The 54,256-nt window shown below is 71.8% G+C and carries 63 protein-coding genes and 1 tRNA gene (1 of these 64 only partly in view); 26 read left to right on the forward strand and 38 right to left on the reverse strand.

Annotated features, from left to right (window positions below):
• Window positions 1-62: 62 nt before the first annotated feature.
• From IEZ31_RS33545 to IEZ31_RS33570, 6 genes are all read right to left on the reverse strand, one after another.
• Window positions 63-139, reverse strand: a tRNA-Ala gene (locus IEZ31_RS33545).
• A gap of 65 nt (window positions 140-204) precedes the next feature.
• Complete coding sequence (gene sepX, locus IEZ31_RS33550; RefSeq protein ID WP_229836068.1) at window positions 205-954, reverse strand: divisome protein SepX/GlpR; 750 nt, start codon at window positions 952-954, stop codon at window positions 205-207.
• A gap of 248 nt (window positions 955-1,202) precedes the next feature.
• Window positions 1,203-1,820 carry a GNAT family N-acetyltransferase gene (locus IEZ31_RS33555; RefSeq protein WP_190254069.1) on the reverse strand — a complete coding sequence of 206 codons (618 nt, stop codon included), beginning with the start codon at window positions 1,818-1,820 and terminating at the stop codon, window positions 1,203-1,205.
• A complete protein-coding gene (locus IEZ31_RS33560; protein ID WP_190254070.1) occupies window positions 1,817-3,103 on the reverse strand; it encodes a molybdopterin molybdotransferase MoeA in 1,287 nt (428 codons plus the stop codon). The genes IEZ31_RS33555 and IEZ31_RS33560 overlap by 4 nt, the downstream gene beginning before the upstream one ends.
• Window positions 3,100-4,035 (reverse strand): UTP--glucose-1-phosphate uridylyltransferase, encoded by a 936-nt coding sequence (locus tag IEZ31_RS33565; protein WP_190254071.1) that lies wholly within the window; start codon window positions 4,033-4,035, stop codon window positions 3,100-3,102. Before IEZ31_RS33565 ends, IEZ31_RS33560 begins: the two co-directional genes overlap by 4 nt.
• Before the next feature lie 9 nt (window positions 4,036-4,044).
• Window positions 4,045-6,174, reverse strand: coding sequence for a GGDEF domain-containing protein (locus IEZ31_RS33570; RefSeq protein ID WP_190254072.1), 2,130 nt, complete (start codon window positions 6,172-6,174; stop codon window positions 4,045-4,047).
• Window positions 6,175-6,215: 41 nt separating this feature from the next.
• On the opposite strand from IEZ31_RS33570, the gene IEZ31_RS33575 reads away from it, so the two are divergent.
• Both IEZ31_RS33575 and IEZ31_RS33580 read left to right on the forward strand, forming a co-directional pair.
• Window positions 6,216-6,884, forward strand: coding sequence for a 5-formyltetrahydrofolate cyclo-ligase (locus tag IEZ31_RS33575; RefSeq protein ID WP_190254073.1), 669 nt, complete (start codon window positions 6,216-6,218; stop codon window positions 6,882-6,884).
• A 3-nt stretch (window positions 6,885-6,887) separates the two neighbouring features.
• Window positions 6,888-7,211 (forward strand): FmdB family zinc ribbon protein, encoded by a 324-nt coding sequence (locus tag IEZ31_RS33580; RefSeq protein ID WP_190254074.1) that lies wholly within the window; start codon window positions 6,888-6,890, stop codon window positions 7,209-7,211.
• Between the two features lie 92 nt (window positions 7,212-7,303).
• On the opposite strand, the gene IEZ31_RS33585 is transcribed toward IEZ31_RS33580, so the two are convergent.
• The gene (locus IEZ31_RS33585) at window positions 7,304-7,441 is read right to left on the reverse strand and encodes a hypothetical protein (RefSeq protein WP_229836069.1); all 138 of its coding nucleotides are present in this window, start codon (window positions 7,439-7,441) and stop codon (window positions 7,304-7,306) included.
• Between the two features lie 131 nt (window positions 7,442-7,572).
• Between IEZ31_RS33585 and IEZ31_RS33590 the strand changes: the two genes are divergently transcribed.
• Window positions 7,573-7,737, forward strand: coding sequence for a hypothetical protein (locus tag IEZ31_RS33590; protein ID WP_190254076.1), 165 nt, complete (start codon window positions 7,573-7,575; stop codon window positions 7,735-7,737).
• Window positions 7,738-7,811: 74 nt separating this feature from the next.
• Window positions 7,812-8,117: a translation initiation factor 2 gene (locus IEZ31_RS33595; RefSeq protein ID WP_229836070.1), complete on the forward strand. Its 306-nt coding sequence runs from the start codon at window positions 7,812-7,814 to the stop codon at window positions 8,115-8,117.
• A gap of 127 nt (window positions 8,118-8,244) precedes the next feature.
• Here the strand turns inward: IEZ31_RS33595 and IEZ31_RS33600 are convergent, their stop codons facing one another.
• The gene (locus tag IEZ31_RS33600) at window positions 8,245-8,727 is read right to left on the reverse strand and encodes a DUF2231 domain-containing protein (protein WP_190254078.1); all 483 of its coding nucleotides are present in this window, start codon (window positions 8,725-8,727) and stop codon (window positions 8,245-8,247) included.
• A 116-nt stretch (window positions 8,728-8,843) separates the two neighbouring features.
• On the opposite strand from IEZ31_RS33600, the gene IEZ31_RS33605 reads away from it, so the two are divergent.
• The 3 genes from IEZ31_RS33605 to IEZ31_RS33615 all read left to right on the forward strand — a co-directional run bounded on the left by IEZ31_RS33605 (window position 8,844) and on the right by IEZ31_RS33615 (window position 12,394).
• Window positions 8,844-9,275: a Fur family transcriptional regulator gene (locus IEZ31_RS33605; protein ID WP_308429458.1), complete on the forward strand. Its 432-nt coding sequence runs from the start codon at window positions 8,844-8,846 to the stop codon at window positions 9,273-9,275.
• On the forward strand, window positions 9,272-10,117 hold the full coding sequence (locus tag IEZ31_RS33610; protein ID WP_190254079.1) for an oxygenase MpaB family protein: 846 nt from the start codon (window positions 9,272-9,274) through the stop codon (window positions 10,115-10,117). Before IEZ31_RS33605 ends, IEZ31_RS33610 begins: the two co-directional genes overlap by 4 nt.
• Before the next feature lie 66 nt (window positions 10,118-10,183).
• The gene (locus IEZ31_RS33615) at window positions 10,184-12,394 is read left to right on the forward strand and encodes a hypothetical protein (RefSeq protein ID WP_190254080.1); all 2,211 of its coding nucleotides are present in this window, start codon (window positions 10,184-10,186) and stop codon (window positions 12,392-12,394) included.
• Here IEZ31_RS33615 and IEZ31_RS33620 read toward each other — a convergent pair.
• Window positions 12,391-15,186, reverse strand: coding sequence for a glycoside hydrolase family 9 protein (locus IEZ31_RS33620; protein WP_190254081.1), 2,796 nt, complete (start codon window positions 15,184-15,186; stop codon window positions 12,391-12,393). The genes IEZ31_RS33615 and IEZ31_RS33620 overlap by 4 nt on opposite strands.
• A 71-nt stretch (window positions 15,187-15,257) precedes the next feature.
• On the reverse strand, window positions 15,258-16,160 hold the full coding sequence (locus IEZ31_RS33625) for an oxidoreductase (RefSeq protein WP_190254082.1): 903 nt from the start codon (window positions 16,158-16,160) through the stop codon (window positions 15,258-15,260).
• A gap of 85 nt (window positions 16,161-16,245) precedes the next feature.
• On the opposite strand from IEZ31_RS33625, the gene IEZ31_RS33630 reads away from it, so the two are divergent.
• On the forward strand, window positions 16,246-16,824 hold the full coding sequence (locus IEZ31_RS33630) for a TetR family transcriptional regulator (RefSeq protein WP_190254083.1): 579 nt from the start codon (window positions 16,246-16,248) through the stop codon (window positions 16,822-16,824).
• Window positions 16,825-17,001: 177 nt separating this feature from the next.
• Here the strand turns inward: IEZ31_RS33630 and IEZ31_RS33635 are convergent, their stop codons facing one another.
• Both IEZ31_RS33635 and IEZ31_RS33640 read right to left on the reverse strand, forming a co-directional pair.
• Window positions 17,002-17,850, reverse strand: coding sequence for a RecB family exonuclease (locus IEZ31_RS33635; protein ID WP_190254161.1), 849 nt, complete (start codon window positions 17,848-17,850; stop codon window positions 17,002-17,004).
• Window positions 17,851-17,894: 44 nt separating this feature from the next.
• Window positions 17,895-18,512 carry a MarC family protein gene (locus IEZ31_RS33640; RefSeq protein WP_190254084.1) on the reverse strand — a complete coding sequence of 206 codons (618 nt, stop codon included), beginning with the start codon at window positions 18,510-18,512 and terminating at the stop codon, window positions 17,895-17,897.
• A gap of 113 nt (window positions 18,513-18,625) precedes the next feature.
• On the opposite strand from IEZ31_RS33640, the gene IEZ31_RS33645 reads away from it, so the two are divergent.
• Window positions 18,626-19,867, forward strand: coding sequence for a glycoside hydrolase family 18 protein (locus IEZ31_RS33645; protein WP_190254085.1), 1,242 nt, complete (start codon window positions 18,626-18,628; stop codon window positions 19,865-19,867).
• 64 nt (window positions 19,868-19,931) lie between these two features.
• Here the strand turns inward: IEZ31_RS33645 and IEZ31_RS33650 are convergent, their stop codons facing one another.
• Entirely contained in the window at window positions 19,932-20,597 is a 666-nt protein-coding gene (locus IEZ31_RS33650) for a TetR/AcrR family transcriptional regulator (protein WP_190254086.1), read from the reverse strand.
• 75 nt (window positions 20,598-20,672) lie between these two features.
• On the opposite strand from IEZ31_RS33650, the gene IEZ31_RS33655 reads away from it, so the two are divergent.
• Window positions 20,673-21,134 (forward strand): hypothetical protein, encoded by a 462-nt coding sequence (locus IEZ31_RS33655; protein WP_190254087.1) that lies wholly within the window; start codon window positions 20,673-20,675, stop codon window positions 21,132-21,134.
• 5 nt (window positions 21,135-21,139) lie between these two features.
• On the opposite strand, the gene IEZ31_RS33660 is transcribed toward IEZ31_RS33655, so the two are convergent.
• The 11 genes from IEZ31_RS33660 to IEZ31_RS33705 form a co-directional block, all read right to left on the reverse strand.
• Complete coding sequence (locus IEZ31_RS33660; RefSeq protein WP_190254088.1) at window positions 21,140-21,898, reverse strand: TetR/AcrR family transcriptional regulator; 759 nt, start codon at window positions 21,896-21,898, stop codon at window positions 21,140-21,142.
• Window positions 21,895-22,743, reverse strand: a complete 849-nt coding sequence (locus tag IEZ31_RS57040) for a PHP domain-containing protein (RefSeq protein ID WP_229836071.1) — start codon at window positions 22,741-22,743, stop codon at window positions 21,895-21,897. The genes IEZ31_RS33660 and IEZ31_RS57040 overlap by 4 nt, the downstream gene beginning before the upstream one ends.
• A 20-nt stretch (window positions 22,744-22,763) precedes the next feature.
• Complete coding sequence (locus IEZ31_RS57045) at window positions 22,764-23,957, reverse strand: hypothetical protein (protein ID WP_229836072.1); 1,194 nt, start codon at window positions 23,955-23,957, stop codon at window positions 22,764-22,766.
• Window positions 23,954-24,556 carry a SigE family RNA polymerase sigma factor gene (locus tag IEZ31_RS33670; protein WP_190254090.1) on the reverse strand — a complete coding sequence of 201 codons (603 nt, stop codon included), beginning with the start codon at window positions 24,554-24,556 and terminating at the stop codon, window positions 23,954-23,956. The genes IEZ31_RS57045 and IEZ31_RS33670 overlap by 4 nt, the downstream gene beginning before the upstream one ends.
• 93 nt (window positions 24,557-24,649) lie before the next feature.
• Window positions 24,650-25,486 (reverse strand): PH domain-containing protein, encoded by an 837-nt coding sequence (locus IEZ31_RS33675; protein ID WP_190254091.1) that lies wholly within the window; start codon window positions 25,484-25,486, stop codon window positions 24,650-24,652.
• A gap of 5 nt (window positions 25,487-25,491) precedes the next feature.
• Complete coding sequence (locus tag IEZ31_RS33680; protein ID WP_190254092.1) at window positions 25,492-25,650, reverse strand: hypothetical protein; 159 nt, start codon at window positions 25,648-25,650, stop codon at window positions 25,492-25,494.
• Window positions 25,651-25,781: 131 nt separating this feature from the next.
• Entirely contained in the window at window positions 25,782-26,462 is a 681-nt protein-coding gene (locus tag IEZ31_RS33685) for a DUF6758 family protein (RefSeq protein WP_308429459.1), read from the reverse strand.
• A 45-nt stretch (window positions 26,463-26,507) separates the two neighbouring features.
• A complete protein-coding gene (locus IEZ31_RS33690) occupies window positions 26,508-27,125 on the reverse strand; it encodes a TrmH family RNA methyltransferase (protein ID WP_190254094.1) in 618 nt (205 codons plus the stop codon).
• Window positions 27,126-27,244: 119 nt separating this feature from the next.
• Window positions 27,245-27,733: a hypothetical protein gene (locus tag IEZ31_RS33695; RefSeq protein WP_190254095.1), complete on the reverse strand. Its 489-nt coding sequence runs from the start codon at window positions 27,731-27,733 to the stop codon at window positions 27,245-27,247.
• Window positions 27,734-27,827: 94 nt separating this feature from the next.
• Entirely contained in the window at window positions 27,828-28,589 is a 762-nt protein-coding gene (locus tag IEZ31_RS33700) for a DUF695 domain-containing protein (protein WP_190254096.1), read from the reverse strand.
• Window positions 28,590-28,608: 19 nt separating this feature from the next.
• Window positions 28,609-29,103: a MaoC family dehydratase gene (locus tag IEZ31_RS33705; protein WP_190254097.1), complete on the reverse strand. Its 495-nt coding sequence runs from the start codon at window positions 29,101-29,103 to the stop codon at window positions 28,609-28,611.
• Between the two features lie 326 nt (window positions 29,104-29,429).
• Between IEZ31_RS33705 and IEZ31_RS33710 the strand changes: the two genes are divergently transcribed.
• The 3 genes from IEZ31_RS33710 to IEZ31_RS33720 are packed head-to-tail and all read left to right on the forward strand — an operon-like array spanning window position 29,430 to window position 31,146.
• A complete protein-coding gene (locus IEZ31_RS33710; protein ID WP_190254098.1) occupies window positions 29,430-29,864 on the forward strand; it encodes a hypothetical protein in 435 nt (144 codons plus the stop codon).
• The gene (locus tag IEZ31_RS33715) at window positions 29,852-30,715 is read left to right on the forward strand and encodes an HTTM domain-containing protein (RefSeq protein WP_229836073.1); all 864 of its coding nucleotides are present in this window, start codon (window positions 29,852-29,854) and stop codon (window positions 30,713-30,715) included. Before IEZ31_RS33710 ends, IEZ31_RS33715 begins: the two co-directional genes overlap by 13 nt.
• A 5-nt stretch (window positions 30,716-30,720) precedes the next feature.
• Window positions 30,721-31,146 carry a hypothetical protein gene (locus tag IEZ31_RS33720; protein ID WP_190254099.1) on the forward strand — a complete coding sequence of 142 codons (426 nt, stop codon included), beginning with the start codon at window positions 30,721-30,723 and terminating at the stop codon, window positions 31,144-31,146.
• Between the two features lie 29 nt (window positions 31,147-31,175).
• Here the strand turns inward: IEZ31_RS33720 and IEZ31_RS33725 are convergent, their stop codons facing one another.
• Window positions 31,176-31,565 carry a thiol-disulfide oxidoreductase DCC family protein gene (locus IEZ31_RS33725; protein ID WP_190254100.1) on the reverse strand — a complete coding sequence of 130 codons (390 nt, stop codon included), beginning with the start codon at window positions 31,563-31,565 and terminating at the stop codon, window positions 31,176-31,178.
• A gap of 132 nt (window positions 31,566-31,697) precedes the next feature.
• Between IEZ31_RS33725 and trxA the strand changes: the two genes are divergently transcribed.
• The 5 genes from trxA (at window position 31,698) to IEZ31_RS33750 (ending at window position 35,970) form a co-directional block, all read left to right on the forward strand.
• Window positions 31,698-32,090: a thioredoxin gene (gene trxA / locus IEZ31_RS33730; protein ID WP_190254101.1), complete on the forward strand. Its 393-nt coding sequence runs from the start codon at window positions 31,698-31,700 to the stop codon at window positions 32,088-32,090.
• A gap of 136 nt (window positions 32,091-32,226) precedes the next feature.
• Complete coding sequence (locus tag IEZ31_RS33735; RefSeq protein WP_373294733.1) at window positions 32,227-34,191, forward strand: intein-containing Rv2578c family radical SAM protein; 1,965 nt, start codon at window positions 32,227-32,229, stop codon at window positions 34,189-34,191.
• Between the two features lie 78 nt (window positions 34,192-34,269).
• Entirely contained in the window at window positions 34,270-34,980 is a 711-nt protein-coding gene (locus tag IEZ31_RS33740) for a hypothetical protein (RefSeq protein ID WP_190254103.1), read from the forward strand.
• 55 nt (window positions 34,981-35,035) lie between these two features.
• Window positions 35,036-35,530, forward strand: a complete 495-nt coding sequence (locus IEZ31_RS33745; RefSeq protein WP_190254104.1) for a potassium channel family protein — start codon at window positions 35,036-35,038, stop codon at window positions 35,528-35,530.
• A 26-nt stretch (window positions 35,531-35,556) separates the two neighbouring features.
• The gene (locus IEZ31_RS33750) at window positions 35,557-35,970 is read left to right on the forward strand and encodes a CoA-binding protein (protein ID WP_190254105.1); all 414 of its coding nucleotides are present in this window, start codon (window positions 35,557-35,559) and stop codon (window positions 35,968-35,970) included.
• Here IEZ31_RS33750 and IEZ31_RS33755 read toward each other — a convergent pair.
• Window positions 35,948-37,153 carry an acyl-CoA dehydrogenase family protein gene (locus IEZ31_RS33755; RefSeq protein WP_190254106.1) on the reverse strand — a complete coding sequence of 402 codons (1,206 nt, stop codon included), beginning with the start codon at window positions 37,151-37,153 and terminating at the stop codon, window positions 35,948-35,950. The two genes, IEZ31_RS33750 and IEZ31_RS33755, sit on opposite strands and share 23 nt — an antisense overlap.
• Window positions 37,154-37,269: 116 nt before the next feature.
• Between IEZ31_RS33755 and IEZ31_RS33760 the strand changes: the two genes are divergently transcribed.
• Complete coding sequence (locus IEZ31_RS33760) at window positions 37,270-37,494, forward strand: DUF4190 domain-containing protein (protein ID WP_229836074.1); 225 nt, start codon at window positions 37,270-37,272, stop codon at window positions 37,492-37,494.
• Here IEZ31_RS33760 and IEZ31_RS33765 read toward each other — a convergent pair.
• Both IEZ31_RS33765 and IEZ31_RS33770 read right to left on the reverse strand, forming a co-directional pair.
• Window positions 37,491-38,402, reverse strand: a complete 912-nt coding sequence (locus IEZ31_RS33765) for an SDR family NAD(P)-dependent oxidoreductase (protein ID WP_190254107.1) — start codon at window positions 38,400-38,402, stop codon at window positions 37,491-37,493. The two genes, IEZ31_RS33760 and IEZ31_RS33765, sit on opposite strands and share 4 nt — an antisense overlap.
• 53 nt (window positions 38,403-38,455) lie before the next feature.
• Window positions 38,456-39,409: an HpcH/HpaI aldolase/citrate lyase family protein gene (locus tag IEZ31_RS33770; protein ID WP_190254108.1), complete on the reverse strand. Its 954-nt coding sequence runs from the start codon at window positions 39,407-39,409 to the stop codon at window positions 38,456-38,458.
• Between the two features lie 77 nt (window positions 39,410-39,486).
• On the opposite strand from IEZ31_RS33770, the gene IEZ31_RS33775 reads away from it, so the two are divergent.
• Window positions 39,487-40,311: an SDR family NAD(P)-dependent oxidoreductase gene (locus IEZ31_RS33775; protein WP_190254109.1), complete on the forward strand. Its 825-nt coding sequence runs from the start codon at window positions 39,487-39,489 to the stop codon at window positions 40,309-40,311.
• Here the strand turns inward: IEZ31_RS33775 and IEZ31_RS33780 are convergent.
• Genes IEZ31_RS33780 through IEZ31_RS33790 form a run of 3 tightly spaced genes read right to left on the reverse strand, consistent with a single transcriptional unit; the run spans window position 40,289 to window position 41,977 of the window.
• Window positions 40,289-40,777, reverse strand: coding sequence for a hypothetical protein (locus IEZ31_RS33780; RefSeq protein WP_229836075.1), 489 nt, complete (start codon window positions 40,775-40,777; stop codon window positions 40,289-40,291). The genes IEZ31_RS33775 and IEZ31_RS33780 overlap by 23 nt on opposite strands.
• A 13-nt stretch (window positions 40,778-40,790) precedes the next feature.
• Entirely contained in the window at window positions 40,791-41,369 is a 579-nt protein-coding gene (gene amrA, locus IEZ31_RS33785) for an AmmeMemoRadiSam system protein A (RefSeq protein ID WP_190254111.1), read from the reverse strand.
• Window positions 41,366-41,977: an HAD family hydrolase gene (locus IEZ31_RS33790; protein WP_229836076.1), complete on the reverse strand. Its 612-nt coding sequence runs from the start codon at window positions 41,975-41,977 to the stop codon at window positions 41,366-41,368. The genes amrA and IEZ31_RS33790 overlap by 4 nt, the downstream gene beginning before the upstream one ends.
• A gap of 194 nt (window positions 41,978-42,171) precedes the next feature.
• Here IEZ31_RS33790 and IEZ31_RS33795 point away from each other — a divergent pair, with 194 nt between their 5' ends.
• Window positions 42,172-43,098 carry a DMT family transporter gene (locus IEZ31_RS33795; protein WP_190254113.1) on the forward strand — a complete coding sequence of 309 codons (927 nt, stop codon included), beginning with the start codon at window positions 42,172-42,174 and terminating at the stop codon, window positions 43,096-43,098.
• Here the strand turns inward: IEZ31_RS33795 and IEZ31_RS33800 are convergent.
• Complete coding sequence (locus tag IEZ31_RS33800) at window positions 43,044-43,901, reverse strand: PhzF family phenazine biosynthesis protein (RefSeq protein ID WP_190254114.1); 858 nt, start codon at window positions 43,899-43,901, stop codon at window positions 43,044-43,046. The genes IEZ31_RS33795 and IEZ31_RS33800 overlap by 55 nt on opposite strands.
• A gap of 32 nt (window positions 43,902-43,933) precedes the next feature.
• Between IEZ31_RS33800 and IEZ31_RS33805 the strand changes: the two genes are divergently transcribed.
• The 3 genes from IEZ31_RS33805 (at window position 43,934) to IEZ31_RS33815 (ending at window position 47,156) form a co-directional block, all read left to right on the forward strand.
• On the forward strand, window positions 43,934-45,208 hold the full coding sequence (locus IEZ31_RS33805; protein ID WP_190254115.1) for a magnesium transporter MgtE N-terminal domain-containing protein: 1,275 nt from the start codon (window positions 43,934-43,936) through the stop codon (window positions 45,206-45,208).
• Complete coding sequence (locus IEZ31_RS33810; RefSeq protein ID WP_190254116.1) at window positions 45,201-45,830, forward strand: DUF1003 domain-containing protein; 630 nt, start codon at window positions 45,201-45,203, stop codon at window positions 45,828-45,830. The genes IEZ31_RS33805 and IEZ31_RS33810 overlap by 8 nt, the downstream gene beginning before the upstream one ends.
• Window positions 45,831-46,013: 183 nt before the next feature.
• Window positions 46,014-47,156 carry an Mrp/NBP35 family ATP-binding protein gene (locus IEZ31_RS33815; RefSeq protein ID WP_190254117.1) on the forward strand — a complete coding sequence of 381 codons (1,143 nt, stop codon included), beginning with the start codon at window positions 46,014-46,016 and terminating at the stop codon, window positions 47,154-47,156.
• Between the two features lie 35 nt (window positions 47,157-47,191).
• On the opposite strand, the gene IEZ31_RS33820 is transcribed toward IEZ31_RS33815, so the two are convergent.
• From IEZ31_RS33820 to IEZ31_RS33830, 3 genes are all read right to left on the reverse strand, one after another.
• Window positions 47,192-47,695, reverse strand: coding sequence for a hypothetical protein (locus tag IEZ31_RS33820; protein ID WP_190254118.1), 504 nt, complete (start codon window positions 47,693-47,695; stop codon window positions 47,192-47,194).
• Window positions 47,696-47,869: 174 nt separating this feature from the next.
• Window positions 47,870-48,301: a Sec-independent protein translocase subunit TatB gene (locus tag IEZ31_RS33825; protein WP_190254119.1), complete on the reverse strand. Its 432-nt coding sequence runs from the start codon at window positions 48,299-48,301 to the stop codon at window positions 47,870-47,872.
• A gap of 71 nt (window positions 48,302-48,372) precedes the next feature.
• Window positions 48,373-49,683, reverse strand: coding sequence for a S1C family serine protease (locus IEZ31_RS33830; RefSeq protein ID WP_190254120.1), 1,311 nt, complete (start codon window positions 49,681-49,683; stop codon window positions 48,373-48,375).
• A 164-nt stretch (window positions 49,684-49,847) separates the two neighbouring features.
• Between IEZ31_RS33830 and IEZ31_RS33835 the strand changes: the two genes are divergently transcribed.
• On the forward strand, window positions 49,848-50,438 hold the full coding sequence (locus IEZ31_RS33835; protein WP_190254121.1) for an O-methyltransferase: 591 nt from the start codon (window positions 49,848-49,850) through the stop codon (window positions 50,436-50,438).
• A gap of 32 nt (window positions 50,439-50,470) precedes the next feature.
• A complete protein-coding gene (locus IEZ31_RS33840; protein WP_190254122.1) occupies window positions 50,471-51,457 on the forward strand; it encodes a DNA-3-methyladenine glycosylase family protein in 987 nt (328 codons plus the stop codon).
• Between the two features lie 285 nt (window positions 51,458-51,742).
• Here IEZ31_RS33840 and IEZ31_RS33845 read toward each other — a convergent pair whose 3' ends face one another.
• The 3 genes in view from IEZ31_RS33845 to IEZ31_RS33855 are tightly spaced (at most 46 nt apart) and all read right to left on the reverse strand, a layout consistent with a single transcriptional unit that may run on beyond the window.
• Window positions 51,743-52,969 carry a DUF1501 domain-containing protein gene (locus IEZ31_RS33845; RefSeq protein WP_190254123.1) on the reverse strand — a complete coding sequence of 409 codons (1,227 nt, stop codon included), beginning with the start codon at window positions 52,967-52,969 and terminating at the stop codon, window positions 51,743-51,745.
• 13 nt (window positions 52,970-52,982) lie between these two features.
• Window positions 52,983-54,206, reverse strand: coding sequence for a DUF1800 domain-containing protein (locus tag IEZ31_RS33850; RefSeq protein ID WP_190254124.1), 1,224 nt, complete (start codon window positions 54,204-54,206; stop codon window positions 52,983-52,985).
• 46 nt (window positions 54,207-54,252) lie between these two features.
• A protein-coding gene (locus tag IEZ31_RS33855; RefSeq protein WP_190254125.1) for an enoyl-CoA hydratase-related protein crosses the window boundary here: on the reverse strand, window positions 54,253-54,256 show its end. The gene runs 788 nt beyond the window's last position; the window shows 4 of its 792 coding nt (coding positions 789-792); the start codon falls outside the window, past its right edge; it ends in the stop codon at window positions 54,253-54,255.

Consider the following 54,256-nt stretch of genomic DNA (forward strand, 5'->3'; position numbering starts at 1 on the left):
GGGAATCCCGCCAGCTCCCAGCGAGCCGTCCCGAAGGGACAGCGAGCAGGGTGAGCCCAAGCTGGTGGAGTTGAGGGGACTCGAACCCCTGACCCCCTCGATGCGAACGAGGTGCGCTACCAGACTGCGCCACAACCCCAGCCGGTCTGCCGAAGCGGACCGGCGCTAAGAGTAACAGGTCGCCCCCGGGGCCCGCGAATCAGATCACTGGCCCGAGGCTCGCGTGTCGTAGGGGCGGCCGCGGAGGGCGGACAGGCGGGCCGCCTCGCGGCGGGCACGGTCGCGTTCGGCCAGTTGGCGGGCCACTGCCTCGCGGCGTTGGGCGGCGCGGCGGAGTTGCTCGCGGCGGACCTGGGCCTGCCGGCGGGCGATCCACGCCGCGTACTGGGCCTCGCGGCGACGGCGGCGGCGGTCAGCCAGGGCGCGGGTGCGGAGGTGGGCCAGGTACGTGATCAGGAGCACACCCGTGACCGCGGTGCTGATCCAGAAGCCCGGGCCGACCAGGGCCACGCCGCACAATTCGACCAGGTTCAGCACCACCAGGGCCAGGAGGACCCGGCGACGGCGGTACACGGCTCGGGGTGGGCGGTGCACCCGGCGGCGGCGAGTGGACGGCGCGACGGCGGCCAGGGGACGGCCCGACCGGCCCACGCGGCCCGTGACCTCCGAGCCGGCGGAAGCGGCCCGACGCCCGGCAAGATCCGCGCGGGCCGACGCCGGAACCGGGTTCCCCGAGGATAGGCGCGGGACCACGATCCGGGGTGGGTTCACCGGGCGGCGGCCGGGAACAGTGCGGCGTCGACGGTCCGCACGGGACAGCACCCGTGCGGTCGACAACGCCCGCTCCGCCACCAGCCGCTCTGTAGCGTCGTATCGGCGCACCAACGCGGGCGCCAGGGCGAGGAGCCCAGCAGCGGCGAGGACGGCGAGGAGCACCGAGGTCGGCACCCTCACCCCTCCGAAACCACGAACGAAACCCAAACGAACGAAAGCAAAACGAACGAGGACAAAGCTCAGAACCAAAACGTAGAACGCCGAAACGTCTGTAGCCGAGAACCTAGGAACCGACGAACTCCGCGGATCGAACTGACGGACGAGCCGCGAGGATACGAACAAGGAATCCAAGTCTGTGGAAGTTACAACGTGGTAACTCCGACTAGAGACAGTACGGCCAAACGCGCGTAATGCGACGTCAACACGCCCTACGCGGCAGCAGAGACCTTGTGCCAGCGGGCCAGAAGGCCACCTTCGCCGGTGAGGTCCTCGGTGGTCATCGCGTAGCCGAGGTGGTCTCGCCAATCGCCGTCGATGTGGAGGTACCGATGGTGATAAGCCTCCTGCCGGAAGCCGAGCTTCTCGACGACGCGGCGGCTGGCCAGGTTGTCGGGGCGGATGTTGACCTCGACGCGGTGGAGGCCGCCGACGCTGAAGGCGTGGTCGACCACGAGGGCCAGGGCGGTGGGGATGATGCCCTTGCCGGCATAGCGGGAGTCCACCCAGTACCCCGCGTAGCCGGAGCAGAACGCACGGCGCACGATGTTGCCCAGCGTGAGCTGGCCGACCAGGACGTCCTCGTAGCAGACGGCGAACGGCATGGCGCTGCCGTGGCGGGCGGCCCGGCGCAGGTCGGCATGGACGGCCCGGAAGGCGGCCGGGGAGTTGAGGTCGGCCCAGGTGCCATACGGCGTCGGCTCCCACTTGGCGAGCCACTGCTCGTTGGCCCGGCGGACCTCGGACCACGCGCGCGCGTCGGAACGCCGATACGGCCGGAGCGTGACCGGACCGTCGCTGAGCACCGCGGGCCATCCTGGCTGACTCATCGCCGCCTATCCAACAGTATGACGTCGACCGTGGACCCGGCGGCCGCGCTGATGACCTTCTCCCCCAGCACCATGAGCCCGTTGGCGTCGGCCAATCCTGACAGCGTGTAGGGCCCTCCCGCCAGTGGGGCGACCGTGTAACCGCCGCCGCGACGCTCGGTGATGTACGCCGGGCGGAACTCCCGCATGCCCGACGGGGAGCTGACCGTCTCCAACAGGTGGGCGCGCACGCTGGGCCGGAACACCGGGTCGGCGCCGGCGAGCAGCTGGATGACCGGGCGGGCGAGCACCTCGAAGCCGATGAGGGCGGCGCCGGGATCGCCGGGGAGGCAGACGATCGGCACGCCGTTGGAGCCGCCGACGGTGCCGTAGCCGAGCGACGAGCACGGATAGACCGAGAGATCCGAGAAGACGACCTGCCGGGACAGGATGCGGCGGACCATGTCGCCCGGGCCGGTGCCGGTGCCGCCGGTCGTGATGATGAGGTCGGCCCGCAGCATCTGGTCGTCGAGGAGGCCGCGCAGCCCCTCGGGGTCGTCGTCGCAGATGCCGACCCGATACGCGTGGGCGCCGGCCTCGGCGGCGGCGGCCGTCAGCGCGTGCGAGTTGGCGTCGACGACCTGGCCCGGCTGGCTGGCCCGGCCGACGTCGACGAGCTCGTCGCCGGTGGCGATGACCACGACGCGCGGGCTGGGGCGGACCACGACGTGGCCGATGCCGCTGGCGGCGAGGACGGCCACGAGCGGGGGCGTGACGTAGGCGCCGGCGCGGGCCAGGACGGCCCCGGCCGGCAGCTCGTCGCCGGCGCGGCGGACGCCGTGGCCGCGCTTGGTCGGGTGGTACACCTCGACGGCAGCCATGCCCTGGTCGGTGAGGCCCGGCGGCACCACCACGTCGGCGCTGACCGGCATGAGCGCGCCGGCGGCGACCGAGAAGCAGGTGCCGGGGGTGAGGCGAACCGGGCGCCAGCTGGAGGCGACCAGGTCACCGACGACGCTCAGCCGGACCGGCCGGCCCGGCTGAGCGTCACTGATGTCGTCGAAGCGCGCGGCGTAACCGTCGATGGCCGCGTGGTCGAACGCGGGCACCGGGCCCGGTCCGACCACGTCCCCGGCCAGCACGTTGCCGTGCGCGGCGGTGATCTCCAGGTCCAGCGGGGGCAACGGGCGCAGCCCTCGGAGCACGCCGGCGAGGTAGTCGGCGAGTGGGACACGCGCGTTCGGCCCGACGCCGGCGTCACGCCCGGCGTCGTGGTGGGAGCCCGTCGCTGGAACCGCTGTCACCCGCGCAGATCCTTCTCCACGAACTGCGTCAGCCACTCTTTGAACGCCGGGCCGAGATCGTTGCGCTTGACCGCGAGCTGGACGACGGCCTGCAGGTATCCGAGCGGCATACCGGTGTCGTAGCGCGTGCCGCGATAGACGATGCCGTGCACCGGCGTGCCCTCGGCCAGCAGCAGCGCCATCGCGTCGGTCAGCTGGATCTCGCCGCCGGCGCCCGGGCCGATGCGGCGGATGGCGTCGAACAGGATCGGGGGCAGCACATACCGCCCGATGACGGCGAGGTTGCTCGGCGCCTCGGACGGCTTGGGCTTCTCGACGAGGCCGGTCACCTTCAGCACCTCACCGGCGTCGGCCTTCAGGTCCGACGGCTCGACGGAGGCGATGCCGTAGCGGTTGCTCTCCGCCGGCTCGACCTCGATCAGCGCGAGGACGATGCCGCCCGTCTGCGCCTGCAGGTCCAGCATCGCGGGCAGCAGCGGCTCGGTCTCCTCGACGAACTCGTCGCCGAGCAGGCACGCGAACGACTCGTTGCCGACGTGCGACTCCCCGTAGGAGATGGCATGGCCTAACCCGAGCGGCTCTCCCTGGCGGCAGGTGTAAATTTCGGCGAGCTCGCTGGGGCGCTTGACGGCGGCGAGCCGCTCGTCGTCGCCCTTCTCCGCGAGGCGCGCCTCCAGGTCGGGGCGGCGGTCGAAGTGGTCCACCATGGAGGTCTTGCCCCGCCCGGTCACCAGGAGGATGTCCCTGATGCCGGCCGCGGCCGCCTCTTCCACGATGTACTGCAGCACCGGTCGGTCGACGACCGGGAGCAGCTCTTTCGGCACGGCTTTGGTCGCCGGGAGGAAGCGGGTGGCCAGTCCCGCCGCCGGGATCACGGCTTTGACAGCCCGCTGGCGCGCCGCCGCGTGCTGGTGAGGAGTCGTGTCAGGCATGTGGCAAGGCTAACCGCCACGGCTCTGTCGTGGCGGTTGTGCCGCCTTTGGCGCGCCGGGCGTCACCTCACCGCTCCCCTTTGCACTGGTCACGGCGCCGGCGACGTCCGGCGCCACGGGGCCGTCCCCAGCGCCGGCCGATGCGCCGGCCGATGCGCCGGCGACGCGGTACGTGTCGCGCCCGCCGGCCTTGGCCGCGTACAGCGCGTCATCGGCCGCCTCCAGCACCGCCGCCCCGGTAGCGCCGTGAGCGGGGAACACCGCGATGCCGATCGACACCGTCACCGGGATCCGCCGGGGCGCCTGCCCGGGCATCGAGGACACCACGATCACCGGGCTGCGCCGCACGGCCGCGCCGAGCCGCTCGGCGAGCACCGCCGCCCCGGCCGCGTCGGTCTCCGGCAGCAGCACCACGAACTCCTCGCCGCCCTGCCGGAACGCGAAGTCGACCTCGCGGATCTCGGCCCGCAGCCGCCGGGCGAACTCGGCCAGCACCGCGTCGCCGGCCGCGTGCCCGTAGGTGTCGTTGACCTCCTTGAACCGGTCGAGGTCGAGGGCCAGGGCGGCGAGTGTCCGGCCGAACCGGCTGGCCCGCTCGACCTCGCGGCGCAGCGACTCGCGCAGGTACCGGTAGTTGGACAGGCCGGTCAGCGGGTCGGTGAGCGACAGCCGCTGCGCCTCCTCGTGGACCCGGACGTTGTCGACGGCGACCGCCGCCTGGCCGGCGAACGTGCGCAGCGTGATGAGGTCGGCGTCGTCGAACTCGTCGAAGCCGTGCCGGTCGTAGAGGGCGAGCACGCCCCGGGTGGCCGGCGGCCGGTCGCCGAGCGGCAGTTCCAGCCCGGTGGTCGGCCCGACGGCGGGCGCGGCGATCGGCACGGCGACGTACGTGACGCAGCGCGGCTCGCCGGGCGACAGCACCGGCCCGTCGCGCTCGACCCGCCCGCGCAGCGGCTCGCCCGACGCGGCGACCGCGCCCAGCAGGCCCTCGCCCGGCTGGAGCCGCAACTCGCCGACGTCGATCCCGGCCAGCCCCTCGGCGACCTGCCCGCACAGCTCGCCGCTGCCCGGGTCGGCCATGAGCACGACCCCGGACTGCGCGCCGGTCGCGGCGGTCGCCGTCTGCAGGATGACCTGCAGGATCCGGTGCAGGTCATGGGTGCTCGACAGGGTGTCGCCGAGCACGCCGAGCTGCCCGCGGAGCTGGTCCCGGCTGGCGGTGAGCGCCTGGACGTACCCCTGCATCTCTCGCGTCATGCGGTTGAACGTCTGCCCCAGCCGGCCGACCTCGTCCGGGCTGCGGACCGGCACCCGGGCGCTCAGGTCGCCGCCGGCGACGCGCTCCACGGCCTGCGCCAGCTCGGTCAGCGGGTGGGTCGTCGAGCGGGCCAGCCACCAGGCGACACTGACCGCGACCAGGCCGGCACAGACGACGACCGCCACCAGTACCGCATAGAGCCCCTGCGTCTCGGGCGCGGGAACGCTGATCGCCAGCATGAGCGGCTGGCCCGGCTGCGGGTCGAGCCGGCGCACCAGGCGCCCGTCGGTCGACGCCCCGGTCGCGCCCGCCACCAGCCCGCGCGCGGTCGCGGCGATGCCGTTGTCCTCGGCCGACGGCTGCGGGCCCTCGGCGAGCGAGTTGATCCGCACCCCGCTCGCCTCGGCGAGCCAGCCCAGCAGCGTCGAGTCGACCGGCTCGACCGCGTACGCCCGGCCGATGCGCCGCCCGCCCGCGTCGATGATGTCGACCGCGGCCGAGATCGCGCCGTAGGCGGCCGGGGTCGGGGCCGCGCAGTCGGCCCACGGCTTGCTCGGCAGGTCGCCGGCGGTGGTGAGGAGGAGGCCGTCGGTGCGGATCACCTCGACGGCCCGGGCAAGCCCGCGCGAGATCGCGTTCTGGGCGGCGTCGGGCCGGGCCCCGTCGACGCTGAGCAGCGCCGTCGTCTCCGCCGCGAGTCGCAGCCGCTGGCAGGTGACCGCGAGCGCGGCCCGCAGGTTGTCGGTGCCGGCGTCGAGCCGCTCCGCCGCCCGCCGGTCGCTGACGGCGGCGACGGCGATGCCGACGAAGACCGCCCCGAGCAGCACCGGGCCCAGCACGACGGCGAGGAAGGCAGCGGTCAGCCGCGCACGCAGCGTCACGTCGGCCCTCCCGTACGTCGGTTGATGCGATGCTGTCACAGATGAGGGGGAATTCAGCGGTGCCGCCCAAGGTGTCCCGCAAATCCGAGCTCAGGGCGGACATCCGGTCCGCCAGGCGGCGCCTGCCCGCGTCCGTCAAGGCGGCGGCGGACCAGGCACTCGTCGATGCGGTGGTTTCGGCGGTACTGCAGGTGCGCCCGACATCAATGGCGGCCTACGTGCCGACGCTGTCCGAGCCGGGCGGCCCTCGGCTGGTGACCGCGTTGCAGGAGGTCGTGCCGCGGGTCCTGCTGCCGATCCTCGACGACGACCTGGACCTCGACTGGGCCGTCGCCGACGGCTCCTTCACCGCGGGGCGCTTCGGGCTGATCGAGCCGGCCGGCCCGCGGCTGGGCCGCGAGGCGGTGGCGGCGGTCGAGCTGATGCTGCTCCCGGCGCTGGCCGTGGCGCACGACGGCCTCCGGCTGGGGCAGGGCGGCGGCTCCTACGACCGGGTGCTGCCGCGGGTCAGCGGGCCGACGATCGTGCCGCTGTACCCGGGCGAGTACGTTCCGGAGGTGCCCGCAGAGCCGCACGATCGCCCGGTTTGCGGGGTTCTGGTGGGAAATAAACCCGATGGGTATGAGCAGCCCCACCTCTACTGGACGAATGGGTGTGCGATAGCGCACCATTGGCACTCGGAGCAGTCGAGTGCCAATGATGGAGGCTGAGCGGTGCCTACCTACCAGTACGCCTGCACGGTGTGCGGTCACCAGCTCGAAGCGGTGCAGTCGTTCACCGACGAGCCGCTGACCGAGTGCCCGGAGTGCGCGGGCCGGCTGCGCAAGCAGTTCTCGGCCGTGGGCGTGGTGTTCAAGGGATCGGGCTTCTACCGCACCGACTCCCGCTCGTCGGCCAAGAGCTCGTCGTCCAGCGCTTCCTCGACGGAGAAGTCGACCTCGACCTCGACCTCAACGGAAAAGTCGACCTCGACGGACTCGAAGCCGGCCGCCGCCGGCACCGCCGGCGCGTCGACGAAGTCGGCCTCGGCCGCCTGACGAAGCCGCCTGACGAAGCCGCCCGACGAACAGTCTCAAGCACCCGGCCCGGGGCCGGGTGCTTCGTCGTGCCGATGCAACGTCGCTAGGCCCTAGTCCCAGTGCGGCGGACGGTCGGAGAGCAGCCGGTCGTCGTTGCTCGACGACCGCTCGCCCCAGCCGGCGTCGGTGTCGTCGGTCGTGGTGTCCGGCAGCACGACCAACTCGTCGGCGAAGTCTTCGAAGCTCACTTCACGCTGCTCATCGGTGGGAGCCCACCCGTTCGTCCCTGCCACGGCGCCGAGCGTACTCCGGCGAGTTTGCGGGAAAGTGGCCGAATGACGACAGTCGCCTTCGCGGTACACAGGTCACACTCGGCGGCATGACACAACCCACCCCCGAGGCCCCGGTTCCCTCCGGACGGGCGTCCGTCGACGCGGTGACCGTGGACGAGCAGGAGACGCTCCGGCTCGCCGACCCGAACCGCGCCGCGGACCCCGACGCCACACGCCCGATGTCCCTGGCCGACCTGCTCGACAACGACTGATCAGGCACCGACTCACCCGGGACGGCGGACTCCTCCCCCTTCACCCGCCGTCCCGGATGGGTAATCTCGACTGCGTGAGTGACGAGGACGCCTTCTGGCGGCGACCCGCCGAGGGCGCCGAGCCACCGCCCCCGGTCGCGCCGACGGCCCCGGCCGCCGTCTCATACTCCGGACCCCCGCGCAACACGCCGCCCCCGCACGGCTGGCGTCCGCCGACCGTGGAAAATCCGCTCCCGCCGCGAAAGTTACCCGGCCAGGACCGCGAGCGGATCGACCGCGAGGAGCAGGCGGCGACGATCCTGACCCGGGGCATGGGCCTCTTCGCCGGCGCCGTCCTGCTCGTGCTGCTGTTCATCCTCTGCGGCCGCGCCCTCTTCTAACCCCCTGTGCCCCCTTTTTTGGCGTCGATCTTGCAGTTGTGGTGCCCACTCTGTCCGGTCATATCCGGATTTAGGTGGAACCACAACTGCAAGATCGACGCCGGGGTGGGGCGCGACGACATGTGGGCTAGAAGCCGGACCACACCATCTTGGCGCCCGAGTCGCCCGCCTTGAACACGTAGTAGAAGGCGGCCAGGCTCAGGGCCACGCCCAGCACCACCACCACCCAGTGGACGGCCAGCGGGGCCTTGATCAGCGACACCGACTCCGACGTCACGGCCAGCATGAAGGCCATCACCAGGGCGACCAGGGCCAGGCCCAGGATCACCAGGAACAGGTTGTTGGCGAAGCCCTCGTGCTGCTCGATCTTTTCCTGGAGCTCGCCCGCCTGGAAGTTGGGGCTCTGGCTGAACGACTCGCCGGACTCCTTCGCCGCGAAGACCGCGCCCGGGGTCGCGATCGCCAGCGCGATCAGCGGCCAGCGGAGGTGGCGGCGGCTGCCCGCCCACACCGCATAGAGGATCGCGACCAGTCCGAGCAGCGGCACCAGGACCACCGCGGCATGGATGAACAGCGGGTGGGCCGGAATATCTTGCACACGGTCGAACACGAAGCCTCCTCTGACAGACGGTCCTCCCCCGCGGGAAGTACACACGCTGAAGATCCCGGGTTCAAAGAGTCAGGAAATATTTGAACGGTTCCAAGCTGCGTGGTGTTATTGATGGCGTGTCGGGTGAAGATCTGCTGCGCGCCCGGGGTCTGCGTGTGACGCGACCCCGGCTGGCCGTGCTGGAGGTCCTCGACTCCGCCCGCGGGCACCTCGACGTCGACCAGATCGCCGCCCAGGTGCGCCAACGGCTCGACTCGGTCTCGACCCAGGCGGTGTATGACGTGCTCAGCGCCCTGTCCCGGGCCGGCCTGGCCCGGCGGATCGAGCCGGCGGGCAGCCCCGCACGCTTCGAGGCGCGGGTCGGGGACAACCACCACCACGTCGTCTGCCGGGGCTGCGGCGAGATCGCCGACGTCGACTGCACGGTCGGCGAGGCGCCCTGCCTGACCCCGTCGCAGGCGCACGGCTTCGTGCTCGACGAGGCCGAGGTCACGTTCTGGGGGCTGTGCCCGGCCTGCCAGCAGAAACGCGACGAAGACCAGCGGTGAGCGACGCCGGGCTGTTCGGCCCCGACTCGGTGACCTGGCGCGTGCACCGGGAGCCGATCGTCACCGTCGGCGGGCTGCGCAGCCTGTATCTGCAGGCCCTCCACCCGAGGGCGGTCGCCGGCGTCGAGCAGAACAGCCGCTATCGCCAGGACCCCTGGGGCCGCCTGCGGCGCACGTCGGACTACGTCACCACGGTCATCTACGGCACCACCGAGCAGGCCGAGAAGGCCGGGCGCCGGGTCCGCGCGGTCCACGGCCGGATGACCGCGACCGACCCGCGCACGGGCGAGCTGTTCCGGGTCGACGAGCCCGAGCTGCTGCGCTGGGTGCACGTCACCGAGGTCGAGTCGTTCCTCGACGCCGCCCTGCGCGGCGGGCTGCGGCTCAGCCCGGCCGAGATCGACGGCTACTTCGCCGAGCAGACCCGCGCCGCCGCCCTGGTCGGGCTCGACCCCGCCACGGTGCCCGCGACGGCCTCCGAGATCGAGTCGTACTACGAGGAGATGCGCCCCAGCCTCGAGCTCACCGTCGACTCGGCGGCCACCGGCCTCTTCCTGACCCTGCCGCCGCTGCCCTACGGCCTCGGCCTGACCCCGGTGCGCGGCCTGTCGTTCAGCGTGTCGGCGCTGGCCATCGGCCTGCTGCCGCCGTGGGCCCGCAGGCTCTACGGGCTGCCCGGCCTCGCCGCGACCGGCCTGGTCGCGTCGGCCAACGCCCGCGTGCTGGGCACCCTGCTGCGGCAGATCCCGCTGGAGTGGATCGAGTCGCCGGCCCGCAAGGACGCCATGCGCCGCCTGGCCGAGGCCCGCGCCGCCGAGGCGCCGGCCGGACTCGAAGCGTGACATAACGCCCACCGGCCGCGTTTCACCTGGTGTCCGCCCGACACCGAACCGACGCGGAGGCGCCCCGTGGCTGCCGTCACCACCGTCCACCAGCGCACCGAAGCATCGCCGCCCGCCCGGCCGGCGCCCCGGTGGACCGCCTGGGCGCCCGCCCTGACGCTCGCGGCCGCGGTCGTCGCGCTCCTGCTGGCGCTGGGGACCGCGCCGCTCGACGTGGCGAAGTACGCCGCCTACCTGGCCCTCGGCGTCGTCCTGCCCGGCACGCTGATCTACCGGGCGCTACGCCCGAGCCCGCACAGCCTGCTGGAGGACCTCGCGTACGGGGCCGTGGTCGGGCTGCTCGGCGAGACCCTCGCGCTGGTCGTCCTCCGGGACCTGGTCTGGCTGTGGCCGGCCGCGGTCGGCGCCGCCTTCCTGGCCGTGCCCGGGCTGCGCCGGCACTGGCGGGCGCCGGACTACCCGAACCGGCCGTCGGTGACCTGGTCGTGGGTCGTGGCCGGGATCGCGGCCGCATTCCTGGCGTACCTCACCGCCGCCTTCCTCGCCGTGAACCCTCCGGTGCCGGTGAGCGGGCCCCAGCAGTACATGATCGACCAACTCAACCTGCTCGCGCTGGCCGGCGATCTCAAGCACCATTTCCCGCTCACGGTCCCCGAGCAGGGCGACCGCCCGCTGCCGTACCACTGGTTCGCCTACGGCCACCTGGCGGCCGGTTCGCTCGCCACCGGGATCGACCTGCCCGTCCTGTGGTTCCGGCTGGACCTGCCGGCGCTCGCCGTGCTCGCCGTGGTGCTGCTCGCGGTCACCGGCTGGCGGGTGGCCCGCCGCGCCTGGGCCGGGCCGGTGGCGGCGGCGCTCATGTTCGCCGTCGGCGAGGCCGTCATGCCCCGCCAGGCGCCGGCGTTCTTCGGCACGATCACCGCGTACTACACGTGGTCGAGCCGGTCGCTGCTGTACGCGGCGGCGCTGACCATGCCGCTGATCGGGACGGCGGTCGCGGTCCTGCGGCGGGAACGGGGATGGTGGCTCCTCGTAGGTTTGTTCGCGGCCGGCACGACCGGCGCCAAGTCGACCGTCCTGCCGCTCGCGGGAGCCGGCGTTGCGCTGGTCGTGGGGGTACACCTGCTGCGAAAACGTCCGCAGTGGACGCCCTGGCTGCTCGGCGGAGCATTCGCCGCGATCGAAATCCTTGCGGTGACCGTCCTCTATGGCTTCGAGAGCCAGGGACTGTCCTGGGGGCCGTTCACGATCATGCTGGACTTCGTCGGCAGCCAGTACACCGGGACGACCCTCGGCGACGTCCCGCTCATCGCCTGGGGCCTCGGCGCCTACGCCATCGCGATGGGCGCCCGGCTCGCCGGCATCCTGGTGCCGCGCCGCAGCCTCGACGACGCCGAACTGTTCCTGCTGGGGGCGCTGCTGGCCGGAGTGCTGGGGTCGCTGACCGTCTGGCACGTGTCCTGGAGCCAGCACTTCTTCATCATCGCCGGCTGGCCGTTCGGCACGATCCTGTCCGCGAGCGGCCTGGTGCTGCTGGCGGAGCGGGTTCCGTCGCCGGCCAGCCGCCGGCTCGCGACGGCGGTGGCCCTGGCCGCGGCCGGCGTCCTCGGCGCGTTCGCCGTCGTCGCGACGGTGGCGCAGTGGCCGCGCTGGGGCGTGCCCGTGCCGACCTACGTGTTCGGCGCCGCGACCCTGGTCGTGGCGGCGGCGGTCGGCGTCGGCCTGCGACGTCGCGGAGCCGGCGCGTACGCTGCGCTGGCCGTGGTGCTGTTCGCGGGCGTGGCCCGGCTGCCGCACGACGCGGCGACGAACGCCAACCTCGGCGAGGCCTACCACGTGCGGGTCGGCCCGGCCCAGGCCGCCGGCGCCCGCTGGCTGCGCGACCACAGCTCACCGGACGAGTACGTGGCCACGAACGTGCACCGGGTCGGCAGCGGCGAGCAGGCCCGGCAGAGCCTCGCGTACTGGATCTCGGCCTACAGCGAGCGCCGCGTGCTGCTGGGCAGCTGGGGATACTCGCCCGAGTCGACCCGGATGCAGTCCGAGCGGCACCGGCTGGGCCCCTCGACGGTGTACTGGGACCCGGCCCGGCTGGCCGCCAACGACGCGGCGATCTACTCACCGTCGCCGGAGCGGCTGGCCTGGCTGTGGGACCGGAAGGTGCGCTGGATCCTGGTCGACCGGGCGCAGGGCACCGAGTCCCCGCGCCTGGCCGACCTGGCGGATCGTGTCTGGGAGCGGGAGACGGTCGTGATCTACCGCCTCCGCCCGGGTTAACGCGCCACGCAGGTCACCGTCGCCGGTGCCGCGTTGGTGCCCGAGTAGCTGCCGCCGAAGCCGGCGGCCGTCGAGCCGGCCGGCGGCAGCGAGCCGTTCCACGCCGCGTTCGCCACCGTGACCGCCGCGCCGGTCTGCGACCAGACGCCGGACCAGCCGTTGGTCACCTTCTGGTTGCCCGGGAAGGTGAACGTGACGGTCCAGCCGCTGATCGCGCTCGACCCGGAGTTGGTCACCGTGACCTCGCCGTTGAACCCGTCCCCCCACTGGTTCGTCACCCGGTACACGGCGGTGCAGGAAGCGCCGGTCGTGCCGCCGGTCGTCGTCACCGACACCGGGTCCGACGTGGTCGACAGGTTCCCGGCGGCGTCCTTGGCCCGCACTGCGAACTGGTACGCCGTCGACGCGGTCAGCCCGGTGACGGTCGCGGTCGTGCCGGCGGTCGTGGCCACCACGACCGGGCCGGCAGTGCCGCCGAGGCGCAGCACGTCGTAACCGGTGACCCCCACGTTGTCGGTGGACGCGGCCCAGGACAGCGCGACGCTGCTGGACGTGATCCCGGACGCGGTGGGCGTGCCCGGCTTGGACGGCGCGGTCGTGTCCCCCGTCGCCGCCTGGGTCGTCACGGTACCGCCGGGAGAAGCGGCCGACGTGTTGCCCGACGTGTCCGTGGCCACCACGGTGAACGTGTAGGCCGTGGACGGGCTCAGGCCGGTGATGGCCAGCGACGTCGATGCCGTCGTGCCGACGAGCGTGGTGCCGTTGTAGACCGAGTAGTCGCGCACGGCGACGTTGTCGGTCGACGCGGTCCAGCTCGCGGTCGCCCCGGTGGAGGTGACGTTCGTGAACGTCGGCCGGCCGGGCGCGGTCGGCGCCGTCGTGTCGGCCGGGCCGGTGCCGGGAGCGTCGCCCCACACCTTGGTCGCGCCGTCGTACAGCGTCATGTGCGTGTTGGGGCCGGCCGCGGCCGGGTAGGACCAGTCGTTCGAGGGGTCCCAGCTGCCCGACGACGCGATGCGGAACTGCACCTCGCGCCGCCACGCCGACTGGCCGGCCGGGGCGATCGTCTGGCCCACGCAGCTGACGGTCACGTAGTACGTGCTCCCGCTGACGAGCGTCGGGCCGGTCGGCGCGCTGCACTGGTTGTACGCGCTGGACAGCGTGATCTGGTTGATCGTCGTCGTGCCGTCGAGCGTGAAGTAGTAGCGGAACGAGCCCTGGGTCAGGGCCCGGGCCGGCCACGCCGACTTGTTGTAGACCATCGCCTTGATCTCGGTGAAGCCGGTGCCGGTGGTGTTCAGCGACGACTCGATGTACATCTCCGGCCCGTCCGGCGTCTCGGTGCCCGGGAAGCCGGCCAGCGGCGTGCCGCCGAACTCGTTGTACATGCGGACGAGGGCGCTGGTCAGGCCGGCGTTGTAGTCGGTCGCGACCTCGTTCATCACGTAGTCCTGGCGGCTGTCCGTGTAGGCGTCGTTGGCCGACGACGGCCCGCCGACGAGCGCCCCGTACAGCGTGTGCCGGGAGACCTCCGGGTTGGTGATCTGGTCGGTCCAGGAGCCGTGGGCCGTGCGGTGGTGCGGGTTCTTCGGCGAGTTGGCCCCGAAGCCGATCATGTAGCTGGAGCTGCGGGGGTTGTCGCCGAGGATGTAGTTGATCTGCCGCACGCCGAAGTCGTGGTACCGCGCCTTTCGCGTGGCGTCCGCGAGCCAGTCGCTGTAGACGAGCGCGACGAACGACGTGTTGGCGGCGTACCGCAGCGAGCCCCAGCTGTCGAGGACCGCCTGGCCGCCGGGCGAGGTCGGCACCTTCTGGCCGTTGACGCCGACCGACCAGTAGTCGAGCCAGCGGTTGGCGTCGTCGACGTACTGCTGCTTGCCGGTCAGCTTGGCCAGCAGTACATAACACCCGTAAGACTTGTCGTCCCACGCGATCGTCCACTTGTAGGACTTGGTGGTCGACTGCGGCTCGGTGCCCAGGCTGGCGTAGCCGGCCTCCGCCTTCGCCAGGTAGGTGGCGTCGTTCGTGGCCCGGTAGAGCCAGATCGCGCCCCAGACGAGCTCGTCGTTGTAGCCGCTCCACGAGTTGTAGAAGCTCGACGCGTCCGTGATGCACTCGCTGTACTTGCGGCGCACGGTGTCGGCGAAGGTGTAGAGCTGCTTGGCGTGCGTGACCAGCTTGTCGGCGTAGGCCGCGTCCGACGGCCGGATGACGATCGAGGACGCGGCCATGGCGGCGGCGGTCTCGCCGGCCAGGTCCGCGCCGCCGCACGAGGCGTCGATCTTGTATGCCGGGCGGGCCATCGGCATCACCTCGGCCGGCCCCCACCAGGCGTGGTCGGGGCCGCCGGTGCCGACCTGTCCGTAGAGGACGTTGGCGCTCGGGTGCGCCTTGATGAAGTAGTCGTTGACGAAGCGCAGGTTGTTGATGAGGTGGGGCAGCTGGCCGCTGCGGGTGTAGGCGTCGCGGTACTCGACCGCGCCCCAGGCGAGCATCGTGGTCGTGAACGCCATCGGGAAGCCGAACTTCACGTGGTCGCCGGCGTCGAACCAGCCACCGGTGAGGTCGAGCCCGACGTCCTGGCCGTCCTTGAGCGCCGAGTCGCCGCGCCAGCCGACCCGGCTCCACGACGGCTTCGGCCCGGACTGCTGGGCCTCGTAGAACCAGATCGACTTCTGCAGCGCCTCGGCATAGTTGAACGTGGGCGCGGCCTGGGCCGGCTGCTGCACGGCAACGTTGAGAGTGATCAATGTCGCGGCCGCAATGGCGGCGCTGAGTATGCGTCTCTTCATCGGCGGCGGTCTCCTTCTCGGCAGTTGCTGGATTGAACCGCCGCCGCTTCTTGATTTTGAAGGAGAGCGCTCTATCGGCGCTGTCGGCCCAGGTCAGCGCTTGAAAGTTGCACACCCGTGACCCGCTCGGAGAGCTCCCAGAGCCGCCGCGCGTCGGCCTCGTCCCGGGCCGGCCCGACGGGCTGGACCTCCGTGGGCCAGCCGCGGTGCTCGCCCCTCCCGTCGGGCCCGATGAACTGCCCGCTCTGGGCCCGCGGGTCGACGGCGGCGTACAGCTGGTTGAGCGCACCACGCTCGGCCGGCTGCGCGAGCACCCGGTTGCCGACGCGCATGAGCGCCTTCACGGCGCGGGTCCGACCGGCGGTCTGCAGGTTGGTGTCGGAGTAGCCGGGGTGGGCGAGGAGGCTGCGCCTCGGGTCGCCGGCGGCCTTGAGGCGGCGGTGCAGCTCGAGTCCGAAGAGGACGTTGGCGAACTTGGACTGGGTGTAGAACGCGATCGGCGAGTACCTCCCGCTGCCGTCGAGGTCGTCGTAGTGGATGCGGCCGCGCTTGTGCAGCGCGGAGCTGACGGTGACGACCCGCTCCTCGATCTGGTCGAGGAGCAGCAACGTCAGGGCGAAGTGGCCGAGGTGGTTGGCGGCGAACTGCTGCTCGTGCCCCTGCGCGCTGAGCTGCCGCGGCGGCATCATGATGCCGGCGTTGTTGACGAGGACGTCGATCCTGCGCCCCCGCAGCTCGTCGGCGAGGGCCCGCACGCTGTCCAGGTCGGCGAGATCGACGTGCTGGAGCTCGACGCTGCCGTCGATGGCGTCCGCGGCCTGCCGACCCTTGGTGAGGTTGCGCACGGCCATGATGACGTGCCCACCCTTGGCGGCAAGCACCCTGGCGGTCACCAGCCCGAGCCCGCTGTTAGCCCCGGTGACCAGGAACGTCTTGCCGCTCTGATCCGCAATCTGCTCGGTCGTCCATCTCATGCGTCCCAGGATGCCCTGTGTGGCACTCAGTGTCAACGACGGCCTGCTGTGCCGTTGTTTGCGTTGGGGGACGTAGAATGCGCGGGTGAGCCTCGTGGAACGCAAACGCCAGCTCGTCCGCGACGAGCTGACCGAGGCCGCCCTGAGACTCCTGGCCTTCCAGGGCTTCGAGGAGACGACGATCGACCAGATGGCGGCGGCGGCGGGCGTCTCGCGGCGGACGTTCTTCCGCTACTTCAGCTCGAAGGAAGACGTCATCATCGAGTTCCTGAGCGACCTGGGCCGCAAGCTGAGCGCGGCGCTGTCCTCCCGCCCGCTGGCGGAGCCCCCGAAGGAGGCGGTCCAGAACGCGCTGCGCGTGTTCACGGACAACCTCTGGGAGCACCCGGAGAAGTCCCGCCGCCTGACCGAGATCATGGTCAACACCCCGGCCCTGCTGGCCCGCTACCTGGAACGCCAGCTGGAGTGGAAGGCCTCGCTGGCCGCGGACCTGTCCACCCGCATGGGCACGAGCCCACCGGGGGACGTGACGGCTCCGGTCCTGGTGGCGGTGGCGTTCGCGGCCTTCGACACGGCCCTGATCCACTGGGTCCAGCAGTCCCCGGACACAGACCTCAACGCGCTGGTGGACGCCTGCTTCGCCGTGGCCTTCCCGCCCACCTGACCCAGGCGGCTGTTCGGTGAGCCCTTTGCATGATCACGGACGTTTGCGTGTCACCCGCGACCCGGAAAGGTCCGTGATCATGCTCGGCCGAGCACGGCGCGGCACCGGCACAGCGGGCCCCGCCTGCGCGGCCGTATCAACGCCGGTGGCGGCTGGCGCGCCCGGACGGAGGCCGGATCAGAGGCCGTCCCCCGCCGGGCGGCGTTCCACGGCCGTCCAGGGATCGCGGGCCGGGTGCTCCTGGCCCGCCGGGCACGCCTTGCGGTAGTCGCACCAGGAGCACCATGGGCCCGCGGCCGTCGGGAACGCCTGGTCCGGGTCGGTGCCCTCCCGCACGGACGCCTCCGCGGCCAGGATGTCGGCGGCCGTCTCCTCGGCGCGGCGTAGATGACGGTCCAGGGACTCCCGGGTGTGGTCGTGGGCGGCCACCGTGCCCGTGGGCAGGTGGTGGAGCTCGACCCGGCGGCAGGGGCGGCGGAAGACGCGCTCGGCGGCGATCGCATACAGCGCGAGGGCTCGCGAGCCGCGCGCATCGTCCGGCGTCGTCTGGCTGCGGCCGGTCTTGTAGTCGACGATGACCAGCTCCGCGCCGCGCTGGTCGATGCGGTCGACGCGGCCGGAGAGGGCCAGGGTCTCGGTGCGGGCGGCCACCGTGCGCTCGACGCCGACGGGCTCGTCATGGGGGTCGAGTGAGTCCACATAGGACTCCAGCCAGGCCAGGGCGCGGCGGAAGACCTCGCGCTCCTGCTCCTCGTCGCGATAGCCCTCCTTGACCCAGGTCGCCTGGAGGAGCTTGGGCAGGACGCTCGGGGTGCGGCGCTCGGGATCCAGCGCATACCAACTGCGCAGCGCCGTGTGCACCGAGGCGCCCAGCGAGTTGTGCGCCCAGGGCGGGCCCTTGGGCGGGGCCGGGCGGTCGACGTAGGAGAACCGGTAGCGCCGGGGGCAGTCCTCGTAGCTGCCCAGCTTGCTGGGCGTGCAGGTGAACAGCCGCCGGGGTGGGGCGAAGAGGCCGAGCTGCTCCATGTCCACGCCCCAGATCCTGCCACCCGGGTACGACAAAACCGGAATCAGTGTGGTTGGTGGAGGTACTCCGTGACGAAGGCGCCGATCGCGTCCGCGAGCAACTGCACGGCGATCGCGGCCACCAGCAGGCCGGCGATGCGGGTCAGCACCTCGATGCCGCTCGGGCGCAGGATGCGCACCAGCACGCCGGAGAAGCGCAGGACCAGCCAGACCACCAGCATCACGGCCACGATGCCGATCGCCACCGCCGCATAGCCCGACCAGGCGTCCGCGCGGCGGACGAAGAGCATCGTCGCCACGATCGCGCCCGGGCCGGCCAGCAACGGGGTGCCCAGGGGGACCAGCGCCACGTTCGTGGTCACCTCGTTGCGCTGGTCGTCCGTCTTCCCGGTCAGCAGCTCGAGCGCGACCAGCAGCAACAGCAGGCCGCCGGCGCCCTGCAGCGCGGGGAGGTCGATGTGGAGGTACTGCAGGATCTGCCGCCCGACGAGGGCGAATGCGACGATCACGCCGAACGCCAGGGCGACCGCCTGCAGGGCCGCGCGGTGCCGGTGCTCGCGCGTCATCGTTCCCGTCAGGGCCAGGAAGATCGGCACCGCGCCCGGCGGGTCCAGAATGACGAGCAAGGTGACGAAGACTTCGCCCAGCAGCTTGAGATCCACGGGCCGAATTGTCCGCGATCAACCCCCATCGAGCTACCAAGCCTTGACGACATCGAGCCGTGCCCCTACGTTGCCACTCAACAGTGAAGTTTCCTTACAGTCATGGAGGGTGCATGGGCAAACGCTCGTTCCTGGCCGGGGCCGCGGTCTCCCTCACACTGGCGTCGATCGCGCTCGTGCCGGGCACCGCTTCCGCACACTCGACACCCCACCAGGACCAGTACAAGCGCGTCGGGTACTTCATCCAGTGGGGCATCTACGGCCGCCAGTACTACGTGAAGAACCTCGAGACGAGTGGCCAGGCCGCTCGGCTGACCCACATCAACTACGCCTTCGGCGACGTCGACGCGTCGGGCAAGTGCGCGTCCGCCGACCCGTGGGCCGACTGGCAGCGCCCCGTGAGCGCCGAGGAGAGCGTCGACGGCGTCGCGGACGAGCCCGGCCAAGCGCTCGCCGGCAACTTCAACCAGCTCCTCAAGCTCAAGAAGAAGCACCCCAACCTCAAGGTTCTCCTGTCGCTCGGCGGCTGGACCCTGTCGGCCAACTTCTCCAACGCGGTGCTGACCGACGAGTCCCGCAAGGCCCTGGTCAAGTCCTGCATCGAGACGTTCTGGAACACCGGCGTCTTCGACGGCTTCGACTTCGACTGGGAGTGGCCGGGCTCCGAGGGCAACCCGGGCAACGTGATCCGGCCCGAGGACAAGCAGAACTTCACGCTCATGGTCGCCGAGTTCCGCAAGCAGCTCGGCAAGAAGGCCACGCTGACGGCGTTCCTGCCGGCCGCGCCGGCGAAGATCGACGCCGGGTTCGAGGTCAACAAGATCTTCAAGTACCTCGACTTCGCCACCATCCAGGGTTACGACTTCCACGGCACGTGGGAGGCGACGACCAACCAGCAGTCCGCGCTCTTCATCCCGCGGGGCGCCCCGACCACGCCCGACTTCAGCGGTGCCACCACGCTGAAGGCCTGGACCGACCGCGGCGCGCCGAAGAAGGCGCTCGTCCTCGGCATCCCGTACTACGGGCAGGGCTGGACCGGCGTCACGAACGCCAACCGCGGCCTCTTCCAGCCGGCCGCCGGCCCGGCGCCCGCCACCTGGGCCGCCGGCAACGAGGACTACAAGGTGCTGGCGACGCTGCCGCAGCAGGGCTACAAGGTCTACCACGACCCGCTGTCCGGCCACGCGTGGCTCTTCAACGGCACCACGTTCTGGACCTTCGACGACCCGCTCGTCGTCGCCCAGAAGTCGCTGTACATCCGCCTCGGCGGCTACGGCGGCGCGATGGTGTGGTCGCTCGACGGCGACGACGCCAACGGCACCCTGACGAAGACGATCTACGCAACGCTGCGATAGCAAAGCCACCTCGCCGCGCGCCGCGAGGGTCACGGGCGCGCGGCGAGGTCCACCTGCAGAGCATCTACAACAGCGCGGCCATCCCGTCCAGCACCCGCTCCAGCCCGAACTCGAACCCGCCGCCCGACGGCGCCGCCCGCAGGTACGCCGCGAGCTCGGTGCAGCCGTTGGCCTCCAGCAGCGGTACGAGATCAGCGGTGGCTCCGGCCTCGTAGTCGGCCAGATCCCGGCTCAGCGCGGCGATGTGCCGCGCGTAGCCGTCGACCAGCAGCGCACACTCCAGCCGCTGCTCGACCGGCAGCCCGATGCCGCGGGTCGCCTGCAGGAACGCCTCCGTCCAGAGCACCGCGTTGCGCGTCACGGGCGCGCGGAGCCGCACGTCGAGCAGCCACGGGTGCGCCTGGTACCGCGCGATCAGGCCGCCGGCCCACACCCGCACCGCCGCGCGCCAGCCGTCGCCCGTCTCCAGCACCGGCGGCGGCCCGCTGGCCTCGTCCGCCATCAGCATGACGAGCTCCGCCTTCGAGGCGATGTGCCGGTACAGCGCGTTCTGCGTGACGCCGACCTGGGCCGCCACCCGCGGCATGGACACGGCGGCCAGCCCCTCGGCGTCGGCCAGCCCGACCCCGGCGGCGACGATCTCGCCCGCCGTGATGCTCGCCGGCCGCCCGCGCGTCGGCGCCTCGACCAGCCCCCATGACAGGCGCAGCCCGTTCGGCAGCTCAGACATCGATCAAGTTTGCCAGACACTCCGGCGGCTATTAGTGTAAGCCTTACACATTTACTCCGAGCGGGGGAGAGACTCATGCGACTGGGGCGCGCGCTGGCCTGGTTCGTTCCGGCGTACCTGATCGTGACCGTGCTGGCGTCGGCCAGCACCCTGATCTACGCCGGGGTCAACGACACCGCGGCGGCGGACGAGGCGGCGAGCAGCATGGTGACCGCGCCGTCGTTCACGGCGACGGTCCCGTACCACGTCCTGATCATGCTGCTGGTCTTCACGCCGGCCGCGTACCTGTACTTCCGCCGCCCGCGCGGCGGCAACCAGACCCGCGAGACCCTGCTCCTGGCACTGTGCTGGCTCGCCGCGGCAATGGTGGTGGACTTCGTCGGCTTCGTCGTGATCCAGAACCCGTGGTCGATGCCGGCCCGCGAGTTCTACGTCGACTACCAGCCCTGGATCTCGCTCATCTACCTGGCCATCTTCGCGAGCCCCTGGCTGCGCCTCGCCGCGGTGCGGGCGAGACCCGCCCGCCTGGCCGCCTGAGACCTCTACCGACCTGCGATCAGCGCCGCGATGCCGTCGAGCACCCGCTCCAGGCCGAACTCGTAGGCCCGCAGCGGGTCCCCGGCCCCGTACTCCTCGCCGGCCGCCTGTCCGACCCGGGCGGCCGTCGGCCAGCGCTGCGGGTCGAGCACCTCGCCGAGCAGCGGGGCGTACCGGCCCCACCACTCCTCCTCGGTCATCCCGGTGCGGGCCTCCGCCTGGTCGGCCTGCACGACCGCCCGGGCCGCGCCGGCGACGTAGTTGAGCACCAGCGACAGCAGCATGTCGGTGTGGACGTCGGACAGCCCGGCGGCGTCGAAGGCGCGCAGCTCGAAGTCGTACTTCGCGATGACGTTCGGCCCGAGCACCGGACGGGTGGTGGCGACCTGGAGCAGCCACGGGTGCCGGCGGTACAGCTCCCAGTTGTTCCGCGCGACCTCCTGCAGCCGGTCGCGCCAGCCCTCGGCCGCGAACGCCGGCGGGACCGCTTCCGCACTGACCGTGTCCACCATGACGTCGAGCAGCTCGGCCTTGCTCGGCACATAGGTGTACAGCGACATCGCGCTCACCCCGAGCTGCTCGGCGACGCGGCGCATGGACAGGGCGGCCAGGCCCTCCGTGTCAGCCAGCGTCACCGCCACCGCCACGATCCCGGCCACGGTGAACTTCGGCTTCGGCCCGCGCTTCGGCGCCGGGCCGGTGCCCCAGAGCAGCTCGATGCTGCGCCGCGGATCACCGGAGCCGCTGTACTCCTCGGTGGTCACCCCACCACGTCGCTTCCGGAGGCGGCCGCCACGATCCGCTCCAGCACCGCCGGCTGCGTGGTCCGGGCGCCGAGCCGGACGGTCTTGTTGTGGCCGTGGTAGTCGCTGGAGCCGGTGACGACCAGCCCGAGCTCGGCGGCGAGGTCGCGGACGTGCCGCTGCTCGTCCGGCGTGTGGTCGGTGTGGTCGGCCTCCAGGCCGAACAGGCCGGCGGCGGCCAGCTCGACGATGAGCGAGTCCGGCACGACCGGGCCGCGCGTGGTCGCGCGCGGGTGGGCGAAGACGGGCACCCCGCCCGCGCCCCGGACCAGCCGGAGGGCGAGGAAGACGTCGAGGTCCTCCTTTGGCACGCGATACCGCCGGCCCAACCACTCCGGCTCGAACGCCTCCGACACCGTGCCGACGAGCCCGCGGCGGATCAGGGCCCGGGCCAGGTGCGGCCGGCCGACGGTGCCGCCCGCGGCGTCCTGGAGCACCTCGTCCCAGGTGACGTCGATGCCGTCGGCCTGCAGCAGGTCGACCATCCGCTCGGCGCGGGTCGCGCGGGACAGCCGCACCCGGGCCAGCTCGGTCGCGAGCGTGGGCTCGGCCGGGTCGAACAGGTACGCGAGCAGGTGCAGCGAGATCGGCCACGGCCCGCCGTGCCACCTGCACGAGAGCTCCGCCCCCGGCACGAGGGCCAGCCCGGCCGGGCGGGCGGCGATCGCCGCGGGCCATCCGGCCGTCGTGTCGTGGTCGGTCAGTGCGACGACGTCGAGCCCGGCCGCGGCCGCCTCGGCGACCAGCTCCGCCGGGGTCGACGTGCCGTCGCTCGCCGTCGAGTGGGCGTGGAGATCGATCCGCACCCTGCTAAGGGTAGGCCCGGTCAGCCGGTGGTGGCCGTCGCCGCGGTGAGCGGCTCGACGAGGAGCACGCCGTCGCTCGTCTGGTCCAGGGTCTCGACCTTGCCGTCGGGGTACAGCGCCTGGAACCGGGTGCCGTTGTCCACCACGAACGTCGTGGCGTTGAGCCAGACGGTCTTGGTCGTCACCGAGACGTTCCAGGTCCGCGGCTTCTCGCCGGAGGTGAAGACCTTGGTCAGGTCGAGCATCGCGACCTGCTTCTGGCCGTCCACCGGATACGCGAGCCAGTGCCCGTCGGGCGAGATCCGGCTGCCGGCCTTGGCCGCCTTCGGCAGGCCGCAGATCCGGTTGCGCACATTGAAGGGCTGCGCGAGCGACAGCAGCGCCAGGCACATCGGCTGCTCCCCGGTCCCGGCCCGCACCTCGGCGTAGATGCTCTTGCCGTCCGGATGGGCCCCGAACACGCGCACGACGCTCGAATCCCATTTCTCTTCATATTTCCGGCTCGTGTACCACACGTCGAAGGCGCTGCCGTCTTCCTTGCCCAGCACGAGGTCGGGCCCGACGAACACGACCGGGACCGCGGTCTCGGGCACGTTGGCGGAGGCGCTCTTGGTGAGCTGCTGCGTGTCGTCGTCGCGCTTGGCGACCGTCATCGTCCCCGCGTCGGCCCAGGCGACCTGGCCGCCCTCGTTGTCGACGGCGATGTCGTGCGCCTCTTCGACGAGCACCTGCTGCTTGTTGTCGTCGTTCTGCAGGACGAGCTGCTTGTCGCCGTCGGCCTGGTTGTTGATCACCAGGAAGCCGTCCTTCGCCTGGTACGCGGCGACGACCGAGCCCTTCTCCGGGAACTGGATGCGCACGCGCTTGCTGGGCTGCGCGGTGCCGGTGTAGGCGTCGACCTCGCGGGCGGCCTGCGGCGGCGCGGTGGTGCTCGTGGGCGCCTGCGACGGCACGTCGGTCCGGGGCGGCAGGGCCAGGTTGGTGGACGGCCCGGTGCCGCCGGTGGGCTGCGGGCTGACGATCTGGAGCACGCCGATGGCGGCCAGGGCGAGCACCACGATCCCGGCGAGCCCGCCGGTCACCGCGCGCCGCCGCCGGCGTATCCGCCCGGCGCCACGAATGGCCTCATCGGCGATGCCGCCCAGCGACCGGGGCGGCGTCGAGCCCGCCTTGGCCGCGAAGGCATCGCGGAGTGCGTCTTCCAGCATGGTCACGTCCCCAGTCCCACTTCCACGGGCTCGTCAACTACAGCGGCAGGCCGCGGGATCTTCACGGTTGGCGGCCGGGCCGGCTGCGCACGAGCGGCCGGCTCGACACCCTCGGCGCTCAGGCGCTGACGAAGGGTGGCGAGTGCCCGGGAGGCCTGGCTCTTCACGGTGCCGACCGAGACGCCGAGGAGCCGGGCGGTCTCCGCCTCGGACTGGTCCTCGTAGAACCGCAGCACCAGCACGGCCCGCTGCCGGTTGGGCAGCGCGCGCACGTGGCGCCACAGTGCGTCCCGCTCGAGGGTCTCCTCGAGCTGGTCGGCGGCGGGGCTCTCCGGGAGAATTTCGGTCGGGCGTTCACCGTGCCAGCGTCGCCGCCACCAACTGGTGGAGGTGTTGACGAGCACGCGCCTGGCGTAGGGCTCCACCGCATCGATGTGGCCGAGCCGTTTCCAGGCGAGGAAGGTCTTGGTCAGCGCTATCTGTAACAGGTCCTCGGCGGTTGCCCAGTCCCCTGCCAGCAGGTACGCCGTGCGCAGCAACGCACCCGACCGCTGCGCGACGAACTCACGGAAATCTTCCTCACGGAATACCGCCTCGTCCGGCACCGCCGCTCCCCTCCCCCGACCGCCCACGTTCGAAGACGCGGCAGGGGGTCGCCACGGTTGCAGCCGCCCGGAAGATTTTTCCGCGAACCCGGGTCAGGTGCCGTCATCCTCGCTCGTCGCGGCCCGCCCGAGCCGCGCCTCGACCGCCTCCGGCTCGTACATCTCCTCGACGATCCGCAGATAGAGCTCATTCGGATTGGGCAGGTTGCGAATGTTTCGCAGCGCCTGGTCCTGACCCGCGGACTCCAGCTCGAAATGCCCGTATCCGAACATGCGGCCGGTCAATGACTGCACGTATTTCATGTCGGTGACCCGCAGCAGCGGCATCATGGCCACATTGCGCGTGAAGATTCCCGAAACGACCATGACCCGCTTGTTGGTGAGGATGAAGCGGTCGTACCACCAGTCGGCGACGCGCCATGCACACCACAGGATGACCAGCGCCCAGATGATGAGCACCGCGGTGCGCAGCTGGGTCTGGTTGTGTTTGGTCAGCCAGCCGGCGACGTAACCCATCGCGATCGTCGCACCGACCGCGACCAGGCCCTCTTTGGCCAGCTGAATCCAGTGCCGCTTCCACTCGCCGCGGAACTTCTCGGTCGGGAAGAGATAGCGGGCGGCATGGCGGCTCGCCTCCTCGTCGAGGGGCGCGACCCGGCTGCCGACCGGGACCGGCCCGACCTCACCACCGCGCAGGCCCGCGAACTCGTCCTCGGTGAACGAGGGCGGCCCGTCGTAGCGGGCGCGGTCGGCGTAGCCGCCGTCGGTCAGCGGGTCATAGGGGGCGTCGGCGAAGTCCTCCGGGTAGCTGGGCGCCGAGGAGGGTGTTGGCGCCTCGGACGGCCGGGCGCGCGGGATCGGCTCCGTGTCACGATCTTCGAAGCGGCGCGAGCGCCCTTCGTCCTCGGGAGGCTCGGACCCGGTGGTCATGGCGGTCAGGCAACCAAACTGGAGAAGAAGTCACCGAAGCCGACGGCGATGTCCATGATCCCACCGCCGATGGACTTGAAAACCTCCGCCGCGGACTGCGGCCGATATGCCACGAAGAAGATGAGGAAGGCAATGCTTCCCCAGGTGAGGACCTTCTTTACCATCGCCGTCAATCCCCTCTCGCTACAACGTCGCGCACCCCCGTTGCAGCGAACTCAGCGTAGCAGTCGCCCGGCTGACGGTTAAGGTTTGCCGCGCCGATATCGACTTGGACCTTGATCCTAGTCGCGAGTGTCTACGCCTTCCCGTGAAGATAGGGCGACGGCGCGCCGAAGACGAGATGGGTTGGCACATCCTCGGCGAGATCGTGCAGGTCAAGCCCTTCCTCAAGGAGATACCCGGCCGCGGCCGGCCAGGTCACCACGTAGATCCACATGCCCATCGCCTCACCCACGTAGGCGCAGCGGTCCTCGGGTGACTTCGCCATCCACAGCGCGGTCGGCCAGCCCGCCGCCCGCACCTTCGCGTGGGCGGTCGTGGTGGCCAGGTCGCCGTCGAAGAACGGGCCGGGATCGGTGCCCGGCAGGCCGGCGAAACGGTTGCCCAGGCCGATGCCCGGCTCCTCGGCGACGATCACGCAGTCGGCCGGCCCGTGCTCGACGGGGCCGGGTCCGCTGCAGGCCAGGACGGTGGCGCGGTATCCCGAACGCTCGTCACCGACCAGACCCGCACCGGTGACCGTCCAGCCGCTGGGGAGCGGCCAGGGGCACCACATCGGCGTGGGACGGCGATCGCCAGTGCGCTGGGCCGTGGTGACGAGTTTGGTGCGGGCGGCCTCGAGGATCTCCGGCCCGATGTGGCTCGCGACGTGCAACGGCAGCACCGCTCCGTCGTCGTCGCACCGCCACTCGGTGTGCATGAGGTCAGGCGGCCGCACCGGACCGCCACAACGGGGACAGCTGACTGTGACGCCCATATACCCACGGTAAGGGGTCTTGAGCCGGGTTGGAGCACCGTTCGGCTACTGGTTTCCGTGCTCACGGATCCAGGCGTGCATCGCGATGCCGCTGGCCACGCCGGCGTTGATGGAGCGCGTCGAGCCGTATTGCGCGATGGAGTACACCGTCGTGCAGGCCAGCCGGGCCGGCTCGGACAGCCCGGGCCCCTCCTGGCCGAACAGCAGCACGCAGCGCCGCGGCAGGGCGGCGCGCTCCAGCGGCAGCGCACCGGGCAGGTTGTCGATCCCGATGAGCGGCAGGTCCTGGGCCCGGGTCCAGGCCAGGAACTCCTCGACCGTCGCGTGGTGGCGGACGTGCTGGTAGCGGTCGGTAACCATGGCGCCCCGCCGGTTCCATCGCCGCCGCCCGACGATGTGCACCTCGGCGGCCAGGAAGGCGTTGGCGTTGCGCACGACGGTGCCGATGTTGAGGTCGTGCTGCCAGTTCTCGATGGCCACGTGGAAGCCGTGCCGCCGGGTGTCGAGGTCGGCGACGATGGCGTCGAGGCGCCAGTAGCGGTACCGGTCGACGACGTTGCGCCGGTCGCCGTCGGCGAGCAGTTGCGGGTCGTAGTGCGGCTCGTCCGGCCAGGGCCCCGGCCAGGGACCCACTCCTACGGCGAGTTCGGCGTCTGGCTCCATCGCCGCCGACGGTACTAGGCCGCGGCCCGAGGAAAGAGTGTGGATGGAGGCCGGTCGGATGAGAAGGCTGTCCAGCTCACCCGACCGGCGTCCCAGGACCGCGCCGGTGCGCCGGGGGTTCAGCGGCGCAGGGCGCGGGCCAGCTCGTGGCCGATCGCGTTGACGAATCGGCGCTCGGCCAGCAGCACGTCGACGCCGCCCAGGCGGACCACGCCCGGTTGCCAGGCGGCCCGGCCGACGCTGCCGGCGATGTCCATGAGCCACTGGCCGTAGGCGAGGGCGACGTCGGCGCCCAGCCGCTCGTCCAGCAGCCGGACGGCGAAGCCGCAGTCCGCCAGTACCGCCGAAGCGTCCGCGGCGCGGGTGTCGATGTCGGCGTCGGTGAGCTGCTCGGCGAAGATGGCGGCGACCACACCGCGCACCAGCAGGGCGCGCGAGCGCTGGCCGGCGGCGATGGCCTCGACGCCCGCGACGGCGTCCACCTGCTCGTTCCCGGCGCACGCGGCGACGAGCACGCTACGGGGAAGCCGGACGAGCAGGTCCCACTCCGCCCGCCGCAGGGGCAGGTCGACGCGGGTCAAGTGGCTGGATGCGGGCTGGCTCGGCATGACAACCTCCCATAACGAAGCGTATGCCGAGAAATCCGCGGATTGCGGGCAAATCCGCCGGTTGACCCTTGACCGCGAACTCCGCCCCGACGGATCAGCCGGTCTGCACCATGCAGCCCCAGCCGTCGTAGAGGCCGTCGTGGCGCTCGACGACCCCGCGCACCTTCCAGGTGACCTCGTGCAGGGCCGGCGGCTCCACGGCGTCGCTGCGGATCGCCTGGAGCACGAAATCGCCCTCGTCACCGCGCTCGACGGTGACCGCGAAGCCGTCCGAGCGCAGATCCTGGGCGGCCATCTCGGCCCGCTCGGGGTCGGGGAAGTAGGCGAGGAACTCCACGGCGCGCGGGGTGCTGAGCCGGTCCCCGTGCGCCTCCAGCTCCTGCACCACCTGGTTGTCGTCCATGATGTTGCGCTGCCAGGCGTCGGGTGTGAGCTGCTCGCGGACCCGGGTCCAGCCCGGGTCCGGGGTCACCGTGGTCTCCGGGGTCAGGCCGGGCACGTCGGCGAGGGGCGGCGGGGTCGCGCCGTCGGGCAGGTAGCCGGTGATGCGGCCGGTGTTGCCGGACAGGACCCGGCCGACGAGGGCTCCCTTGACCGAGCGCAGCGCCTGCCGGACCACCTCGTCCAAGGCGTGGATCGCACCCAGCTCGCCGGCGTCGGGCATGCCGGTCGCGCCCTCGCCCTTGTAGCGGAACTCGACGTCCAGGCGCCGCGGCAGCCTGGCCACCGGGGCGGCCTCGACCGCGCCGAGGTCGATGTTGTACATCGCGAGATGGCCGCCGACCTCGCCGGGGTACACCGCCCAGCGCTCGACCCATGCCTGTTCCCGACCCAGCAGCCGGCGGAGCAACCCCACAGCCGTCCTCCCTGACGAACTACGGTTTGGGCTCCGGGAAGCTCGGCAGCTCCGGGCCCGCGTGCGACTTCTTCGGCACCATCACCCGGCGCCGGAAGACGCAGACAAGGGTGCCGTCCTGCTTGTAGCCCTTGGTCTCCACCGTCACGACGCCGCGGTCATCTTTCGACGCCGACTCGCGCTTGTCCAGCACGACGGTCTCGCCGTAGATGGTGTCGCCGTGGAAGGTGGGCGCGGTGTGCCGCAGCGACTCGACCTCCAGGTTGGCGATGGCCCGGCCGGACACGTCGGGCACCGACATGCCGAGCAGGATCGAGTACACGTAGTTGCCGACCACCACGTTGCGCTTGAACTGCGTCGACGTCTCCGCGTAGTGGGCGTCGATGTGCAGCGGGTGATGGTTCATCGTCAGCAGGCAGAACAGGTGGTCGTCGGCCTCGGTGACGGTCTTGCCCGGCCAGTGCCGGTAGACCGCGCCGACGTCGAACTCCTCGTAGTAGCGGCCGAACTGCATCTCGAACTCCTCCGCTTTTGTCGGTGGCCGAAGCATGCAGGTCGTCACGGGAGGCCGGTAGGGAAAAGTGACCAACTGTGCGGAAACGCAGTGAGCGGCGGGGCCCTCCCTGGCGCCCGCCGCCCACGCTGTGTGATGAGTATCTTGGTGGTCGATCCCCCTCGATGGCAACGCTCCGTATAGAGACGCAGGTCACATTTATCAAAATGAGACCAAAATTGAGCGTCGTCACTACGGACTGTGGCGTCACTCTCACTACACAGCGTGATAGCTCCCCGAATGGTGGACGCGCGCGGGTTGGTACCGGACGGTAAAGTCTGGCGCCGATGGAACGCCTGACTTCGCGGGGGCGCGCGGCCCGGTTGGTGGCCGCGCTGCTGTTCGGCGTCCTGACGCTGCTCGGCTCCACCGTCGGCAACGACTGGTGGTTCCCGTTCTCGCCGATGCGCCAGTTCTCCAACGCCGACCCGCCCAACGAGCCGATCGCCGTGCTGCGCACCGACGGCATCGACACCACCGGCCGGCGCATCCAGCTCAACGAGCGCAACGCCGGGGTGCGGCGGGCCGAGATCGAGTCCCAGATCGAGCGGTTCAAGCAGGACCCGTCGCTGCTGCGCTCGATCCAGGACGCGTACGCGGCGCGCAACCCGTCCGCGCCGCCGCTCGTGGAGGTCGACATCGTCGAGGAGCGCCACCACCTGCACAACGCCCAGCCGACCGGCGAGATCACCGAGGTGGTGCTGGCTCGATGGCGGCCCTGACGAAGTGGCTGTTCGCCCCGGTGCCGAAGGGGCGGATCGCGGCCTTCCGCACGCTGGTCTACGCGTTCGTCGCGCTGGACGTCACCTTCTTCAGCGGCTGGATCCGCTCGCACGCCGACCTACCCCAGAACCTGTACCAGCCGCTCGTCATCGGCGACCTGCTGCACCTGCCCGCGCCGAACCGCGTCATCGTGGACGCCACGTTCTTCGCCCTCATCCCGCTGTCGCTGCTGGCGGCGACCGGCCGGGCGCATCGCCTGCTCGGCTGGGCGGTGTTCATCCTGTACCTCGAGTGGATGATCATCGCGATGAGCTACGGCAAGATCGACCATGATCGGTTCGGGCTCCTCGTCGCGCTGGCCGTGCTGCCCACCGCCGGACGCGCGCGGCACGGCGAGACCGAGCCGACTGAGGCGGGCGGCTTCGCGCTGCGCATGACCCAGGTCGGCGTCATCTGCACGTACTTCCTGGCCGCGGTGGCCAAGCTGCGCGACAGCGGCCTGGCGTGGTTCACGGGGGCGACGCTGACCCGGTCCTTCATCCGCCGCGGGACGGTCCTCGCGCACTGGCTGCTGAACATTCCCGGGTTCACCGTGGTCAGCCAGTTCGGCATCATGGGCTTCGAGCTGCTCAGCCCGCTGGTGTTCTTCGTCCGCCCCCGGGTCCGCTATGCGATGGTCTTCGGCTTCTACCTGTTCCACCTGTTCACGTTCAGCCTGATCACCATCTCGTTCATCCCGCACCAGGTGGCGATGGCGAGCTTCCTGCCGCTGGAGAAGGTGACACCCGTGGTGTGGGTGCGCCGCCTGCTGCGCCGCCCGTCCGCTTCCCCGTCCCCCGAGGTGGCGTGATCCCCATGTCGGTGTGGCTGACCCTGATCAAGCTCGACCCGGCCCTGTTACCGGCGTCGCCGGCGTTCGTGACATCACTGTTCTTCGACCGGCCGCCGTCAGCGGGCATCGATCCGGACGAGGACGTGCTGGGCATCGACAACTTCGACGAGCTGGTCGACCTGGCCGACCCGGCGGCCCCGCATCCGTGGATCGCCCGGGCGACGCGGGGCACGGGGAGCGCGGAGGTCGACTGCGGACTGCGGTACTGGGGGGCCTTCGTGCACGATCCGGCGACGGTCGCCGAGATCGCCGCGAACCTGCCGAACTCGGTCGAGCTGGCCCTGGAGGCGGACGACGAGGTCGAGTTCGAGGCCGACTTCGACGACGTGCGCGCCTTCTACCGGCAGGCCGCCCGCGAGGGCAAGGCGATCGTGGGCGGCGCCCACTGAGGCCTTGCCGGGACGGCCGGATGCTTCCCTCACGAAGCGCGTGCCGGGTGGTTCTCGGGGAGGGCGCAGGCTGCTGTGCCGCCGGGCATGCGGTGGCGGTTGCGGGCCACCCAGCGGTACACCGGCCAGGCCAGCGCCGTGACGGGACGGAACGCCAGGACTCCACCGGCCAGGCGCCACGGGAGCGTCGACCCGCGCAGGAGGTCGGCGATCGCGGCCGGGCCGGCGGTCACCGGGTGGCCTTGCGCCACGTAGTACACCGCCGAGCTCACCTGGTCCTCCGTCACGCCCAGCGCGTCGAGGTCGGCGAACTGCCAGGCCACGACATCCGCCTGCGGCTTGATGCGATTCTCGATGAAGCGGGCGCATGATGAACAGAAGGCGCAGTCACCGTCAAAGAGGAAGGTCGGCCGGTCCATGGTTTCATCATGGATCATCCGCACCGCTGCGCCGGGGTGAGCCCGGCCACCGGTTGGGAATGCCGGTAAGGGGTATGCGGTTACAACGGTGCGTACCCGACGCGACGTCCGAGAAGGATCGGAGCTTCAAGCATGGCGACCGTAGACCTGACCGTGGAGAACTTCGCCGAGAAGGTCGGCGGCGAGGGCATCGCCCTCGTCGACTTCTGGGCGGAATGGTGCGGACCCTGTAAGCGGTTCGCGCCGGTGTACGAGCGGGTGTCGGAGAAGAACCCCGACATCACGTTCGGCAAGGTGGACACGGAGGCGGAGCAGCAGCTGGCCATGGAGTTCAACATCCGCTCCATCCCGACCCTGCTGATCGTGCGGGACGGCGTGGCGCTGTACTCCGAGCCCGGCGCGCTGCCGGAGCAGGCGCTCGAGTCGCTGATCCAGCAGGCCCGCGACCTGGACATGGACGAGGTCCGGGCCAAGGTCGCCGAGGCCGCCGCCGAGCAGGACTCCACCGACCGGGCCGAAGCGTAGCCAGCCGAGCGCCCTGCGTCACCACCCACGCCGGGCGCTTGCATCCTCTTCGTACGCGTGTTCGAATGAACCCGTGCGATGGGACAACCTGAAGGCGACTGGCGGTCCCGGCACCGGTGACGCCGGGCAGTCGCGAGTGCTGCCACTCGCGCTGCCCGGGGCCGTCGCCCGCACCTTCGACACGCCCGAGTTCCGGGGCGTCACGTTCTACGAGGTGCGCGCAAAGTCGCTCGTCAACCGCGTGCCGGGCACCTCACGGGTGCCGTTCGAATGGACGATCAACCCCTATCGGGGCTGCTCACACGCGTGTGTCTACTGCCTGACCGGCGACACCGCCATCCTCATGGCCGACGGGACGACCCGCCCGCTGGCCGGCCTCGCCGTCGGCGACGAGATCGTGGGCACGGTGCGCGACGGGCGGCTCCGGCGATACGTGACGACGAAGGTCCTGGCCCACTGGTCGACCCTCAAGCCGGCCCATCGCGTGACGCTCGCCGACGGCACCACCCTGATCGCCTCGGGCGACCACCGGTTCCTGTCCGACCGTGGCTGGAAGCACGTGACCGGCGCGCGGCACGGGCGCAGCCGCCGCCCGCACCTCACGACCGCCAACCGTCTCACCGGCCTCGGGAGGCTGCCGGAGCGGCCGGTGGAGGACGAGGACTATCGGCGGGGGTATCTCTGCGGCTTCGTCAACGGCGACGGCCACGTCGGGCCGGTCGCCGCCGCCGCGCTGCGCCGCGCCCGGGCCTACGCGGCGGCCTGCGGGGGGCTGCACGCGATGGCCACCGGCGACCGCGACCACCGGGAGTTCGCCGGGGCCAGCGTGCGCGACGCCAGCGTGGTGCTGGAGTGGCCCGAGGCGCCGGCCCGGCGGTGGCGCCAGGGGTTCGTGGCCGGGCTGTTCGACGCGGCCGGCGGGCTGGTTGACGGCCTGCCCCGTTTCCACTCGGTCGACAAGGTGGTCGTCGACTGGCTGGTGGAGTGCCTGGCCGTGCTCGGCTTCGCCTGCGTGACCGACGACGTGGGGATGGGCGGCGTGCGGGTGCTCGGCGGCACGCGGGAGCGGGTCCGGTTCGGCCTGCTGTTCGCGCCGGCCACCCCGACCGGCACGGCGATCGGCGACCTGGTGCGCGGCGACGAGTCGCTGCGGGTCACCGCCATCGAGCCGCTGGGCGTCGAGGTGCCGATGTTCGACATCACGACCGGCACCGGCGACTTCATCGCCAACGGCGTGGTGAGCCACAACTGCTTCGCCCGGCGGACCCACACCTACCTCGACCTCGACGCCGGCCACGACTTCGACTCGCAGATCGTGGTCAAGGTCAACGCGGGCGAGGTGCTGCGCCGGGAGCTGTCCTCGAAGAGCTGGCCCGGTGCCCACCTGGCGATGGGCACCAACGTCGACTGCTACCAGCGGGCCGAGGGGCGCTACCGGCTGATGCGCGACATCCTGGCCGCCCTGCGCGACCACGCCAACCCGTTCTCGATCCTCACCAAGGGCACCCTGATCGCCCGCGACCTCGACCTGCTCAAGCAGGCCGCCGAGGTGACGAGCGTGAGCGTGTCGATGTCGATCGGGTTCCTCGACGAGGCGCTCTGGCGCTCGGTCGAGCCGGGCACGCCCAGCCCGCGGCGGCGGCTCGACGTCGTGCGGCGCTTCACCGACGAGGGGTTCCGCGTCGGCGTCCTGATGGCGCCGATCCTGCCCGGCCTGACCGACACCCAGGAGTCGATCGACGCCACGGTCGCCGAGCTGGCGGCGGCGGGCGCGGCCTCCATCGTGCCGATCACGCTGCACCTGCGGCCGGGGGCCCGGGAGTGGTATCAGGGCTGGCTCGCCCGCGAGCATCCGCAGCTGGTGCCGCGCTATCGCGAGCTGTATGGGGACGGGTTCTACGCCGGCCGGGAGTATCAGCGGGAGGTGTCGGCGCGCGTCCGCATGGCGTCGCGCCGGCACGGGCTGCAGAGCGGCGACACCGGGACCACCCGCATGCCGTCCACGGGCTCGCCGGAGGGCTTCGGTGTGCCCGAAGGCGCCGCGCGATCCAAGCGTGTCAAGCCCGGGGGCCCCGACGTGGAGCAGTTGTCGCTGCTGTGAGCAAGGTGAGCCGGGTTACTGGGAATCCGCAGTCTTTCGGTCAGCTAACGGTCAGGTTTGTTGGCTAGGGTCGGGCGCATGGGGGGACGTGCCGGCGACTATCTGGTGCTCGTTGGGCCGCCGGTGGCCGTCGGGGCAGCCGTCGGGGTGGTCGTGCTGGCCGACGAGCCCGAGGCGTTCCTGCCGCTCATGATCGTGCTGCAGCCGTTGACGACCCTCGGGATCGTCATCGGGCTGGTGGAGCTCACCCGGACGAACCGGGGACCGTCCACGTTCCGGCTGGCGGCGCATGACGGGGTGGTGGCCTTCGCCGTGCTGCCCAACTTCCGGCGGCAGTGCCTGTTCAACGGGCTGCTGAGCGCCGCGCTCGTGCTGATGGCCAGCACCGGGCTGCGGGTGCCGGGCCGGATCGTTCCGATCATGGCCTGGGCCATCCTGTTGCTCAACGCGACCGCCATGCTCCTGCTGGTGCACCGGATGCTCCGCAGCGGGCCGCTGCTGCTGACGGCCGACGGGATCGCCATCGACGGCGGGCGCACGTTCGTGCCGTGGCCGGCGCTGGCGCCGGGCCCGGACCGTCCGCTGTGGACGCTCGCGCACCCCGACCTGGTGCGGGGGCGGCGGATCCGTCAGTTACAGCCCGGCCAGACGGTGCCGCTCGACGTGTCGCTGTGGTTCCTGTCGCTGTCGATCTACGACTACGTCAGCCATCCCGAGCATCGGGCGGCCATCGGCACGCCCGAGGAGCTCGACCGCCTCCGCGGCACGCTGGCCACGCGAGCCGCCTAGGCCGTCACCCCGGGAGTCACTCGGGGCTCGCCCGGCCGGCGGGCACCCTGGAGCCATGGGGCGGGTGGCCCGGCGCGGGCTGGTGGTGCTGGTCGTGGCCACGCTCGTGTACTACCTGGTGCCGTTGACCACGATCCGGGCCGCCGACGAGTGGATCCGGGGTGCCGTGACGCTGATCGGGGTGGCCGTGCTCTGCGTGCTGTTCGCCCGGCAGCTGCGCCGGCAGGTGCGGGCCGGGTCGCGCGACGACGTGCGGGTCGAGAGCCTCGTGCTGCTGATGGTGCTCGCCGTGTTCGGGTTCTCGCTCGCGTACTTCGTCGTCTCCGCCGACCCGCGCCAGTTCGTCGGCCTGGAGACGCGCACGGATGCGCTGTACTTCACACTCTCCACGCTCGCGACCGTCGGCTACGGCGACGTGCACGCCGCCGGGCAGGCCGCGCGCGTGCTCGTGATCTGCCAGATCGTGTTCAACCTGCTGTTCATCGGGACGGCCGTCACGGTCGTGAGCGCGTCGGTGAGGGGCCGGCTGCGCGACGAGCACCGGGCCTAGCCGGCCGGCGAGCTACCGTTGCGTCCATGCGCAGCGCGGAGCAGATCCTGCGGGAAGCCACCACGATCGCGGTCGTCGGGGCCTCGCGGAGCCGCATGAAGACGGCCCATTCGGTGCCCCTGGCGATCCAGCGTCACGGATGGCGCATCATCCCGGTGAATCCGTTCGCGGACGAGATCTTCGGCGTGCGGGCATACCGGACGCTCGCCGACATCCCCGAGCCGGTCGACCTGGTCAACGTGTTCCGGCCGTCGGCCGACGCCGCCCAGGTGGTCAAGGACGCGCTCGCGATCGGCGCTCCCGCGATCTGGCTGCAGCAGGACATCGTCTCCCCCGAGGGCCGGGCGCTGGCCGAGGCCGCCGGGGTCGACTACGTCGAGGACGCGTGCATCGCCGTGATCCGGGCCGTCCACGCGATTACCGGACCCCGTAGTCCTTGAGCAGCCCCCGGCTGATGATCGTCTTCTGGATCTCGCTCGTGCCCTCGCCGATGAGCAGGAACGGGGCCTCGCGCATCAGCCGCTCGATCTCGTACTCCTTGGAGTAGCCGTAGCCGCCGTGGATCCGGAACGACTCCTGGACCACCTCGGCGCAGTACTCGCTGGCCAGCAGCTTCGCCATGCCCGCCTCGACGTCGTTGCGCCGGCCGGAGTCCTTCAGGCGGGCGGCGTTGACCATCAGGCCGTGGGCGGCCTCGATCTTCGTCGCCATCTCGGCCAGCTTGAACGCGATCGCCTGGTGCTTGACCAGCGGCGCGCCGAACGTCTGCCGCTGCTGCGCGTACGCGATCGCCAGCTCGAACGCGCGGATCGAGATCCCGCAGGCGCGCGCGGCGACGTTGACCCGGCCGACCTCGATGCCGTCCATCATCTGGTAGAAGCCGCGACCCGCCTGGTCCGGTCCGCCCAGGATCGCGCTCGCCGGCACCCGCACGCCGTCGAGGACCATCTCGGTGGTCTCGACGCCCTTGTACCCCATCTTCTCGATCTTCCCGGGGATGGTCAGGCCGGGCAGCAGCTCGTTCTCGCCGAAGCCGGGCGCCTTCTCCAGCAGGAACGTCGTCATGTTCCCGTACACCGACCCGGCGCCGAGGTCGGTCTTCACCAGCGTGGCCACGACGGTCGAGTACGCGCCGTTCGTCAGCCACATCTTCTGCCCGTTGATCACGTAGTCGGCGCCGTCGGGCACGGCCTTGGTGCGGATCGCGGCGACGTCGGAGCCGCAGCCCGGCTCGGACATCGAGAACGCGCCGCGCACCTCGCCGGCGGCCATCCGCGGCAGGAGGCGCTCGCGCTGCTCGGGCGAGCCGTGCTGGGAGACCAGGTAGGCGACGATGAAGTGGGTGTTGACGATGCCGGAGATCGACATCCAGCCGCGGGAGAGCTCCTCCACGACCAGGGCGTAGGTCAGCAGCGACTCGCCGAGGCCGCCGAACTGCTCGGGGATGGTCAGCCCGAACAGTCCCATTTCGCGCATGCCGGCGACGATGTCGGCTGGGTAGACGTCGTCGTGCTCGAGCCGCTGCGCGTGGGGGATGATCTCCTTGTCCACGAACTCCCGCACGGTCTCCAGGATCGACTGCTGCACGTCGGTCAGGCCTGGTGTCTGGGCAAGGCGGGCCATCTGGTCGACCTCCGTTGGTCAGCACAAGTTACCGGCGGGTACGCAGGCAGTATCGCGTCCGCACCGTGACCCGGCCAATGTGAGCGGCCCACATCCACCTGTGAAATTCTTCTCCGGTGAACGAGGACCAGCGGATTCCCGGCGTCAACACGATGGCGATCGCGGCCCTGGTATTCGCCGTGCTGCTCCCGCCGTTCGGCATCATCATGGGCCACATCGCGCGGGCCCAGATCAAGCGGACGGGCGAGGGCGGCCGCTGGCTGGCATTGACCGCCCTGATCGTCGGCTACACCCTGCTGGCCTGCCTGTGCGGCATCCCGATCGTGGTGCTGGGTGTTTAGCGGTACTGCGCCTCGCGGACGCTGTTGCCGCCGTCCACGACGAGCATCTGGCCGGTGATGTAGGACGCGCCGGGCGAGCACAGGAACGCGATCGTCGCCGCCACCTCCTCCGGCGTGCCCGGCCGGCCCATCGGGGTGCCGAAGCCCTGCTTGAGCTCGACCAGCGTCGACGCTCCCGTGTGGATGATGCCGGGGGCGACCGCGTTCACCGTGATGCCGTCGGCGACCAGTTCCATAGCCAGGGCCCGGGTCAGGCCCACGACCCCCGCCTTGGCGGCCGCGTAGCCGGCCTCGGCCGGCAGGGCGTTCACCGGGCCGGCCGTGGCCGCCAGGTTCACGATGCGGCCCCAGCCGTGCTCGGCCATGCCGCCGACGAACGCGCGGCTGACCAGGAACGCCGTGGTGAGGTTGCGGTCGATCTCGGCACGCCACTCCTCATAGGTGAGCTGCGCGACCGGGCGGAGCACCTCCGGGCTGGCCTTGCTGGCCAGGCCGGCGTTGTTGACCAGGATGTCGACGGCGCCGAGCTGGTCGCTGATCGCGTCGGCCAGGGCGCCGACCTCGGCCTCGACGGTGAGGTCGGCGACGAAGCCGATCACGCCCAGCTCGCTCGCGCGGTCGTGGATGCGCCGCGTGGTCGAGACGATCGCGACCGCCGCGCCCATCGCCTTCAGGCGGCGGGCGGTGGCGTAGCCGATGCCGTCGGGGCTGCCGGCGCCGGTCACCAGGGCCACCCGGCCGTCGAGGCGTTCGGCGGCCGTCGCCGACTCGTCGTCCGCGGGATCTTCGGCGAGCTCGGGTCCGTTGGAGGGGACGGCGCGCAGCGTGCGCCGCGCGGAGGACGGGCGGCTCACATCGCGCCGGCCGCTCTTGCCGGCGGGTCCGCTGGAGCGAAGGTCGGGTGCCATAGGGCAAATCCTGCCTTCCGGATCCGCCACCGGGCAATGCGACGCGCGTTTTCTCAGGCCGGCGGGGTGAACGAGGTGGTACGCGACATGCCCGCGGCCCGGCCTTTCGCCGAGATGACCAGCGCCATCTTGCGGGAGGCCTCGTCGATCATCTCGTCGCCGAGCATGACCGCGCCGAGCTTCCCGCCGGCCTCGGACGTGTAGTAGTCGTACGCGTCGAGGATGAGCTCGGCGTGATCGTAGTCCGCCTGGGCCGGGCTGTAGACCTCGTTCGCGGCGTCGATCTGGCCCGGGTGCAGCACCCACTTGCCGTCGAAGCCGAGGGCGGCGCTGCGCTTGGCGACCTCGCGGAACGCCTCGACGTCGCGGATCTGCAGGAACGGGCCGTCGATCGCCTGCAGGTCGTGCATGCGGGCGGCCATCAGGATGCGCATGAGGATGTAGTGGTACGGGTCGCCGGGGTAGTCGGGGATCAGCGCGCCGACGACGAGCGACTTCATGTTGATCGAGGCCATGAAGTCGGCCGGGCCGAAGATGATCGTCTCGACGCGCGGCGAGGCGCCGGCGATCGCGTCGACGTTGACCAGGCCGGCGGCGTTCTCGATCTGCGCCTCGATGCCGATCTTCCCGGCGGGCAGCCCGATCGTCTTCTCGATCTGGGTCAGCGTCAGGTCGAGCCACTGGACCTGCGCGGCCGACTGCACCTTCGGCAGCATGATGCAGTCGAGGTGCTCGCCGGCGCCCTCGACGACCTCGATGACGTCGCGGTACGTCCACGGGGTGGTGAGGTCGTTGACCCGCACCACGCGGGTCTTGCCGCCCCAGTCGCCATCGTTGAGCGCCGCCACGATGTTCTTGCGCGCCTCCGGCTTGGCCAGCGGCGCGACCGCGTCCTCCAGGTCGAGGAAGACCTGGTCGGCGGGCAGGCCCTGGGCCTTGTCGAGCATCTTCACGCTCGACCCGGGAACGGCGAGGCACGAGCGGCGCGGGCGACCGAGAGCGGCCATGGAAGGGCTCCTTAGCAAGGGTTAAGGGGCGAGGTACGCCACGGTAACCTCGTCCCGTGAGCGCGCAGAATGCCCCTGTGGGAGATCTCACCGGCCGTACGATCGTGGTCACCGGAGCCAGTTCAGGCATCGGTCTGGCTGCATCCGTCGAGATGGCGCGCCGCGGTGCCCACGTGGTGCTCGTCGGCCGCAACCCCGATCGTCTCACCGCCGCGGCCGCCGCGGTGCAGGATGCGACCGGCGGGAAGACTCCCCCGGCCTACCGGGCCGACTTCGCGCGCCTCGACGACGTGCACGTGCTCGTCGATCATTTGCGCCAGCGGTACCAGAGGATCGACGTCCTGGCGAACAACGCGGGCGGCGTCGTGCGGGGGCATGCCGTGACCCCCGACGGGTTCGAGGAGACGATCCAGACCAACCACCTGGCCGGCTTCCTGCTGAGCAACCTCCTGCGCGAGCAGCTGCGCAACGGCCGCATCATCAACACGGCCTCGGGCGCCCACGCGATGGGCGCGATCGACCCCGACGACCTGCGCGGGGCCCGCCGGACGGGGCTGTGGCGGAGCTACGGCTCGGCGAAGCAGGCCAACATCCTGTTCGCGGCCGAGGCGGCGCGGCGCTGGCCCGACATCATGTCCGCGGCGTACCACCCGGGCTGGGTCCGCAGCCGCTTCGGCACGAGCATCGGGGTCGGTTTCGCCAGCCGGATCACGCCGTTCGCCAAGACGCCGGAGCAGGGCGCCGACACGCTGGTCTGGCTGGCCGCGACCCCGGCCGTGCAGCTCACCTCGGGCGGCTACTACGTCAAGCGCAAGCTCGCCCAGCCGACCGCGGCCACGCGCGACCCGCGGCTCGCGGCCCGGCTGTGGGAGGCCAGCCTCAGCGCTGTCGGTCTCGGGTAGCCCCGCGCACCTTGTGCAGGCGGAACGGCCGCTTCGGCAGCCGGGTCGCCGGCGAGGGCCGGGGCGGGGCGGCCTGCGAGTCGTCGGGCATCGGGCTGGTCTCGCCGGCCGGGGTCAGGCGGCTGACCACGCACCGCTCGGCCCACCCGGCGGCGAGGTCGGTGGCACCGTTGAGGCGCTTGCCGGCCAGCTGCGGCACGAGCTCGGCCCAGTCGTCGGCGGACGGATCGATGCGGGTCACCGTCGCCGCCCAGGTGACGATGCGCCCGCCGTGGTCGCCGCGGAGCGTGACGTCGGCCGTGGCCGCCTCGGCGAGCCCTGGGGCGGCCTGCTCGCCGGGGCCGCTCACGACCAGCAGCGAGCCGCCGAGCCAGGCGCACCACACCAGGTAGGCCGGGCCGGCGCCGGGCACCGACAGCCAGGCGACGGCGGCCTTCTTGGCGGCCTCCTCGATCAACGGCTCCATACCCGCCATCCAATCACAGCGGCGTCCGCGGCGACCGGTCGTGAAACTCGCTCGACCCGTACCGGAAGGCCGCCACTCCGGCCGGCCACTCCCCCTCCGGCCAGCCACCCTTGCGCAGCAGTGCGGTCAGGAACCGCTCCGGCTCGGGCAGCTTGGCCCAGACCGACGGCAGGAACGTGGCCCGCCGCCGGCCGTCGTCGAGGATCAGCCCGTGGGTGCCCGGATCCAGCGCGGCCAGCACCTGCGTGTCGTCGCCGGCCGGGATCTCGGTCGGCCGGTCGAGGACCGAGACCTTGACGTCGAGCAGCGGCCAGTCGTCGTGCGTGACCGGCGGGAGGCGGGGGTCGGCCATCGCCCGCACCGCGTTGCGCACGACGTCGTGGTGCAGCGGGCGGACCGGCTCCAGGGTGCCGACGCAGCCGCGCAGGACACCGTCGCGCTCGAGCGTGACGAACGAGGCGCCGCTTGCGTGCAGGGCGCCGTCGAGCGGCAGCCGGGCGACGAGACGGACCCCGCTGAGGCGCGCGCGGACCGCGTCCGCCGCCAGGCGGGCGAGGAGCCGGCCATCCGTCAGCGACAATGCCGCCGTCACGCCACCAGCATAGGGGCGCCGACGAGCGCAAGGACGTCATGCAGCGTTTCGATTCGGCCGCCGCGCCAGTCGGGCTCCGCGTGGAAGGTCAGGTGGTCGCCGAGGTCCGGGGCGGCCAGCTGTACCGCGGTGAGGCCGAACGCCTGGGCGCCGGTCAGCTCGCGGCCGCCGCCGTCGCCGACGTAGAGGCACCCGGCGGGGTCGGCGCCGAGCAGGTCACAGGCGGTGCGGTACATCGCCGGGTCCGGCTTGGCGGCGCCGACCTCCGACGAGTAGACCGCGGCGTCGAACAGGCCGGCCAGGGCGGACGTCGGCAGGAAACCCGGCAGCTCGAACCAGCAGTCGCTGACGATCGCCACCTTGACCCCGGCCGCGCGCAGTGCCCGCAGGACGGGCACGGTCTCGGCGCGCAGCGGGGCGTCGTCCTGCAGCGCCGCCAGGCGTAACTCGAGCGCGGCGTGCAGCTGTGCGTAGGACGGCGCGGCGCCGATGCGGGCACACAGTGCCCGTATGCCGGAGATCGCGCCGTTGCCGACCCCGCCGCGGGCCCGCTCGTCGAAGGTCAGGTCCAGCAGGTCGACCCACTCGTCCGGGTCGACCCCGAGCACCTCGGCCGTCCGCCGGTGCCCTTCGCCGCGCCGTACGGCGGACGTACACGTGTTGAAGTAGTCAAAACAGACAGCAGCGAACACTGATCGGCCCCCCTCGTATCCCCCAAACGGATGAGTAGGGTCTTACAGGGTGGCGAGGGCGACAAGTGTCGGATCAACGACAGTTTTCAGCTAGTGCAAAGATCTCCCGCATGGCTTCCGTCGTCGCGCTCGTGGTCGCGATCGTGGCGATCTCGTCGTCGGCGCCGCTCATCGCCTTTGCGGCCGCCCCGTCGCTGGCCATCGCCTTCTGGCGCAATGCCGCGGCGGTCGGCGTCCTCGCGCCGGTCGCGCTGGTGCGGCGGCCGGACGAGGTGCGCCACCTGTTCGGGCGGCGCGCCGGACTCGTGAGCGTCACGTCCGGGCTGTTCCTGGCGGTCCACTTCGGCGCGTGGGTGCCCAGCACCAAGCTCACCAGCGTCGCCATGTCGGTGGCGCTCGTCTCCACCACGCCGATCTGGACCGCGCTCGTCTCGGCGGTTCGCGGCGTGCGGGTGCCGGCCTCGACCTGGGCCGGCATCGGGCTGGCGGTGGCCGGCGTCGCGCTCGCCACCGGCGCCGACCCCGACCTGTCGCCCCGGGCCCTGCTCGGCGACGGGCTGGCGCTGCTCGGCGGCCTCGCCGCGGCCGGGTACACGCTGCTCGGCAGCCGGGCCCGCGCGACGATCGCGACCACGACGTACACGAGCGTCTGCTACTCGGTGTGCGCTGTCGTCCTGCTGGCCGCCTCGCTCGTCACCGGCGCCGACCTGGTCGGCTTCGACGGGCAGACCTGGGTCGCGATCGCCGCGATGACGATCGGGCCGCAGCTGCTCGGCCACACCCTGATCAACTACGCGCTGCGGCGCATCGGGTCGACCACGGTCGCGGTGCTGCTCCTGCTGGAGGTGCCGGGCGCGCTGGTCATCGCCTGGCTGCTGCTCGGCCAGCTGCCCGAGGCGCGCACGCTGCCCGGGATCGCCGTACTGCTGGCCGGCGTGGCGATCGTGGTGCTCGGGGCGCGCCGTCAGCCCGGTCAGCCCGGTCAACCCACGAACGGCGGCACGGCCATCTCGCCGGAGGCGATCGGCACCACGTGACCGCCGACGGTCGCGGCGACCGCCACCCCGCCGGACGCGGTGACCGAGCACTGCAACGACGACGGCCGGCGGATCTCCACGCCCTGGATGATGTGGTATTGGCTGAGCCCGTCGCCGGGCAGCAGACCGGCCGCCACCAGCCAGACGCCGAGGCCGAGCGCCGCCGACCCGGTCGCCGGGTCCTCGGCCACGCCGACCCCGGGGACCAGCACCCGGACGTGCGCCTCGTGCCGCTCGGCGTCCCAGTGGAAGACGCTGAGGTTGTCGACCTCGTGCTGCAGCCGCACCCTGGTGACCGCCTCGTCGGTCACCGACAGGTACGCGAACTCGAGCCCGCAACCGGCCGTGCGCGGCGCCGGGCCGACGAAGTCGTCCTCGGTCAGGCCGAGCGCCGCGAGGAGCGGCGCCGGGTCGAGGGCCACGCCGACGGTCGGCTCGCCGCCGGTGACGGTCGCGCTGTGGTGCTCCGGGTCGACCCGGATCGGGATCAGGCCGGCGCCGCACTCCTGCACGATGTCGGTGCCCTTGACGACGCCGGCCCGGTGCAGGGTGACCGCGCAGCCCACGCTCGGGTGGCCGGCGAACGGCAGCTCGACGCCCGGCGTGAAGATCCGCACCCGGTAGGTGGCGCCGGGCGTCGTCGGCGGCAGCACGAAGATCGTCTCGGACAGGTTGAACTCGCGCGCGATCGCCTGCATCTGCTCGCCGGCGAGGTCCTGCGCGTCGTGGACGATCGCCAGCGGGTTGCCGGTGAAGGGCCGGTCGGTGAAGACGTCGACGACGGAGTACCGCACCATGCTCATGAGCGGAAGCCTAATAAGTAGGCTGGTTCCTTGTGAGCACTGCGCCGCGAGTCTATGTGGCGCGCCTTGCCAGCCTGAGCGTGTTCGATCCGAACGGCGACCAGGTGGGCCGGGTGCGCGATGCGGTCGCGCGTCCCCGCACCGGCAACCAGCCGCCCCGCGTGGTCGGGCTGGTCGCCGAGATGCCGATGCGGCGGCGGATCTTCCTGCCCATCGGGCGGATCACCGCGATCGAGCCCGACGCCGTGGTGCTCAACACCGGCACGCTCAACCTGCGCCGGTTCGAGAAGCGCCCCGGTGAGCTGCTGGTGCTCGAGGACTTCGTCGACCGGCACGTCACCGTCCCTGCCACCGGGCGCACGGGCGCCGTCGTCGACGTCGCCATGGAGTCCGACCGCACCGGCGAGTGGTCGCTGACGCGCGTCGCCGTCCGCGAGTTCAGCGGCCGGCTGACCCGCCGCGGCCATCTCAACCAGCTCGAGTGGGGCGAGGTCGCCGGGCTGGCCGGGGAGCCGCAGACCCAGGGCACGGCCGGGCTGCTCGCGGTGCTCGACAACATGCGCCCCGCCGACCTGGCCAACGTCCTGCAGGACCTGTCCGAGAGTCGGCGGGTCGAGGTCGCCGCGGCGCTGGACGACGAGCGGCTCGCCGACGTGCTGGAGGAGCTGCCCGAGCACGACCAGCTGGAGATCATCACCGCGCTGGAGCCGCAGCGGGCCGCCGACGTGCTGGAGGAGATGGACCCGGACGACGCCGCCGACCTGCTCTCCGAGATGCCGAAGCCGGAGCAGGAGGTGCTGCTCGACCTGATGGAGCCCGACGAGGCCTCCCCGGTCCGCGCCCTGCTCGACTACCTGCCGGGCACCGCAGGCTCGGTGATGACCTCGGAGCCGATCGTCATGCCGCCCGACGCCACCGTGGCCGAGGCGCTCGCCCGCATCCGCGAGCCGCAGCTCTCCCCCGCCGTCGCCGCCGGGGTCTTCGTCACCCGCCCGCCGATGGCCACCCCGACCGGGCGGTATCTCGGGGTCGTCCACTTCCAGCGGCTGCTCCGCGAGCCACCTTCGGCGCTGCTCGGCGGCGTGGTCGACAACGACATCGATCCGCTCGAACCGGGTACCACCCTGGCCGAGATCACCCGCCGCATGGCGACCTACAACCTGGTGGTGATGCCCGTGGTCGACGACAACGACAAGCTGGTCGGCGCCGTCACGGTCGACGACGTGCTCGACCACCTGCTGCCCGAGGACTGGCGCGACCGCGACCACGCCGAGCCACTGTCGCTGCCGGGCGGTGGCCGTGGCTGACCGTCGCCGCCTCGACCAGCCGCGCGAGACCCGGATCACGCTGCCCCGCTTCGACCCCGAGGCGTTCGGGCAGTGGTCCGAGGGGATCGCCCGGTTCATGGGCACGGCCAAGTTCCTCGTCTACATGACGGTGGTGATCCTGGCCTGGATCGCCTGGAACACGCTCACGCCCGAGAGCTGGCGCTTCGACCCGTACACGTTCACGTTCCTCACGCTGATCCTGTCGCTGCAGGCGTCCTACGCGGCGCCCCTCATCCTGCTGGCCCAGAACCGGCAGACGGACCGCGACCGGCTGGCCTCCGAGGAGGACCGGCGGCGGGCGGCCGCCCAGAAGGCGGACACCGAATACCTGGCCCGGGAGATCGCCGCGCTGCGCATCGCCGTCGGCGAGGTGGCGACCCGCGACTTCCTGCGGTCGGAGCTGGCCCGGATGGGCGAGGAGCTCGACGAGTCCGCTGTGCGGCGGGCGAAGCTGGAGCGGAAGAAGGCGAAGAAGGCGGCGGCCGCGGCGACCGCGCTGGACGAGCCGCTGGAGGCGGACGACGGCGACGACCCGGACGACTCGGTGGACTCCGACTCGCCGGATGCCTCGCCTTCGTCGCGGCGGCGGCTCCGGCACTGAGCTTTGCTGTTGGCCGCGCGCCTCAAGGGGCTAGGCGCGCGGCGTGTAAACGATGGTCGCACCGGGTCGGGTGCGGGGACAACCCCGGTGGTTGGCAAAATACTCATTTCGGGTGGTGTGACGCGTTCCTCGGCGGCGCTCACCACGCGGGGTGGGCGGGCATCCCGACGTACCATGGCAGCCATGTCTGCCCCGGCCACCACCGTTGAGGACGCGATCACCGCCGCGCTCGCGACCGTCGACGACCCTGAGATTCGCCGCCCGATCACCGAGCTGGGCATGGTGCGTGACGTCATGCTCCGCCCGGACGGGGTCGCGGCGATCGGCATCCTGCTGACGGTGGCCGGCTGCCCGCTGAAGGACAAGCTGCGCAGCGACATCACGCGCGCGGTCGGGGCGGTCGCGGGCGTGACCGCGGTCGAGATCGACTTCGGCGTCATGACCCCGGAGCAGCGCAAGAACCTGCAGACCAGCCTGCGCGGCGACGTGCAGGAGCCGGTGATCCCGTTCGCCCAGCCGGGCTCGCGCACCCGCGTCTACGCGGTGGCCAGCGGCAAGGGCGGCGTGGGAAAGTCGAGCGTCACGGTCAACCTGGCGGCGTCGCTGGCGGCCCGCGGCCTCTCGGTCGGCGTCGTCGACGCCGACATCTACGGCCACTCCGTCCCCCGCATGCTGGGCGCCGACGGCCGCCCGACCCAGGTCGAGTCGATGATCATGCCCCCGTCCTCCCACGGCGTGAAGGTCATCTCGATCGGCATGTTCACCCCCGGCAACACCGCGGTCGTGTGGCGCGGCCCGATGCTCCACCGGGCCCTGCAGCAGTTCCTCGCCGACGTGTACTGGGGCGACCTCGACGTCCTCCTCCTCGACCTCCCGCCGGGCACCGGCGACGTGGCCATCTCGCTGGCCCAGCTGCTCCCGTCGGCCGAGATCCTGGTCGTGACCACTCCCCAGGCCGCCGCGGCCGAGGTGGCCGAGCGGGCCGGCTCGATCGCCCTGCAGACCCACCAGCGCATCGTGGGCGTGGTCGAGAACATGTCCTGGCTGGAGCTCCCCACGGGCGAGAAGATGGAGATCTTCGGCGCCGGCGGCGGCCAGACGGTGGCCGACTCGCTGAGCCGCCTGGTTGGCGCGAAGGTGCCGCTGCTGGGCCAGATCCCCCTCGACACCCGCCTGCGCGAGGCCGGCGACTCGGGGCAGCCGCTGGTGCTGGCCACCCCGGACGCTCCCGCGGCGGTCGCCCTGAGCGCGGTGGCGGATCGGCTGGCGCAGCGACGGGAGAGCCTGGTCGGCAAGCCGCTGGGGCTGAAGCCCGCCGGTCGCTGACCTCGCCGCTCCGGCGCCGCGGAAGCGGTCCATGATCACGGACGTTTGTGTGTCGCATAGGGACGAGAACTTCCGCGGTCACGCAGGCGCACGCACGCCACCCGGAAGGCCAGACACAAACTGGCCGCCCTGGCCGGCGCGGCCGTGGTGTCCCAGCCGGACATCGGCGCAGCGAGGCGGGTCCGAGCACTATGCGTCGAATGCTCGATTTGGGCCGTTAGGCACCGAACTCGGCAACCGGGCCGTGCGGCATGGTCGGACCGCAGCGTCGGGCCGACGGTGCGATGCGGTGCTAATGCCGTAGCCGCCGCGGCGAGCACTGCCTCGTCCGCTGCCTTCGCCGCGAGCACTGCTGCCGCCGCGAAGACTGCCACTGCTGCCGCGAGCACCGCCGCCGCCCTCGCCGCGAGCACCGCCGCCGCCCTCGCCGCGAGCACCGCCGCCTCCACCGCCGCTGCCGCGAGCACCGCCGCCGCCCTCGCCGCGAGCACCGCCGCCTCCACCGCCGCTGCCGCGAGCACTGCCTCCGCCGCGAGCACCGCAGCCGCAGCCGCCGCGAGCCCTGCCGGCGCCGTCCTCACTGACCCGCGCAGCCGCAGCGTCCGCTTTCGCCGCCATAGCTCGACATTTCGGAAATGTCGCCCACCGACCCGACCATCTCGCGGTCGGGCTGTCGTGGCAGGCGCCCGCAGTACGACCGGGGCGAATGAATGTCAGGTGACGTCGTCCCAGGAGGCGCGCACCGCCGGCTGGGACGGCGGTGGCGTGGTCGCGGCCGGGGTCGAGGCCGGGGTCGCCACGCTGTTGGCCGCGGAAGCCGCCGCCTGGGCATCGCGCTTCACGCCGTCCGCCACGCCTTTGACGTCGTCGTAGATGCCCTGTAACGGCTTGCGGAGGGCGGCCTCGTCGGCCTCGCTGAGCAGGTGCTTGCGCAGGAAGGTCTTCGGGTGGAGGTCTTCCAGCTGGATGTCGGTGCCGAGTTCCTTGCTGAGGTCGCCGGTGGCGTTGCGCGCCATCTGGCGGACGTTGCGCAGCATCCGCATGCCGTCGCCGATGGCCTTCGGCAAGCGGTCGGGACCGAAGATGAACAGCCCGACCAGGATGATCAGGATGAACTCCCAGCCGCCGATGTTCTCCAAGCCCATTGTGCCGGCCCTCCCCTGCTCTCAGCCGCAAGACTACGCACCCGCGGCCCCGAACGGGGAGGGCCCGATGGTCACTTCGCGTCTGCGACCAGCGTTACTGACGTTTTTTCCCGAGTTGTACCGCGTAAGTACTGGATTTCCACCGTGTCCCCGGGTGCGTACTTGCGCACGAGCGCGGTGAGGTCCCAGAACTCCTCGACCGGCTTGCCGTTGACGGTCAGGATCACGTCGCCGCTCTTCAGGCCGGCCGCGGCGGCCGGGCCGCCGGCCTCGACGGAGGCGAGGCGGGCGCCGCCGACCGGGTTGCGGTACGACGGGTCGGGCTGGACGCCCATCACGGTGCGCCGGGCCTTGCCGGTGTTGATGATGTCGGTGGCGATGCGCTTGGCATGGTTGATCGGGATCGCGAACGCGAGGCCGACGTTGCCCGCCGTGGACTGGTCCTCGGACAGGGTGCCGATCACCGAGTTGATGCCGACCACGCGGCCGGCGCCGTTGAAGAGCGGGCCGCCCGAGTTGCCCTGGTTGACCGCGGCGTCGGTCTGGATGGCCGAGTAGTATCGTGCGGTGCCGCCCTCGCTGGTGCGGATGGGGCGGTCGAGGTAGCTGACCACGCCGTAGGTGAGCGTGCTGGTCAGGCCGAGCGGCGCGCCGACCGCGACGACCGGGTCGCCGACCTGGACCTGGTCGGAGTCGCCGAACTCGACGGGGACGAGCTTACCCTCGGGCAGCCCGGCCGTATCGATCTTGAGCACGGCGACGTCGGACTCGTCGTCGCCGCCGACCACCTTCGCCGAGGCCACCGTCGCGTCGCTGAACCGGACCGTCGCGTTGCCGGTGCCGCCCTCGACGACGTGGTTGTTGGTGATGACATGGCCGTCGTTGGACACGACGAAGCCGGAGCCGAGGGACATGCCGGAGCCGACCCGGATGCTGATCGTGACGACGCTGGGCAGGACCTTCTTGGCCAGGGCGGCGACCGAGTCCGGCGGGCGGCCGTTGAGCGGCGGGTCGCTGCCGAGCTGCGTGCCGCCGAGGCCGCCACCGCCGCCGACGGCGAAGACGTAGCCGAGCGTGCCGCCGAGCGCGCCCGCCAGCAGGGCGGTGACGATCGACACGACCAGCACGAGACCCAGGCCGAGGCGCGGGCCCGGGCCGGGCGCCGGCGGCTTCTCAAGCGGCGGGATGTCGTCCTGCGGCGTCTTCACGACGACGACGGGCGCGTCGGGATCGCGCCACGGGTCGGCCAGCGCGTCGGACCACCAGCTGTCGGGCGCGGGCTGCGGCTGCGTCTGCGGGCGGCCCTGCGTAGGCGTCGCCCAGCCACCGGGGCTGGGCGCTGCGCCATGGCCCGGCTGACGCCAGGCCGAACCGTCTGTCACGATCGGCTCCTCCGTCCGTTTCGCATCCAGCATTACACGCTCCGGCATCCCACACGCGGGGGCGAGGTCTCCTAGGCTTTGCCGGGAATCGACTCACCTGGAGGTGCCCCATCACCGCGTCCGCGAGAAGCGCGCAGCAGTTCGCCGACTTCGTCGACGGGTACGTGCTGGAGGACCCGGTGCTCACGGCCGCCCGCGAACAGGCCGGTGAGCTGGGCATCCACGCCGTCAGCCGGGGTTGCGGCGCGGCACTGCGGGTGATCGCCGCGGTGAGCAACGCGAAGGCCGTCGTCGAGGTCGGCACCGGCACCGGGGTGAGCGGCGGGTGGCTCCTGCGCGGCATGCGGCGCGACGGCGTTCTCACCACGATCGACTACGAGGCCGAGCACCAGCGGATCGCGCGGCGCGTGTTCTCCGCCGCCGGCAACCCGCCGTCGCGGGCCCGCATCATCACCGGCCGGGCGCTGGACGTGCTGCCCCGGCTGGCCGACCGGGCGTACGACCTGGTGTTCGTGGATCACGACCCGGCCGAGTACGGCCCCGTCGTGACCGCGGCCGAGCGGCTCCTGCGCCCGGGCGGGACGCTGGTGCTGAACGACGCCCTGGCCGGCGGCCGGGTCAGTGATCCCACGATTCGGGACACGGAGACGGTACTGCTGAGAGAGACGGTCAAGGGTCTGCGCGACAGCGACGCTTGGGTGCCCGCTCTGCTGCCGATCGGTGACGGACTGTTGCTGGCGGCACGCGCGGCTTAGAAAGTGTCGTACCCGGGTTCGAAACTGTCGCCATGACCGAACTCGGCATCACCACCCGCATCGTCCTGTCCGCCACCGCCCCGTTCGACCTCGCCTGCTCGAGGCGCGCGATGCGCACCTTCACGCCGACCAACAACGACCAGTTCGTCACCTCCGACGGCCGCGTCCGCAAGGCGTTCCTGCACCCGAGCGACCCGTCGAGGGCCGTGGTCACGGAGGTGATGGCCCGCGACGACGGCGAGCCGGGCGTCGCCGTGACCGTCTACGGCGACGAGCCCCTCACCCCGTCCGAGACGACGGCCGTCGCCACCGCCGTGGCCAACTGGCTGAGCCTCGACGACGACCGCGACGAGTTCCTGGCGATCGCCCGCACCGACCCGGCGATGGCCCGCCTCCTGCCCGTCGCCGAGGGCCTGCACCAGGTCTGCTTCCCGACCCTGGCCGAGGCCGCCGCCTACTTCACGCTGACCCACCGCTCCACGGCCTGGCATGCGGCGACCCGCAAGCGCCGCCTGGTCGACGAACACGGCCCGTGGGGCATCGTGGAAGGCCGGGCGTATTCGGCGTTCCCCACGGCCGCCGTGGTGACCACCCTGACGCCGCGTCAGCTCCTGGCCCACACGGGCAGCCAGTTCCGCGCCGACCGACTGCTGACGGTGCTCTCCGGCATCGCCGAGCTGGACGAGGCCGCCCTCCGCACCGCGCCGTATGACGAGGCCCGTGACGCCCTGCTCGCCGTCCGCGGCATCGGCACCTTCACCGCCCACGCCCTGCTCCTGCGCGCCCTGGGCCGCCCGGACGCCGTCCCCCTGGAGCGGACCCAGTTCACGAAGACGGCCCTGGCGCTCTACGGCGAGCCCACCCCGGACCCGACCGACCTCCGCCGGCGATACGGGCCGTGGATCGGCTGGTGGGCGTATACGGCCCGGACGGCCCTCGGCTGGCTCGCCACCCCCGCCGGGGCCGAGGCTCCGTCGCCGCCACCACCGGCCGCGCGGCTGGTGGCCGTGGCCGCCTGACCCCGCCGTCCGAGTCGCCCGACCGGGCAGCCCGGGCCGCCTGACCCGCGGTCCGGGCGGCCTGACCCGCGGTCCGGCCCGACGGATCACGAGGCGGACCAGCGCGACCTCGGCGGTGGACCCCGCGTCGACCGGGGCGGCGTGCCTGGTCGGGCCGCGAGCGGGCGGGCATGACCGCTCGCGGCCCGGCCCCGCCGCACCGGAACCGGGGCCGACCGCGACCGCTTGGGAGTCGGCCGGACCACACGAAACGGGCGACCGTGACGCCCGTCCAACCACCGAGCGCTACAGGAGGCCGTCGAGAGGCTTCGGGTCGTTCAGGATCTGGCCCGGATCGGCGTCGAGGACGTCCCGGAGGAGGGTGGCGTATACCGAGCGGAAGTCCGTCGTGAACTTCAGGTCGCCGTTGTCGAGGTCGGCGAGGCTGGGCTGCTCGCCGTACAGGCCGCCCCGCACCGGGGAACCCAGCAGGAACATGTTCGACGCCGTGCCGTGGTCGGTGCCGTCGGAGCCGTTGGCGGCCACGCGGCGGCCGAACTCCGAGTAGACGGCCACGACCACGCGGCGGCCGGCGTCGGTCTTGGCCATGCGTTCGGCGAACGTGGTGAGGGCGCTGTCCAGGCGTTTGAGCAGGGCCTCCTGCGAGTTGCGCTCGTCGGCGTGCAGGTCGAAGCCGCCCAGGGAGACGGAGAAGACGCGCGTCGCCACGCCGGCCTCGACGCAGCGGGCGACCAGGGCGAGCTGCTCCGGGAGGTCGGCGCGGCCGCCGGTGCCGGTGCCCGTCGACGTCGACGGCTCGTCGTCGGCGGACTCGGTGTCGGCGCTCTGGATCAGCGTGTCCACCGCCACCAGGTCCGCGAACGCCTTGGCGGCTCGGGCCTGCAGCGGCGGTTCGCCCGGGGAGGACTGGCCCAGCGACGTCAGCGTCGATTTGGCCACGCCGTTGGGGAGGGCCAGGCCCGTCACCGGGATGGCGGCGCCGGCCGTGGTCGCGCCGGCGAGGACAGGAGGGAGGACCGGTTCGAAGGAGACCGCGTGGCGGGGGTCGCCGCCGATCGAGTCCAGCCAGCGGCCCAGCCAGCCCGTCGTGCCGGGGCGCTCCGGCTGGGCGGTCTGCCAGATGTCCATCGAGCGGAAGTGGCTGTGATCGGGCTTCGGGTAGCCGACGCCGCGGACGACGGCGAGCTTGCCGGCGTCGTACATGCGCTTGAAGCCGGCGAAGGCCGGGTTCAGGCCCAGCTCGTCGTTCAGGCGCAGGACCTCGTCGGGCGAGTACGCCAGCTCCTGGCGGGCGTCGCGGTAGCCGGGGGCGGCGAACGGGATGACGTTGGCCAGGCCGTCGTTGCCGCCGTACAGCGTGACGAGGACCAGGGTGCGGGCGTCGCCGGGGCGGTCGTCCCACGTGGTCGTCGTGAAGAGGTCGCGGAGGGTCCACGCCGTGCCGCCGGCCAGGGCGGCGGCGCCGGTCACGCCGCTCGCGACCAGGAAGCGGCGGCGGGTCAGGGTGTCCACAGGAGGGCCTCCGTCAGCAGATCGCGTACTCGGGGCTGGCCAGGCCCAGGGCCAGCAGCTTGCGGGGGTCGCCCGCCACCGCGGCCAGCGCCGCCGTGGTGCGGTCGGTGAAGCGGTCCACCACCAGGAGGCGGGCCAGGGCGGCGACGCGCTGGGGCCGGGGTACGGACGTGAGGCGGTCGAGCACGGCCGACGACGCCTTCCCGGCCAGGGACTGGGCGACCTTGAGCCGGGCCTGGGTCGCCGACGTGGTCAGCCAGGCCGCGCCCGACGACCAGCCGCCGACGCTCGGCGGGCGCAGCGGGACCTGGCCGAGCTGGTTCAGGAAGTTGAGGTGCTGCTCGACGGGGCGGATGCCGAGCTGGCGCAGGGCGCCGACCAGCCACTCGACGGGCTGCTTGACGAGCTCGGTGTGGCCGTCGGCGAGCAGCAGCGTGCGCAGCATCGCGCCGGTGGTGCCGGCGGTTCGCGCCGCATCCAGCGCGGTCGACGGCATCTCGCCCTCGCCGCAGTACCGGAGCCAGAGCCGCCGGGCGATGAAGGCCGGGCACTCGGGGCGGCTCAACAGCAGCGACGCGAAGCCGTCGGCGTCGTAGTTCGACGTCGAGCCCAGGATGGTCTTCGGCCGGTCGTCGTGGCGCTTCGGGTTGAGCGTCGCCGTGCCGCGGGGCTGGTCGACCACCCAGCCGGTCAGGGCGCGGGCGCCCTCCCGCACGTCCCGCTCGGTGTAGTTGCCGACACCGAGCGTGAACAGCTCCATGAGCTCGCGGGCGAGGTTCTCGTTCGGGGCCTTGACCGTGTTCTTCTGCCCGTCGAGCCAGAGGATCAGGGCCGGGTCGCGGATCATCGCCCGGACCTGGGTGCCGAAGTCGCCCAGGGCGGTGCGGAAGAGCGTCTGCTGCTGGCCGAGCATGAGCGGGCCCGATCTCACCTTGTCGGCGGAGGTGGCCCAGTGTCCGTGCCAGAAGAACGTCAGCTTCTCGTGCAGCTGGTGCTCGGCCTGGGTCATGCGGTCGAGCCACCACAGCGCGACGGTGCGGATCTGCTTGGCCCGGTCGCTGCGCTCGTTCACGACCGGGCCGAGCTTGGGCAGCGGCGTGCGCGCCGCCCCGGCGTCGTCGCGGGGCGGCCCGAGCAGCCGGTCGACGACCTCCGCCGGATCCAACGAGGCAACCGCGTCGACCTCGTCCGCGGTCGGCCCGAACGTCGCGCGGCGCAGCAGGTGGGCAACGCTCATGCCCAAGACCGTAGGGCCGAAGTGTTCGAGGGTTGTAAACCCCCGTTCAG

Origin of the sequence: Dactylosporangium sucinum, assembly GCF_014647515.1 — a bacterium.
GTDB lineage: Bacteria > Actinomycetota > Actinomycetes > Mycobacteriales > Micromonosporaceae > Dactylosporangium > Dactylosporangium sucinum.

Coding starts and splice junctions, on each gene's coding strand:
- IEZ31_RS33555 (WP_190254069.1), bottom strand. CDS start 1,820: ATGAGTCAGCCAGGATGGCCCGCGGTGCTCAGCGACGGTCCGGTCACG.
- IEZ31_RS33565 (WP_190254071.1), bottom strand. CDS start 4,035: ATGCCTGACACGACTCCTCACCAGCACGCGGCGGCGCGCCAGCGGGCT.
- IEZ31_RS33575 (WP_190254073.1), top strand. CDS start 6,216: ATGAGGGGGAATTCAGCGGTGCCGCCCAAGGTGTCCCGCAAATCCGAG.
- IEZ31_RS33590 (WP_190254076.1), top strand. CDS start 7,573: ATGACACAACCCACCCCCGAGGCCCCGGTTCCCTCCGGACGGGCGTCC.
- IEZ31_RS33620 (WP_190254081.1), bottom strand. CDS start 15,186: ATGAAGAGACGCATACTCAGCGCCGCCATTGCGGCCGCGACATTGATC.
- IEZ31_RS33625 (WP_190254082.1), bottom strand. CDS start 16,160: ATGAGATGGACGACCGAGCAGATTGCGGATCAGAGCGGCAAGACGTTC.
- IEZ31_RS33635 (WP_190254161.1), bottom strand. CDS start 17,850: ATGGAGCAGCTCGGCCTCTTCGCCCCACCCCGGCGGCTGTTCACCTGC.
- IEZ31_RS33645 (WP_190254085.1), top strand. CDS start 18,626: ATGGGCAAACGCTCGTTCCTGGCCGGGGCCGCGGTCTCCCTCACACTG.
- IEZ31_RS33650 (WP_190254086.1), bottom strand. CDS start 20,597: ATGTCTGAGCTGCCGAACGGGCTGCGCCTGTCATGGGGGCTGGTCGAG.
- IEZ31_RS33655 (WP_190254087.1), top strand. CDS start 20,673: ATGCGACTGGGGCGCGCGCTGGCCTGGTTCGTTCCGGCGTACCTGATC.
- IEZ31_RS33675 (WP_190254091.1), bottom strand. CDS start 25,486: ATGACCACCGGGTCCGAGCCTCCCGAGGACGAAGGGCGCTCGCGCCGC.
- IEZ31_RS33680 (WP_190254092.1), bottom strand. CDS start 25,650: ATGGTAAAGAAGGTCCTCACCTGGGGAAGCATTGCCTTCCTCATCTTC.
- IEZ31_RS33685 (WP_308429459.1), bottom strand. CDS start 26,462: ATGGGCGTCACAGTCAGCTGTCCCCGTTGTGGCGGTCCGGTGCGGCCG.
- IEZ31_RS33690 (WP_190254094.1), bottom strand. CDS start 27,125: ATGGAGCCAGACGCCGAACTCGCCGTAGGAGTGGGTCCCTGGCCGGGG.
- IEZ31_RS33695 (WP_190254095.1), bottom strand. CDS start 27,733: ATGCCGAGCCAGCCCGCATCCAGCCACTTGACCCGCGTCGACCTGCCC.
- IEZ31_RS33705 (WP_190254097.1), bottom strand. CDS start 29,103: ATGCAGTTCGGCCGCTACTACGAGGAGTTCGACGTCGGCGCGGTCTAC.
- IEZ31_RS33710 (WP_190254098.1), top strand. CDS start 29,430: ATGGAACGCCTGACTTCGCGGGGGCGCGCGGCCCGGTTGGTGGCCGCG.
- IEZ31_RS33715 (WP_229836073.1), top strand. CDS start 29,852: ATGGCGGCCCTGACGAAGTGGCTGTTCGCCCCGGTGCCGAAGGGGCGG.
- IEZ31_RS33720 (WP_190254099.1), top strand. CDS start 30,721: ATGTCGGTGTGGCTGACCCTGATCAAGCTCGACCCGGCCCTGTTACCG.
- IEZ31_RS33725 (WP_190254100.1), bottom strand. CDS start 31,565: ATGGACCGGCCGACCTTCCTCTTTGACGGTGACTGCGCCTTCTGTTCA.
- trxA (WP_190254101.1), top strand. CDS start 31,698: ATGGCGACCGTAGACCTGACCGTGGAGAACTTCGCCGAGAAGGTCGGC.
- IEZ31_RS33740 (WP_190254103.1), top strand. CDS start 34,270: ATGGGGGGACGTGCCGGCGACTATCTGGTGCTCGTTGGGCCGCCGGTG.
- IEZ31_RS33745 (WP_190254104.1), top strand. CDS start 35,036: ATGGGGCGGGTGGCCCGGCGCGGGCTGGTGGTGCTGGTCGTGGCCACG.
- IEZ31_RS33750 (WP_190254105.1), top strand. CDS start 35,557: ATGCGCAGCGCGGAGCAGATCCTGCGGGAAGCCACCACGATCGCGGTC.
- IEZ31_RS33755 (WP_190254106.1), bottom strand. CDS start 37,153: ATGGCCCGCCTTGCCCAGACACCAGGCCTGACCGACGTGCAGCAGTCG.
- IEZ31_RS33765 (WP_190254107.1), bottom strand. CDS start 38,402: ATGGCACCCGACCTTCGCTCCAGCGGACCCGCCGGCAAGAGCGGCCGG.
- IEZ31_RS33770 (WP_190254108.1), bottom strand. CDS start 39,409: ATGGCCGCTCTCGGTCGCCCGCGCCGCTCGTGCCTCGCCGTTCCCGGG.
- IEZ31_RS33780 (WP_229836075.1), bottom strand. CDS start 40,777: ATGGAGCCGTTGATCGAGGAGGCCGCCAAGAAGGCCGCCGTCGCCTGG.
- IEZ31_RS33795 (WP_190254113.1), top strand. CDS start 42,172: ATGGCTTCCGTCGTCGCGCTCGTGGTCGCGATCGTGGCGATCTCGTCG.
- IEZ31_RS33800 (WP_190254114.1), bottom strand. CDS start 43,901: ATGAGCATGGTGCGGTACTCCGTCGTCGACGTCTTCACCGACCGGCCC.
- IEZ31_RS33815 (WP_190254117.1), top strand. CDS start 46,014: ATGTCTGCCCCGGCCACCACCGTTGAGGACGCGATCACCGCCGCGCTC.
- IEZ31_RS33825 (WP_190254119.1), bottom strand. CDS start 48,301: ATGGGCTTGGAGAACATCGGCGGCTGGGAGTTCATCCTGATCATCCTG.
- IEZ31_RS33840 (WP_190254122.1), top strand. CDS start 50,471: ATGACCGAACTCGGCATCACCACCCGCATCGTCCTGTCCGCCACCGCC.
- IEZ31_RS33850 (WP_190254124.1), bottom strand. CDS start 54,206: ATGAGCGTTGCCCACCTGCTGCGCCGCGCGACGTTCGGGCCGACCGCG.